The organism is Aquimarina sp. U1-2, assembly GCF_017897595.1.
Taxonomy (GTDB): Bacteria; Bacteroidota; Bacteroidia; order Flavobacteriales; family Flavobacteriaceae; genus Aquimarina.
Genome location: NZ_JAGKIK010000009.1, coordinates 57,672 through 115,342 on the forward strand (window position 1 = coordinate 57,672; position 57,671 = coordinate 115,342).

At 35.3% G+C, this 57,671-nt stretch carries 40 protein-coding genes (1 of these 40 only partly in view); 8 read left to right on the plus strand and 32 right to left on the minus strand.

The annotated features are described in order from the left end of the window. The 3 genes from J8281_RS12510 to J8281_RS12520 form a co-directional block, all read right to left on the minus strand. On the minus strand, positions 1 to 377 hold the 5' portion of the coding sequence (locus J8281_RS12510) for a LytTR family DNA-binding domain-containing protein (RefSeq protein ID WP_210197975.1). It extends 358 nt beyond the left edge of the window; only the first 377 of its 735 coding nucleotides appear in the window; it begins with the start codon at positions 375 to 377; its stop codon lies beyond the left edge, outside the window. A gap of 558 nt (positions 378 to 935) precedes the next feature. Next, complete coding sequence (locus tag J8281_RS12515) at positions 936 to 4,967, minus strand: hybrid sensor histidine kinase/response regulator transcription factor (protein ID WP_210197976.1); 4,032 nt, start codon at positions 4,965 to 4,967, stop codon at positions 936 to 938. A gap of 69 nt (positions 4,968 to 5,036) precedes the next feature. Continuing rightward, entirely contained in the window at positions 5,037 to 5,822 is a 786-nt protein-coding gene (locus J8281_RS12520; protein WP_210197977.1) for a sensor histidine kinase, read from the minus strand. A gap of 521 nt (positions 5,823 to 6,343) precedes the next feature. On the opposite strand from J8281_RS12520, the gene J8281_RS12525 reads away from it, so the two are divergent. The 3 genes from J8281_RS12525 to J8281_RS12535 all read left to right on the plus strand — a co-directional run bounded on the left by J8281_RS12525 (position 6,344) and on the right by J8281_RS12535 (position 17,119). Next, complete coding sequence (locus J8281_RS12525; RefSeq protein WP_210197978.1) at positions 6,344 to 12,172, plus strand: glycosyl hydrolase family 18 protein; 5,829 nt, start codon at positions 6,344 to 6,346, stop codon at positions 12,170 to 12,172. 95 nt (positions 12,173 to 12,267) lie between these two features. Next, entirely contained in the window at positions 12,268 to 15,840 is a 3,573-nt protein-coding gene (locus J8281_RS19885) for a cellulase family glycosylhydrolase (protein ID WP_210197979.1), read from the plus strand. 250 nt (positions 15,841 to 16,090) lie between these two features. Beyond that, entirely contained in the window at positions 16,091 to 17,119 is a 1,029-nt protein-coding gene (locus J8281_RS12535) for a M12 family metallopeptidase (RefSeq protein ID WP_210197980.1), read from the plus strand. 316 nt (positions 17,120 to 17,435) lie between these two features. Here J8281_RS12535 and J8281_RS12540 read toward each other — a convergent pair whose 3' ends face one another. After that, a complete protein-coding gene (locus J8281_RS12540) occupies positions 17,436 to 18,239 on the minus strand; it encodes an FkbM family methyltransferase (RefSeq protein WP_210197981.1) in 804 nt (267 codons plus the stop codon). Positions 18,240 to 18,813: 574 nt separating this feature from the next. On the opposite strand from J8281_RS12540, the gene J8281_RS12545 reads away from it, so the two are divergent. The 3 genes from J8281_RS12545 to nhaA all read left to right on the plus strand — a co-directional run bounded on the left by J8281_RS12545 (position 18,814) and on the right by nhaA (position 22,106). Continuing rightward, the gene (locus J8281_RS12545) at positions 18,814 to 20,202 is read left to right on the plus strand and encodes an ankyrin repeat domain-containing protein (RefSeq protein WP_210197982.1); all 1,389 of its coding nucleotides are present in this window, start codon (positions 18,814 to 18,816) and stop codon (positions 20,200 to 20,202) included. A 98-nt stretch (positions 20,203 to 20,300) separates the two neighbouring features. Then, entirely contained in the window at positions 20,301 to 20,510 is a 210-nt protein-coding gene (locus tag J8281_RS12550; protein WP_210197983.1) for a hypothetical protein, read from the plus strand. Positions 20,511 to 20,795: 285 nt separating this feature from the next. After that, positions 20,796 to 22,106 (plus strand): Na+/H+ antiporter NhaA, encoded by a 1,311-nt coding sequence (nhaA, locus tag J8281_RS12555; protein WP_210197984.1) that lies wholly within the window; start codon positions 20,796 to 20,798, stop codon positions 22,104 to 22,106. Between the two features lie 84 nt (positions 22,107 to 22,190). On the opposite strand, the gene J8281_RS12560 is transcribed toward nhaA, so the two are convergent. The 4 genes from J8281_RS12560 to J8281_RS12575 form a co-directional block, all read right to left on the minus strand. After that, positions 22,191 to 23,918, minus strand: coding sequence for an amidohydrolase family protein (locus J8281_RS12560; RefSeq protein WP_210197985.1), 1,728 nt, complete (start codon positions 23,916 to 23,918; stop codon positions 22,191 to 22,193). Positions 23,919 to 23,958: 40 nt separating this feature from the next. Beyond that, positions 23,959 to 24,828: a hypothetical protein gene (locus J8281_RS12565; RefSeq protein WP_210197986.1), complete on the minus strand. Its 870-nt coding sequence runs from the start codon at positions 24,826 to 24,828 to the stop codon at positions 23,959 to 23,961. Between the two features lie 52 nt (positions 24,829 to 24,880). Then, positions 24,881 to 26,041, minus strand: coding sequence for an MFS transporter (locus J8281_RS12570; RefSeq protein ID WP_371812614.1), 1,161 nt, complete (start codon positions 26,039 to 26,041; stop codon positions 24,881 to 24,883). Positions 26,042 to 26,130: 89 nt separating this feature from the next. Further along, positions 26,131 to 28,344 (minus strand): bifunctional alpha,alpha-trehalose-phosphate synthase (UDP-forming)/trehalose-phosphatase, encoded by a 2,214-nt coding sequence (locus tag J8281_RS12575; protein WP_210197987.1) that lies wholly within the window; start codon positions 28,342 to 28,344, stop codon positions 26,131 to 26,133. A 178-nt stretch (positions 28,345 to 28,522) separates the two neighbouring features. Here J8281_RS12575 and J8281_RS12580 point away from each other — a divergent pair, with 178 nt between their 5' ends. After that, positions 28,523 to 30,325, plus strand: a complete 1,803-nt coding sequence (locus tag J8281_RS12580; protein ID WP_210197988.1) for a glycoside hydrolase family 15 protein — start codon at positions 28,523 to 28,525, stop codon at positions 30,323 to 30,325. 76 nt (positions 30,326 to 30,401) lie between these two features. Here J8281_RS12580 and J8281_RS12585 read toward each other — a convergent pair whose 3' ends face one another. The 10 genes from J8281_RS12585 to J8281_RS12630 all read right to left on the minus strand — a co-directional run bounded on the left by J8281_RS12585 (position 30,402) and on the right by J8281_RS12630 (position 40,418). Continuing rightward, positions 30,402 to 31,217 (minus strand): sugar-binding protein, encoded by an 816-nt coding sequence (locus J8281_RS12585; protein WP_210197989.1) that lies wholly within the window; start codon positions 31,215 to 31,217, stop codon positions 30,402 to 30,404. Positions 31,218 to 31,345: 128 nt separating this feature from the next. Further along, a complete protein-coding gene (locus J8281_RS12590) occupies positions 31,346 to 33,304 on the minus strand; it encodes an alpha-amylase family glycosyl hydrolase (protein WP_210197990.1) in 1,959 nt (652 codons plus the stop codon). A 959-nt stretch (positions 33,305 to 34,263) separates the two neighbouring features. Then, a complete protein-coding gene (locus J8281_RS12595; RefSeq protein ID WP_210197991.1) occupies positions 34,264 to 34,788 on the minus strand; it encodes a hypothetical protein in 525 nt (174 codons plus the stop codon). Positions 34,789 to 34,852: 64 nt separating this feature from the next. After that, the gene (locus J8281_RS12600) at positions 34,853 to 36,328 is read right to left on the minus strand and encodes a serine hydrolase (protein WP_210197992.1); all 1,476 of its coding nucleotides are present in this window, start codon (positions 36,326 to 36,328) and stop codon (positions 34,853 to 34,855) included. A 139-nt stretch (positions 36,329 to 36,467) separates the two neighbouring features. Beyond that, positions 36,468 to 36,731, minus strand: coding sequence for a hypothetical protein (locus tag J8281_RS12605; RefSeq protein WP_210197993.1), 264 nt, complete (start codon positions 36,729 to 36,731; stop codon positions 36,468 to 36,470). 25 nt (positions 36,732 to 36,756) lie between these two features. Further along, the gene (locus J8281_RS12610) at positions 36,757 to 37,185 is read right to left on the minus strand and encodes a serine hydrolase (RefSeq protein ID WP_210197994.1); all 429 of its coding nucleotides are present in this window, start codon (positions 37,183 to 37,185) and stop codon (positions 36,757 to 36,759) included. Positions 37,186 to 37,396: 211 nt separating this feature from the next. Then, a complete protein-coding gene (locus J8281_RS12615) occupies positions 37,397 to 38,191 on the minus strand; it encodes an ion transporter (protein ID WP_210197995.1) in 795 nt (264 codons plus the stop codon). 335 nt (positions 38,192 to 38,526) lie between these two features. Next, on the minus strand, positions 38,527 to 39,633 hold the full coding sequence (locus tag J8281_RS12620; protein WP_210197996.1) for a hypothetical protein: 1,107 nt from the start codon (positions 39,631 to 39,633) through the stop codon (positions 38,527 to 38,529). After that, positions 39,623 to 39,820: a hypothetical protein gene (locus tag J8281_RS12625; RefSeq protein ID WP_210197997.1), complete on the minus strand. Its 198-nt coding sequence runs from the start codon at positions 39,818 to 39,820 to the stop codon at positions 39,623 to 39,625. Before J8281_RS12625 ends, J8281_RS12620 begins: the two co-directional genes overlap by 11 nt. Further along, entirely contained in the window at positions 39,810 to 40,418 is a 609-nt protein-coding gene (locus J8281_RS12630) for a hypothetical protein (RefSeq protein ID WP_210197998.1), read from the minus strand. The genes J8281_RS12625 and J8281_RS12630 overlap by 11 nt, the downstream gene beginning before the upstream one ends. Before the next feature lie 923 nt (positions 40,419 to 41,341). Here J8281_RS12630 and J8281_RS12635 point away from each other — a divergent pair. Continuing rightward, positions 41,342 to 42,349, plus strand: a complete 1,008-nt coding sequence (locus tag J8281_RS12635) for a reverse transcriptase domain-containing protein (protein WP_371812611.1) — start codon at positions 41,342 to 41,344, stop codon at positions 42,347 to 42,349. Between the two features lie 120 nt (positions 42,350 to 42,469). On the opposite strand, the gene J8281_RS12640 is transcribed toward J8281_RS12635, so the two are convergent. From J8281_RS12640 to J8281_RS12705, 14 genes are all read right to left on the minus strand, one after another. After that, complete coding sequence (locus J8281_RS12640) at positions 42,470 to 43,189, minus strand: hypothetical protein (protein ID WP_210197999.1); 720 nt, start codon at positions 43,187 to 43,189, stop codon at positions 42,470 to 42,472. 633 nt (positions 43,190 to 43,822) lie between these two features. Then, entirely contained in the window at positions 43,823 to 44,347 is a 525-nt protein-coding gene (locus tag J8281_RS12645) for a hypothetical protein (RefSeq protein ID WP_210198000.1), read from the minus strand. Positions 44,348 to 44,573: 226 nt separating this feature from the next. Then, positions 44,574 to 45,101, minus strand: a complete 528-nt coding sequence (locus J8281_RS12650) for a hypothetical protein (RefSeq protein ID WP_371812612.1) — start codon at positions 45,099 to 45,101, stop codon at positions 44,574 to 44,576. A 21-nt stretch (positions 45,102 to 45,122) separates the two neighbouring features. Further along, positions 45,123 to 45,260: a hypothetical protein gene (locus J8281_RS12655; protein ID WP_210198002.1), complete on the minus strand. Its 138-nt coding sequence runs from the start codon at positions 45,258 to 45,260 to the stop codon at positions 45,123 to 45,125. Between the two features lie 160 nt (positions 45,261 to 45,420). Next, entirely contained in the window at positions 45,421 to 45,960 is a 540-nt protein-coding gene (locus J8281_RS12660; protein ID WP_210198003.1) for a dihydrofolate reductase family protein, read from the minus strand. 64 nt (positions 45,961 to 46,024) lie between these two features. Continuing rightward, a complete protein-coding gene (locus tag J8281_RS12665; protein WP_210198004.1) occupies positions 46,025 to 46,780 on the minus strand; it encodes an AraC family transcriptional regulator in 756 nt (251 codons plus the stop codon). A gap of 338 nt (positions 46,781 to 47,118) precedes the next feature. Continuing rightward, positions 47,119 to 47,850: a DUF6090 family protein gene (locus tag J8281_RS12670; protein WP_210198005.1), complete on the minus strand. Its 732-nt coding sequence runs from the start codon at positions 47,848 to 47,850 to the stop codon at positions 47,119 to 47,121. Between the two features lie 397 nt (positions 47,851 to 48,247). Further along, entirely contained in the window at positions 48,248 to 50,821 is a 2,574-nt protein-coding gene (locus J8281_RS12675) for a polynucleotide kinase-phosphatase (protein WP_210198006.1), read from the minus strand. Then, complete coding sequence (locus J8281_RS12680; protein ID WP_210198007.1) at positions 50,811 to 52,208, minus strand: 3' terminal RNA ribose 2'-O-methyltransferase Hen1; 1,398 nt, start codon at positions 52,206 to 52,208, stop codon at positions 50,811 to 50,813. The genes J8281_RS12675 and J8281_RS12680 overlap by 11 nt, the downstream gene beginning before the upstream one ends. A gap of 430 nt (positions 52,209 to 52,638) precedes the next feature. After that, on the minus strand, positions 52,639 to 53,451 hold the full coding sequence (locus J8281_RS12685) for a toll/interleukin-1 receptor domain-containing protein (protein WP_210198008.1): 813 nt from the start codon (positions 53,449 to 53,451) through the stop codon (positions 52,639 to 52,641). Positions 53,452 to 53,731: 280 nt separating this feature from the next. Beyond that, a complete protein-coding gene (locus J8281_RS12690; protein ID WP_210198009.1) occupies positions 53,732 to 54,019 on the minus strand; it encodes a type II toxin-antitoxin system RelE/ParE family toxin in 288 nt (95 codons plus the stop codon). Further along, positions 54,012 to 54,251 carry a type II toxin-antitoxin system ParD family antitoxin gene (locus J8281_RS12695; protein WP_210198010.1) on the minus strand — a complete coding sequence of 80 codons (240 nt, stop codon included), beginning with the start codon at positions 54,249 to 54,251 and terminating at the stop codon, positions 54,012 to 54,014. The genes J8281_RS12690 and J8281_RS12695 overlap by 8 nt, the downstream gene beginning before the upstream one ends. 700 nt (positions 54,252 to 54,951) lie before the next feature. Next, positions 54,952 to 55,848 (minus strand): hypothetical protein, encoded by an 897-nt coding sequence (locus J8281_RS12700; protein WP_210198011.1) that lies wholly within the window; start codon positions 55,846 to 55,848, stop codon positions 54,952 to 54,954. An 813-nt stretch (positions 55,849 to 56,661) separates the two neighbouring features. Continuing rightward, positions 56,662 to 57,558 (minus strand): DUF2911 domain-containing protein, encoded by an 897-nt coding sequence (locus tag J8281_RS12705; protein ID WP_210198012.1) that lies wholly within the window; start codon positions 57,556 to 57,558, stop codon positions 56,662 to 56,664. Positions 57,559 to 57,671: the final 113 nt, after the last annotated feature.

Genomic DNA, 57,671 nt, shown 5'->3' on the forward strand with positions numbered 1-57,671 from the left:
TTCAAAGATTCTGTTCTAAGGTTAATTTGTTGAGAAACTTTGTTAAGAGCTTTCATTAAACGTTTTAACGATATAGGCTTTACGAGATAGTCGATAACATCTAGTTCAAAACTTTCAACTGCATATTCTCTATATGCCGTAGTGATAATAATAAAAGGTGAAGTTGTAAGATTTCGTATAAATTCGATACCATTTAACCTTGGCATATTAATATCCAAAAATACCAAATCGATTTGCCCTTTTGAGAGCAGGTGGAAGGCTTCAACAGGATTATTAAAAGTATGCGTGACATCAAAGTCATCAAAACTTTCTAAATGTTTTCGAATTACTCTGGTTGCTAATGGTTCATCGTCAATAATTATGCATTTTACTTTCATAAGCTGGGGTATTATGAGTGTTTGTGTTATATGTTATACCAAATCTAATAGAACACAATACAAAAAATGTGTAGTTACTACCCAGTAAAACTGAGCACGCGTTTTCATTCATACGAAACCGTAAAAATAGTGTATAGCCATAGCTACGAAATTTTTTTACAATGAAGTAGAAGGGAAAATGAACTAGCATATTGGTATTATTTTCTAGTAGATTTGGTATTCGTTGTAGTTTGAAAGCGAAATTATTCTAATATTGATTCTTAAAATATGTCAAATAGTGCAAAACATAGTTCTAATAATGCTATCCCTATCAAGTTTTTCAAGAATTGCTTAAACAATTTTTTGATTGTCGGTTATTATACCTAAAATTTAACTGAGAAGTCATCCTGAATTCATTTCAGGATCTCATTAAGTTTATTTTCAGTACATTGAGATGAGAAGCTGAAACGAGCCTGTGCTGAACTCGTTTCAGTATTCAGCTTGACGCAGACCGTTTAGGTTAAATTACGGATATTCGTAAACAATATTAATTTTGAGTAGATTAAGGCACTAAAATGGTTATTCGTTTTTTAATTTATGTTTCGACCTATATGCTGAAGGTAAACATTCAAAATGTTTTTTAAAAGATTTTTTAAAGTAATTATAATCGTTAAAACCGACCTCGTAGGCGATATGACTCAATTTGGCATTACTGCTCAAAATCATTTGCCCGGCGTGTTTTAATCGAACCGACCGGATGAATCCGGTTAGCGAGAGTCCCGTTAATGATTTTATTTTTCTGTATAGCGAGGATTGACTCATATGAAATGTATTCACCATATCCCGGATGCCAAATTCATTATTTTGAAAATTGATTTTTACCAATTCAATAGCTTCTTGTATAAATGCTTCTTCTTCATCAAACTGGACAATATGGTCGTATGCTGGTTCAAATTTTACTTTGTTTTGTAAAAAAGCTTTAAGTTTTTCACGGTTCGACAATATAGAAGCTATTTTGGTTTTGATAACGATAGGATTAAATGGTTTTGTAATATAATCATCGGCGCCTGTTTCTAACCCTTCAATCTCAAAAAGGGCAGAACTTCGAGCGGTTAACAATAGAATAGGAATATGTGAAGTTTCGATTTTCTTTTTAAGATCACTACATACCGATAAACCGTCTTTTACAGGCATCATTATATCACAAATAATTAGATCAGGATAGTGTTGTAAAGCTTTTCTATATCCGACTTCTCCATTTTCAGCTTCTTCTATCTCATAGCTATTAGATAATAAATCACGAAGATAGTCTCGTATATCTCTATTGTCGTCTATTACTAATATGGTTTTCTTTCGTGGATTTTTATTTTTGTTACCTATTTCGGCGAGTACAGAGACTTCATTCATCTCATTTTTTGATTCATTCTTAATGATAAAATCAGTTTTCTTTCGTTTATGAATAGGATAATTTGGTGTTAACGTCAAGGTAATGACAAACTCTGATCCGATATCTATTTGGCTGTCTACAGTTATCGAACCTTGATGAAGTTCTACGATTTTTTTTGAAAAAGCCAAGCCGATGCCGCTACCAATAATCTTTGCAGATTCACTGGTTTTTATTTGGTAAAAGCGATCAAAAATCCTTTTTTGATCTATTTTTTCTATTCCTTTTCCGGTGTCTCGTATTTTAGTGATACAATGATTCCCTTTTTTTATAATTTCTATAGTAATATAATCCCCATCTTCGGTATTTTTAAAAGCATTAAATAAAACATTGCAAAGTACAATCTCCATATTGTTACGATCAAAAGGAAATAAAATTTCATCACAATTAGTGGTAAAGGTAAAATGTATGTTTCTTGAGCTGGCCAGTTCATTAAAGTATGTAGCAACTTCTTTTGCAAAACTGACATAGTTTTCAGTCTCTACTGTGAGCGTAAGTAAATTATGATCAGCTTTTCTAAAATCCAAGAGTTGATTTACCAGGTTTAATAATCTATTTGCATTTTTTTGGACTATAGTGAGTTTTTCTGCAATAGGTAAGCTTACAGTATGATCTTCTAGTATTTCTATTAACGGACTAACAATTAGTGTAAGTGGAGTTCTAAATTCGTGAGAGATATTGGTGAAAAAATTGAGTTTAGCTTCTGTTAACTCAGCTTCTTTTTCTTTATCTATACGCGCAATTTCAAGTGTACTTTTAAGTTTATCCTGGCGCATTTTTATAAAGTACAATACCCATAGAAGCATCAAAAAAATTATGAAATATAACGAGTAAGCCCAAATACTTAGAAAAGGTGAGGGTTTGATGACCAGGCGTAACGTTTTAGGCGTACTCCATACCTGATTATTTCTTGTACCTATGATCTGCAAGTCATAGCTTCCGCTAGGCAAACCGGTAAAACTTAGTTGGCTTCGGTCATTTAAATTGATCCAGGTATCTTGAAAACCTTCTAGTTTGTATTTATAGCTGGTGTTCAACTCTCCTAAATAATCATTTAGTCCAAAATTGATTAAAATTGTCTTTTCGTTATGCGTGAGCACAATTTCATTGGTAGAATTAATGTTTTTATCCAATAATACACGACCATTAAATAGTTGTCCGGGAGAGATATGTTGATTATCAACACTAATTTTAAAAATTATAACTTCGGGTGTAATCGTATTAGTTATAACCTTTTTTGGATTGAAATACGTAATATTATCTATCCCACCAAAGTATATATATTCCCCATCGTTATATACTGATTTTTGATTGAAAGAAGACGTTTCTATACCATCTATCTTACCATAATTTGTAAATGCTTCGTTCTTGACATCAAACTTTACAATCTCTGTAGTAGTACTTATCCACAAATGCTCATCATCACCAGTTATAGACGAAATAAAATCATTATTTAGTCCATCTTCTATTGTATAATTATGTAAAAGTTCTAGTTCGTTATTTGTAAACTTTAGCTTTAACAGGCCATTTGCGGTACCTATCCAGGTAATATGACCTATCATAAAAATGTGATTGATAAAAGTACTTGGTAAATCGTTAGATAAAAGCTGGGTCTGATGTTTAAAAGATTGTGATTTTTCATCGAAAAGATGAAAACCATTATGAGTTCCTACCCAAATATTACCTTTTCGGTCTTCCTTTATATCCGTTATTCTATCGGTGTTATTAAGTCTGAAATTTCCGTTTCCTCCATCATGAAAATATGTGTAGTGATCAGATTCGGAAAAATGTCGTAGCGGGACCATAGCCATACCATCATGCTCTGTACCTATCCACAAACGATTTTTACGGTCTACCAAAAATGATGTTACCCTTTCTATGGTAGGATAACGAAAAATCTCACTTTGATTTTCTGTATTGTAAATTCTATACCCTTCCAAAAAACCCACAAATAGGTTGTTTTTATACTGGTAAATAGTACTTTTATGTTGTAATGACTCTCGATTTTTTAAAGAAGAGAAGTCACTTCCCATAAATAAACCATTTTCAAAAGTACCCACCCAAAGTTTATTACGATCCTTATAGATGGATTGTATATTACAATCTTTCTGAAGTAAGTTGTTGGTAATTAGATTATAAGCATTATTAAATTTTTTATTCGGAATAATCTGAATAATGCCTCCACCATGAGCCATCGACAACCAAATGATATTATTTTTGTCGATGTGAATATCTAACACAGTCTCAAAGTTTACATTGTCTTTTCTACTGTTGTTTTTTTGAATATTAACTTTGGTAAATTTTTTTAGATGAGGATCACTTACGTACAAACCATTACTCCAGGTACCAATCCATAATTTGTGTTCTCGATCGAGCGCCAGGTATCTGGCAAAACTCGTTTCTACATTCGTTTTGAGCCGATTAATTTTTTGAGTAGCATGATCATAATTATAGATGTTCGTACTGGCATTAATAGCGGTTCCTATCCATATTTTATCTCGAAAAGGATCATTAATTAGATCTGTAATCTCTGTATCCAGTGGAAATTCTATAAGCTTATCCTCTATCGGATCATATGTTGTTAAAATATTATAATTTCCCCACCACATATTACCGTAGGCGTCTTTTAAAATGGTGTATACAAGGCAGGTGGTATTGAAGTGATATAAAAGCATTTCGGTTTTGGGATTAATCACAAATATCCCATTCCCCCAGGTGCCAATCCAAATATGACCCTGTGCATCTTGTTCTATACTTAAAATACGTTGGTCGCTTTTATTATTGGGATCTATTAAATAGCTGTAGTTCTTTATACTATTTTTCTCGATGTTTAACATCGAAATTCCGCCACCTTTTGTTCCTATCCAGAGGTTATTAAGGTAATCTGTATATAAAACTGCAATATTTTCATTTTTTAATTCGGCATACTTGTTATTTAGACGGATATAATCAAATTCATAACCATTGTATTTGGTAATACCATTTTCTGTTCCTATCCATTTGATGTTTTGTTGATCACTAACAATAGAATTTACATTACTGTGAGACAAACCCTGTCTACTTCCAAAATGGTTAACAACGTGGTTTTCTTGTTCTTGTTGTGCCGAAATGTAAGAGAATATGACAAGTGCTAGCGTAGTGCTGTAAATTTTTAATATTCGTATCATTGAGTATGATTCTTAAAAAGCAGGTAATAGATATTACCGATTGGATGAATACCATATGTTTTTATCCCCCTATAAAGGAATTTTTAAAGTAATCGTATAATCAGTTTCGTTTTCATCTATATGAAGATCATAATTCGATTCGTACAATAGTTTCAATCTGCGGGTTGTATTCTTTAAACCGATACCTTTTTTCTTGCAATCTTCAGTTTCGATACGTTTTTTATTATGGGTTGTAAAAATAAGCCAATCTCCTTTCACTTCAAGATTTAGATATAGCTTTACTTTACCCAATTCATAACTTGTACCATGTTTAAAAGAATTTTCTACAAACTGCAATAGTAATAAAGGTGGTATTTTAAAACCTTCGATCCTACCCGAAATAGAAAACTTAACCTCTACACGATCTCCAAATCGTAAACGCTCTAAGTCAATATAATTTTGAATGTACTTAACTTCATCTAGTAAAGAGACTCTTTTTTTATTTCCTTGGTAAATTATATAACTCATAAATTCTGAAAGTTTTACGACAGTTTCAGGGGCTTGATCAGATTTTTCTAGAGTTAGAGAATATACATTGTTTAAGGTATTAAAAAAGAAATGAGGCTGAAGTTGTGTTTTAAGAAGAGAAAGTTCGGTTTTTAAACTTTGTTTTTCTAATTCTTTGGTTTTTCGCAAGTTTTTCGCATAATCAATAGTAATCTTTATAGCTGTCGTAAAACCAATAACATAAATTTCACCAATAAATGCAGCAGTGATATAATTAATGTCAAAAATTGAATTTTTAGACCTTTCTGACTCAGGAAAAACATCTGTAGTTACGTATTCGTACGTAAACATAATGCGAGCTAGGGTCATTGTTAAAATAGAAACGAGAAGAATAAAGATATATTCTAAATATTTATTAGGGATCAATCGAGGTAATAAAAAATATAAATTGAAGTATACTAATAGTATATGAACAAAAAACTCTACAAGATTAGATTGAAAAGAATAAGAATAATCTTCAAAATAACTACCCCAACGCAAAGTATTAAGAGTAAAATAAATTAGCCAGAACAGACCGTGCTGCAATATGTCTTTACTAAGTTTGATTGAGTTGTGTGTTTTATATAACAAATATGCAATGAAAATAGCTCTTTTTTGTTAAACCTTTTGTTTTTTTAGCTAAACAACATAGTTTCTTGCATTAAATACAATAAAATGTCAAACATCTCTTTGTTGGTATTTGTAACCTAAACAGCTACATTTTTGAGTCATTCAGCTAATTAGTTTTTTGGGGTTAACACTTCTTTATAATTTTCATGTGCAAAGAAAAGATGCCAGAAAGTCTTTTCTACAAACACAAATAAATCTTTTTAAACTTAACACAATCGATTATGAAAGACCCAAAATTTACACTCAATGAATGCTGGTGCTATTGGAAATCGTTTTCAATGGTCCTACTTTTCCTAATGTTTGTCGGTATTACAAATAATTCTTATGCGCAAGTGAATACCGGTGGTAGTGCGAATACATCCAATCATAATAAACAGATTATCGGTTATATTACGAATTGGGATGCCTGGAAAGCAGCAAGTGCAGGATTACCTTCTGCAGGAGCTTTAACACAGTTAAATATCGATTATTCAAAATATACGATTTTGAATTATTCCTTTTTTGGAGTTGCAGTCGACGGATCTTTGCATAGCGGAGATTTGAGAAACAAGAATATCTATCAGCCAGGTACTGTACAGCAGCCAGGTGACTTATTATATGGAGATGTTTACAGCAGTTGGGATTTCTATATACTTTTTGGTGAAATTGAACCCATTCAATGGATTAGTGAGGCTGTAAAGCAAAGAGCCGAAGCTCTAGGATTTGAAGTAGCAGTTGGTGGCAACACCTGGACACATCCAGAATGGGGGCTTAGTGGTAGTTTACCTTTGCCGCTTCCAAAAGAAGGAAGCGAAGCCAAAGGTCTGCTGGAGCTGGCACATGATAATGGTGTAAAAGTTATGGCTTCCTTGGGAGGATGGAGTATGTGCAGACATTTTCCAGAGATGGCCGCAGACCCAGTTAAAAGAGCACGTTTTATTGAAGACTGTAAAAAACTGATCAATATGGGCTTTGATGGTATCGACCTGGATTGGGAATATCCTGGACCATTTCCTGGAATGAATTTTACCGGAACCAACGCCGATTATGCCAATTTTGAAATTCTTGTACAAGAGATCAGAGATGCCATCGGACCAGATAAATTAATCACTGCCGCGATGGCAGCCGATTATAAAAAGTTAGAAGGGTTTAACTGGTCTAAACTTTCTAATACGATGGATTATTTTAATATGATGACCTACGATTTTAATGGCGGATGGTCAAACATTGCAGGGCATAATGCACCAATATATCCTTATGACGGAGCAGAAGCACCTGATTTTAACTGGCAAACATTGCTAAGTAAAATGACAGCAATGGGAGTGCCTAGTTACAAAATTAACTTTGGAGCTCCTTTCTATGGTAGAGGAGTTATTACCGATGGGGCTGCAGACTTAAACGCGCCTACCGTTAAAAGAAATGTTACTATACAACCGGATGGTCCCGTAAGTACCGCAGCCGATTATACAAATTGGCCACAAGATGTATATGATGGTACTCCTAATTATTTTTTCATTAAACAGAAAACAGGACCGGGTAGCGGTTGGGTAGAGCAATGGGATGACCAGGCCAAAGTTCCGTACATGACTAAAGGAAACTTTTTTCTAAGTTATGATAATGAAAAATCTATAGCTGAAAAGGCCAAGTTCATCAATGCGAATAACCTTGCAGGAACTATAATTTGGACTGTTTTTGGTGATCTTGAATTTTCAGGACCGGCACAATCCTTTGGTACAAAACTAAAAAGATGGTCAAATGTGAAATCTCCTTTGGTCAATACCTTGAATGAGGTATTTGCAAGTGGAGGAGTAGGAAATCAATCTCCTATGGTTTCTATTACTTCACCCAATACCGGGGATATATTTACAGCTGGTGATGCTATAGAGATTGCGGCTAGTGCCAGTGATCCCGATGGTACGATTGTAAGAGTGCAATTCTATAGAGGAACTACACTTTTATCTGAAGATAATAGCGTACCCTACACCTATACATGGAGCAATGCTTCTGCAGGAAATTACGATCTAATAGCCAAAGCTTTTGACGATAAAGGTGCGAGCGCAACAGCAAAAGTAAACATATCGGTAACAGGTGTGGGAGGTAATGAATTACCTGTTGTTACCATAATAAGCCCTAATCAAGATGCAACTTTTACGGCAGGATCGAGTATTTCGATTTCGGCAGATGCATCAGATTCAGATGGTACTGTAAGTCGAGTAGCTTTTTACAATGGCAGTACGCTGTTAGGAGAAGATGCAAGCGCTCCTTTTACATATAATTGGGAAAATGTGTCTGAAGGAAGTTACACAATTACCGCGACAGCTTTTGATAATGAAGAAGGAGAAGGATCTTCATCAATTTCTATAACTGTAAATGGAGGTGGTAGCGGAAATTGTACTGCTCCTGCTTATGTTGAAGGTCAAGTGTACAACGGAGGCGATATCGTTTCTTACCAAGGAAAAGAATACAAAGCGAAATGGTGGACACAAAATAATGATCCGGTTACCAACAGAGAAAATGTATGGGAGTTGTTAGGAGCTTGTTCAGGAGGTGATAGTAGCGCCCCTCAAGTTTCGATTACTTCTCCTACCAACACACAGTCTTTTGCAGTTGGCAATACGGTAACTATAACTGCTAATGCTTCAGATGCAGACGGCACTATCAACAAAGTTGAATTTTATGTAGATGGCAGTAAGATTGGTGAAGATACTGCTGCTCCGTATGCTGTGAATTGGACTTCAACTTTAGGAAATCATTCTATTGTAGCAAAAGCAACAGATAACACCAATACAGCTACAACTTCAGCAGTTGTGACCATAAATGTAACCTCTGACGGTGGTGGTGGCTGTGATGGTGATAGTTTTAAAGTTGTTGGATATGTTCCATCTTGGGGTAATATTAATAATATACAATATGATAAGTTAACACATATTAATTATTCTTTCGCACTTCCAAAAAGTGATGGTAGTCTAGAACCCTTAAGTAATCCTGGTAAATTACAACAAATTGTAAGACAAGGACAGCAACAAGGCGTAAAAGTATTGATCGCTGTCGGAGGATGGGATATAGGCGATGGCGGTGGTGTCGATAGACGTTTTGCCCAATTGGCTGCAAACCCGGCTACGAGAACAGCATTTGTTACTAATCTAGTCAATTTTGTGAATCAATACAATCTCGATGGTGTTGATATGGACTGGGAGTACCCTAGAGAAGGTAATGAGCCTCAACACTTCGAATTGCTTATGGAAGAACTGGGGCAGGCGATGCGAAGCAGAGGTAAATTATTAACCGCCGCGGTGGTAGTAGCAGGTTGGAATGCAGACGGAGTACTAAACGGTGTTTTTGATGATGTTGATTTCTTAAACATTATGGCATATGATGGTCCTTCTCATGGTTCTATGGCACAAGCAACCGGTGGTTTAGATTATTGGTTAGGAAGAGGATTACCCAAAGAGAAAACTATACTTGGCGTACCATTCTATTGTAGACCACAACCCGAAAGCTATGCTAACTTATTAGCTATGGGTGCTAGTCCTAATAGTGATTCTTTTCAAGGTAGAAATTACAACGGAATTCCTACCATAAAAGCCAAAACCGAATTAGCGCAGCAACGAGCGGGAGGTATTATGATATGGGAGCTATCTCATGACACTAATGATCAATCAACATCTTTGCTTACTGCTATTAATCAGGTAGCTGGTAATCCTTGTGAGCCCGACAATCAGGCACCTCAGGTTACTATTACCGCGCCTGCGGTAGATGCTTCTTTTGAAGTTGCAAATACTATAACTATCACTGCAAATGCTTCTGATAGTGATGGAAACATTTCAAAGGTTGCATTTTATGTCGATGGAAATTTAATCAGTGAAGATACTACTTCGCCTTATAGTACGAATTGGACAGCAATAGTAGGAAATCATACTATAACAGCAAGGGCTACAGACAACAAAGGAGCAGTAAGTGCTTCTTCTGAGGTTTCGATTTCGGTGATAGGAGATGCTGTAAATCAGGCTCCCGTAGTTTCTATTGCAAGTCCAAGTAATAATGCATCATTTACAACGGGACAAAACGTCGCGATAACAGCAAATGCAAATGATGTTGATGGAAGTATCAGTAAAGTAGTATTTTATATTGATGGAACTGCAATTAGCGAAGATACTTCTGCGCCCTATTCGGCAAATTGGACATCGACTGTAGGAAGTCATAGCATAACTACTACAGCAACAGATAATGATAGCGCAAGCACTACTTCTGCAGCGATTACAATTACTGTTCAAAACCAAACAGGCGGTTGTGATGCAGCACAATATGTAGATGGTGCTACTTATAGGGATGGTGATCGGGTACGAAACCTTGGTAAAGAATACGAATGTATCGTAGCTGGATGGTGTACTGTTGGTGGACCCTATGCTCCCGGAGATCCAAACGGATGGGCTTGGCCTAACGCATGGAAAGAAATAGGAGATTGTGACGGCGGAGGTACCGGAGGAAATCAATCACCTACAGTTTCTATCACACAACCAGGGAACGGGCAGTCATTTGCCACAGGAAGTGCGATTACTATTAACGCTTCTGCTTCAGATAGTGATGGTACTATAAGCAAAGTTGAATTCTTCAGAAACGGAACTAAAATAGGAGAAGATACAAACAGCCCTTACAGTTTTACTTGGAACAATGCATCCCAAGGCAACTATACTCTGGTAGCCAAAGCAACAGATAATGAGAATGCAACTGAAGAATCTACAGCGGTAACTATCACTGTGGGATCTACCAATCCGCCAAATCCCGGAGGAGATCTTCCTAAAAGATTATTGGTAGGATACTGGCATAATTTTGATAACGGTTCTTCATTCCCCAGATTAAGAGAAGTTTCAGACAAATGGGATGTGATCAATGTGGCTTTTACCATACCAACAGTACCTGGCGGAGCCAATATGACCTTTACACCAGACCCTGCTTTATATTCAAATGCGCAAGAGTTCAAAAATGATGTGGCCTTTTTACAAAGTAGAGGTAAGAAAGTAGTCATCTCGATGGGAGGTGCTACCGGAGCAGTCGATGTGGATAGTCCTGCTGATGCACAGATCTTTAGTACCTCTATGATCAATATGATAAGAGAGTACGGTTTCGATGGTATGGATATAGATTTTGAAGGAAGTTCGATTGTTTTGGGTGCTGGAGACACAGATTTTAGAAATCCTGTAGGTCCCAAAGTAGTACATTTAATTACTGCATTTAAATCGATATTAGCACAATTTGATTCTGATTTTGTATTATCTATGGCTCCCGAAACAGCCTTTGTACAAGGCGGATATTCTGCTTACGGAAGTACTTTTGGAGCATATTTACCAGTTATTCATGAATTACGTAGAGATCTAGATTATATACACGTACAACATTACAATTCTGGAACAATGCGCGGGTTAGATGACAAGGTGTACGCCCAGGCTACTGCAGATTTTCATGTAGCGATGGCAGAAATGTTACTACAAGGATTCCCGGTAAACGGAATTCAATTTCCTGCACTGCGTCAAGACCAAGTTATGATAGGATTGCCAGCAAATGGCCCTGCAGCACCAAGTGGAGGATTTACTCCAGCTGCCGAAGTGCACAAGGCATTGGATTATTTAATTAAAGGTCAGTCCTTTGGAGGTCAATATACCCTTAGAAATCCTTCGGGATATAGAAACTTTAGAGGATTAATGACCTGGTCTATCAACTGGGATATTGTTGCCGGATTTGGGTTCTCTAATCCACATAGAGCCTATCTTGATGGTTTAGATAGTAGAGCGGCGATTGTTCAGGATAAAGCTACCATTGCTGCTACCGTTTCACCGAATCCTGTTAATGGAGATGTGATTAATTTGAATATAGAAAGTGATGTGTTCAACAGTACTTTGGATCTTCAGATATTTAATGCTACAGGTATCATGGTATTAGAATACCGAGGTACCAAAATCCAAAAAGGAAATAATTTGAAAACTTTTGATGTAAGTAAATTAGAAGAAGGACTATACTTCTATACAATTGCGACAGCAAAAGGTAAAACTACAGGAAAGCTTATCAAGCGATAAACTCCTTTCTTTTAGCCATCCGATGATTTTATTAGATATATCATCGGATGGTTTTATTTGTATTTTTTTCAACTTCTTCATCTTAAAATCTAATTATGATACCAAAAAATACGTTATTTAGTACAGTTACTCTATTGTTTCTATTTTTCTTTGTAAGCAATAATACCCTTGTAAGAGCACAAAACACTCCTGTAGCTCAAAATGGTCAACTAAAGGTTTGCGGTACAAAACTTTGTAATCAATACGATCAACCAATACAACTTCGTGGAATGAGTACTCACGGAATCCAATGGTATGGCTGGGGAAACTGTCTAACCGAATCTTCCTTAGACGCTCTTGCCTATGATTGGGATGCTGATATCCTTAGAATTTCTTTGTATGTACAAGAAGGGGGATATGAAACTGACCCCGTGGGATATACAAATCAAGTAAGTCGATTAATTGATGAAGCAACTGAAAGAGGAATGTATGCTTTGGTAGATTGGCATCAGCTAAACCCGGGAGATCCCAATGTAAATCTTGAAAATGCAAAACGTTTTTTTACCGATATCGCTAATCTTCACAAAGATAAAAACAACATCATTTACGACGTTTGTAACGAACCGAATGGTGTAGGCGTTAACTGGAACCGTATAAAAAATTATGCTGATCAGATTATACCTGTTATTCAAAGGATAGATAACGATGCTGTCGTATTAGTAGGAACACAAGGGTGGGCAACGTTTGGAGTTTCTGGAGAAGGAAGCTTACAAGATGTCATCGACAATCCGTTACGTTTCGATAATGTTATGTATACGTTTCATGTTTATGCAAAAAGTCATCGAGATGCTTATTTAAACACCTTAGATAGCGCATCAGATTTGTTACCCGTTTTTGTGACTGAGTTTGGTAGTCAAGAATATACTGGTGACGGCCCTAACGACTTTGTAATGACACAACAATTTATTGATCTTATGCGTCGAAAAAAAATAAGTTGGACAAGTTGGAACTACTCTGATGATTTTAGATCGGGGGCAGCATGGAACACAGGTACTTGTGCATCGGGTTTCTGGACAGTTGATCAACTTAAAGAAGCCGGAAAATGGATACGCAATAAAATTAAATTTCCTACAGATGATTTTCCTGGTGGTGATGATGGTACTACCCAAACACCATACTCAGGAAATGCCATACCGATTCCTGGTAAAATTGAAACTGAACATTATGATCTTGGGGGTGAGAACATAGCTTTTTATGATATTACCGGCACCAATGAAGGAGGCTCTTATCGAAACGACAAAGTAGATATCGAGCCTTGTTCTGAAGGTGGTTATAATATCGGCTGGATCAAGTCTGGCGAATGGTTAGAATACACAGTTAACGTGGCTGAATCAAAAACGTATACTTTAGAGTCCAGAGTGGCCTCAATATCATCTGGAGGCAAATTTCACATCGAAATAGAAGGACAAAACGTAAGTGGATCTATCAATGTTCCCAATACTAGGGGGTGGCAAAATTGGCAAACGGTAAGTACGTCAATCCCGCTTACACAAGGAAAACAAATTCTAAGAATAGTGATGGATAGCGATGATTTTAATTTGAATCATTTGGTATTCAAAGATGATTCGACGTCGGTAAATCAATCTCCAGTAGTCACACTCACAACACCGCAAGAAGGTTCAACTTATTTTTTAGGCCAAACGGTTACGATTACTGCAAATGCCTCAGATAGTGATGGTACCATTAATAAAGTAGAGTTTTATGCCAATGGTACTAAAATAGCTGAAGATAGCTCATTTCCTTTTGAGACAACCTGGGTAGCCACCATTGGAAATCATATTATTTCTGCAAAGGTTATAGACGATGATAATGCAACAGCGCTATCTGCTGAAGTTGGTATTATCATGAAGTCAGATAACGGTAATAGTTGTAATGTAAATCGGTATGTTGAAAATGGAGGCTATAGTGCTGGTAGTGAAGTAGAAAATCTAGGAAATTTATACGAGTGTAAACCATGGCCTTTTTCAGGTTGGTGTAACGGTATTGCTGATGCTTATGCTCCCGGTACCGGTACGAATTGGGAAGATGCCTGGATACTTAAAGGAGATTGCAATCCCGATGGTAACGAAGAACCCATGGTATCTATAGTGTCACCAAGTTCAGGACAGACTTTTGTCGAAAAAAGTAACATTACCATAGACGCTTCTGCTACAGATAGTAATGGCAGTATTACCAAAGTTGAATTTTTTAGCAATGGTACTAAAGTGGGCGAAGATACTACGGCTCCTTACACTTTCATAATAAACGAAATACTTGTAGGGAATTATACATTTACTGCAAAAGCTACAGATAATAGTAACCTCTCAACGATATCAAGCCCTGTTACGATTAGAGTGACTGGCGATGGCGGTGATACAGACCCACTACCAGCAAGAATCATGAATGGATACTGGCACAATTTTCAGAATGGTTCTGGTTTAATACCTCTTAGAGAAGTTTCTTCTTCTTGGGATGTAATTAATGTATCTTTTGCAGAACCAAGAATTTCTTCAACAGATGGAGATATGGCTTTCGAACTGTCTTCAGATTTTGATGCCATAGGATATACAGAACATGCATTTCGATCAGATCTACAATGGTTACAAAGCCAGGGTAAGAAAGTTATCATTTCTATTGGTGGGGCAGAAGGTCAGGTGAGACTCACGACTACTTCGGCCAGAGATAAATTTATCTCTTCTATGATACAAATAATAGAAGATTATGGTTTTGATGGTATGGATATTGACTTTGAAGGACAATCATTATCTTTCAAATTAGGAGATACCGATTTTAGAAATCCTACAACCCCATTAATTGTGAACACTATAGACGCCATTCGAAATGTTTGTAATCATTTTGGGGAGGATTTTATACTCACTATGGCTCCCGAAACATTTTTTGTACAACTGGGATATTCTTTTTACGGGGGCATTTCTGAAGGAGCTGATCGACGAGCAGGGGCATATTTACCCGTCATTCATGCGTTAAGAGATAAGCTTACATTTCTGCAGGTTCAATATTATAATTCGGGTCCGATTACAGCTTTAGATAATACATTCTACACCATGGGGAACCCAGACTTCTACGTCTCTCTGGTGGATATGTTGTTAAAAGGATTTCCTATTACTAAAGATCCAAGTAAATTTTTTCCCCCTTTACGCCCGGATCAAGTATTAATTGGTGTGCCTGCAACAGTTAATGCCGGTAATGGTCATACAGGACCAGACGGAGTTGTAACTGCATTAGATTACATTATTAACGGAAACTCTTTTGGAGGCAGGTATCAATTGTCTACTACATACCCAAGTTTACGTGGGGTAATGAGTTGGTCTATTAATTGGGATAAATTTGAGAATCTCCAGTTTTCTAATACGGTTAGAGCCTATTTGGATGGTTTAGGATTAAGAAGCTCTCTAATTGCTAAAGATGATGAGATCGCAATAAAAGCCTACCCTAACCCGGCTTTCGATTTCATTCATTTATCGAATAAAAATGATCATGAACCATTCGTGATATTAAATAATAAAGGACAAACAGTGCTTAAAGGACTATATGATCAAACTGCTATTGATGTTAGTTCATTAGAAAAAGGAATGTATTTTTTTAAAGGACTACACACAGGAATCATAAGAAAGATAGTCAAGCAGTAATAGTAAACTAAGATAGATAAAGGGTAAACAGAGCAGTTTTGTAGCGTATATTCAGATATGAGCATGATAGCATATTTTGATATACTAAGGAAGTACAGCTTTCGAATACTAAATGAATAGCTACGAATACTAATTTGAATCGATATGCTACGATGTTCTGTTATTCTTTTATAAAAGATTAAATAACCACCAAATTGCTATGTAGAGCATGAAAACTTAATTCATAAACTTTAACACAAACTCAATTAAAATGAAAAAAATGAAAATCACCCAGGTGGCTACCTTAGTAATTATGGCAGTTGCCTGTAGTACAGAACAGTTCGACGATGTTACTAGTGCCACTGATCAAAATTTAGAAAGTGAAATCTTAGAAAAAGCGTATCCAGATGAAACCGGTAAAGTAACCGAAATGTACTATGCCGGGGAAAAATTATCTTTTGAAGAAGTTAATGGCAATTATATTTTTGAAGGAGATATTATTTTTGAAAATGATATGCTCTCGACCGCACCGCAAAAGTTAGTATTAGAAGAAGGTGAAGATCCCTCTGCCAAAAGCGTAGGGAGAACTGGAGGAAGATGGCCAAACAATACTGTGTATTATACTATTGATAGTAGTTTACCTAAACAATATCGTGTGAGCGATGCCATTGCGCATTGGGAAGCTAATACTTCATTACGATTTATAAGAAGAACCAATCAACGTAACTACATTCGTTTTAGAAAAGGCTCTGGTTGTTCTTCTAGCGTTGGTATGATAGGCGGTCGTCAAAATATTAATCTTGCAGATGGATGTAGTACCGGAAGTACCATTCACGAAATTGGTCATGCTGTTGGTTTATGGCACGAGCAAAGTCGAGCTGACAGAGGTAACTGGATTACTATACAATGGCAAAATATTGAATCGGGAAAATCACACAATTTTCAAACGTATGCACAAAGAGGAAGAGACGGTGATGAGTATACAAACAGTCTTGACTTTGGATCTATTATGATGTATAGCTCGAAAGCATTCTCAAAAAATGGACAGCGTACGATTACCAAAAAAGACGGCACAGGTTACAGTACACAGCGTAGAGGATTGTCTTCTGGAGACCTTGCCGGAATTCGACAGATGTATCCCGGCAATGGCGGTGGTACTGTATACGAAAATGGAAATTATTACACCATTCACGGTGTACGTGTATATCGTTGGAATGATAAATGGTGGTGGAGAAGAAATAACCAAAGTAATTGGAGACAAGTAGAACTAAGAGGTACGACCTGGTATTATGTTAGCTAATAATATAAAAATTAATAACAACTAAGTAGAGACCTACTAAAAATATTAAATAGCCGATCTACTAATGGATTGGAATTTAATATGTTTTTTTAAATTGGGAAAAACCCTGGATCATAGCGATTCAGGGTTTTTATAATTTTACTAGCTTTATTTTAATGGATTAGAGATGGTGATAAAGTGTAAGTTATTTGGTGCTGTTAAGCAGAGTAAATTACCTTAGAGCAAGCACATAAGATATTGGTAGGAAACTAATTTAATTTAATTACAGGGTACGCTTAGAAGTATTTAAATCCCGATGGGCGAGTAAATATGAAGATCAAACTTTAACGGTAAAGGATGAATCTTTATGAAAAGTTGTAATTAAAGCGAAATGTTTTTTAACAGGAAGCGTTATTTCTTCTAGTTCTTTTACAGGAAATAAATTACCTGAGTGAATAAGTTTATTAATAAAAGGAGTTTTAGGGGCAAAAAATCGTTCATAGCCTAATGCTCTTAAAATATCGAGAACTTCATCTTTTTCAGTATAGTTGTATTCAAAAGATATAACTGGTTTATATTTTTCGATTGTATTTTTCATCCCTTTGATTACCTCGAGCTCATTACCTTCGACATCGATTTTTACAAAAGCCACCTTTTCTTCAAATTCATCATCATAAACTCGTAGTTGAATTTGTTCAGAATAGTAGTCATTCTTTTTTGACGATTCTACAACATGCGAAGCACCACCACTATTATTATAAGGGATATTGATTACAGCTTCTTCATTTTTAGACGACAATCCGTAATTATTTGCATGTATAGATTCGTAGGGATCAGTGTTCAATTTTAGGATTTTAAAATTTCGTATTTGTGGTTCAAACGAAATTACTTTTTTAAAATAAGCGCTAAATTGAACAGAGTGATTACCAATATTTGCCCCGATATCTAAACAGGTATGCTCATGAGTATTAAAGTCTAAAGAATTCATAATGGCAGTCACGATATCTATTTCATAAAAACCATTAGCAATAATACTCATACCAATTCTGTCGTTGGCTACAACCATAGGCATTTGGTTGCTACTTTGCGTCCTCGTTTTAAGGAACAATTTTCTAACAATGTGCTTTACTAAAAGGTTCATCTGTTTAATTTATTATTTTTAATGGTTAGATAGAATCACCGAATGATCATATCGGTGAGTTATAACTTAACTATTAGGCTTTATTTTTATTGTTTTTAATGGTCTTATAGAATCGCAATTTAATCATATCAGTAGGATATCATCTTCATCGTTATGGCTTATTCTATATGGGTAAAAGTATTAAAATTTGAAGAAGCGATAACTATCGTACTTAAAACTTTTAACGTTTCAGTAACCATTTAACATTTATCATTTTTTAGTACGAACTGGTTTAAACATTTTTGATTTAGGCAGGACCGACCTAGCTTACAGATACTTCACAGGCTAGCCTCGATTACGCTATAGAATTATTGCTTATCTTTAAATTGTGTTAGCTTAATCAATAATTGATTGTCTGTTATTATACCTAAAATTTAACTGAGAAGTCATCCTGAATTTATTTCAGGATCTCATTAAGTTTATTTTCAGTACATTGAGATGAGAAGCTGAAACGAGCTTGTGCTGAACTTGTTTCAGTATTCAGCTTGACGCAAACCGTTTAGGTTAAATTACAGATATTCGTAATCAATAATTAATGAAAACAATATGCATTTCTATTGTTAGTTATATATTTTGTATGCATATATCGGCTCAAAACATTCACCGTGTCGCTTGTAAGGGTAATGTAAAGAAGTTGGATAGTATGCTTAGCAATATAGCACTAGATGTTCGGGATAGTCGCGGGCGAAGTTTATTACACTGGGCTGTAGCTTGTAAACAAAAAAAAGTAGTTGAATTTCTCATTCAGAAAGGAATAAAAATCAATGCAACTGATCATCAGCAAAAAACAGCATTACATGTTGCTTTTCAATCTAATGACACCATGTTTGTTGATCATCTAATACGGTTACAATCCGGTCCCGATTGGAAATATAGTTATGGTACGTCTCTTCTAGAACTGGCTATATTGAATAAAAATAAAATGCTTGTAGCCAGATTGATTGCAAATGGGATAGATATTAATACTAAAAACAAAAGAGGAAGTACACCTTTAGAAATTTCAGAAAGAATAGGTACAAAAGATATTTCTGAATATTTACGTTCTCACGGAGCCGATACCAGTCTTATACGTCAATTCGATAATAAAGGGAGATACATGGGACAAAAAGAGCCTGGTATACAGCCCAAAATGTTTGCTCCTAACTTTATTTCTACAGAAGAAGAAGAGTTTGGTGCTATGTTTAACTCAGACGGCACAGCCTTCTATTTTGGTGTTCATGTTAATGGAAAGAATGAAATTCGATATTCTAAAATGATAAACGGTCGGTGGAGCAAGCCAAAAGCTATTATTGTGCATGAGCGTTACGGCTATAACGATCCTTTTCTATCTAACGATGAAAAAAGATTATATTTTATCTATGATAGCCCCAGAAATAACAATGATAAACGTAAAAACATAGACATCGGGTATGTCATGAATACAGAGAAAGGGTGGTCTAATCCCATCAATGCCGGGTCAACTATTAATACAAAAGGTAATGAGTATTACATTTCATTTACTAATGATGGAACGATGTATTTCTCGTCTAATGGTCACATACGCAAAGATACTACACGAACAGATCATGATATTTACTATGCCAAATTTATAAACAACGAGTTTCAAAAGCCAGTGTTATTAGGCGAGGCTATAAATACTGAAGATTATGAAGCAGACGTATTTATCGCGCCAGATGAATCCTATATTATTTTCTGCTCTACACGTGATAAGGGGTTTGGTCGCGGTGACTTATATATAAGTTTCAAGAATGCCGATAACCAATGGTCCAAAGCAATTAATATGGGGCCAGAGATCAATACTTCGAACTATGAGTACTGCCCATTTGTAACAAAAGACGGAAAGTATCTTTTTTATACAAGTAATCAAGATATCTACTGGGTGAGTACTGATATTTTTGATAAAATAAAACAACAACGTAAGTAGTTTTTGATAAACAGTTGTTTTACATATAAAAAGTCTTCATATTACTATTCGTGTTTTGATATAGAGCAATTGAATAATCTAAAAAGCAACTTAAAATAATGGGGCTAGGAGCCGGACATATTGTAGATATGATAAATAGGATGAAAGATAATCGCGCCTTACGATCATCAAATCGTTCTACATTCAAAGAAAATAATGGCGGTAAAATTTACTCAAAAGATAGGCAATCACCAAAACCTTATTTTAGAACTATACCTGAGAAGAAAGTACTTGAAATCAAAGATCAGACAGGAAAAAGAGAAGTTTAGTTATATTATTTCGTTAATCTTCATAATCTTGTTAGTAATCTCAGTATTAATGTGGGTACGTTAGGAAAAGTAAATAAGATAGTAATTGGAGCTCAATTAAAAGGTCAAAAAGAATTTACATCACAGTTCAAGAATTCGTCAAAAATCTTATCGTATTGCATCCTATTTATAAAGTTAAATTCTGTAAGTTCGTATACATAGTAAGATGTTACTGTTTATGAAATTGTTTGCGAAGAATCACATTCAAATATTCAGAATTGACCACACTTATAACAACTAGACTTTATGATCAAACGACTTTTTTTAACTCCGTTTCAAAAGTTTGTAAAAATTGAAAGTTTTGCAGGTATGTTGCTTTTTGGAGCCACAATTATTGCGCTTATTTGGGCAAATTCTCCCTATAGTGCATACTACGAAAACCTGTGGCAATATAAAATCGGAGTATCATTTCAAAGCTTTGAACTTAAGAAGCCTTTAATTTTATGGATTAACGATGGTCTTATGGCTATTTTCTTCTTTTTAATTGGTTTAGAATTGAAAAGAGAATTACTTGTCGGAGAGATTAACACGTTAAAAAAGGCAGCATTCCCACTAGTCGCTGCACTTGGCGGTGTTCTTGTACCCGTAGGGTTATATTTGGTATTAAACCAAAACCCAGATACTACCAAAGGTTGGGGGATCGCGATGGCAACAGATATTGCTTTTGCGCTTGCTATTTTAAGTACACTTGGAAAAAGAGTGCCTTTAAGTCTAAAAATTTTTCTAACTGCATTCGCCATAATTGATGATATAGCTGCAGTCTTAGTAATTGCCATATTTTATAGCGTCAATATTAATTGGATTTTTATTTTGTACGGAATTGTTTTAATTGCATTTTTAGGATTGCTATATTATCTTAGAAAATATTCATTTGCTATTGGTATCATTTTGGCTGTAGTGATTTGGTTTTTATTTTTGAAATCAGGGGTGCATCCCACAATTGCCGGAGTGCTTTTGGCATTTACTATTCCGATAAAAAGAAGAATCAACATCAAGTTATTCTCAGATCATGTTCGATCAATTTCAAATTCACTCATAGAGGCGTCTGAAGATAATGACCAGCATTTACTTACCAAAGAAGAAATGAAATCTATTGATCATTTGGATAATTTGGCTTTCGAAGTACGTTCACCGCTACAACATCTAGAACATAAACTTCATGCAGTGGTAGCTTATTTTATTTTACCTGTTTTTGCATTTTCGAATGCCGGGGTAGTCATTAGCTTAAACTATGACTTTGATATTGCATTGCTAACTAATATCGCTATTAGCTTATTTGTAGGCAAGTTTGTTGGCGTAGCTTTATTCTCTTATATTGGCTACAAGATTAAAATTACCGAACTACCTACAGGGGTTAACTTTAAACAGATTTTAGGGATTTCAGCAATTGCTGGTGTAGGATTTACCATGTCGATCTTTATCGATAATCTGGCTTTCTATGGAAATTTAATTAGCATTAATTCAGCAAAAGTTGGAATTATTATAGGTTCGTTTACAGCGGGGTTAGTAGGTTATATCATTTTAAGATTGACTAGCAAATCCATCAAAGAAAACTAAATTGTTAATGCAGTTTCAGGCTGTTATAGATTTTTTAATGCCTAAAGCGGGTTAAATTACAATGGCTGTAAAAACCCCCATAAGCTATCTTAAAAATGTAACTTTTGATATTTTACCATTTGTTACTTCGTAAATAGCAATAACACTCACATATTTATTTTCATATCTTACGTATTCTCTATCGATAACATGATTCCCTAAAACAATTCGATTTTTGATTTCACAATACAGATTTGTCACTTTTTCAAACTTCGTCTTATAATTTTCACGCATTACCTTCTTGCTATCCATTAAAAGTTCATCGGGAAAATTGTAAATTTTGATGTTTTCTGCATAGGTATCCATAAATGCATCTATAGCTCTTGCGTTATATGCATTCACTTGACGTTGTACCACCTGCTCGGGAGTTTCTTTACTAAGTTCTGAAGGTTCAAGTATCCTTCCGCTTTTAATAATCTTATGAATAGTAGTAAGATTCTGAATATTTATTAACGGATTTTTATCAAGGATCACAAGGTCTGCCAATTTGCCTTCTTCAATAGAACCAATAGTATGATCGAGTCCAAAACCCTTGGCAGCATTTATAGTAGAAGCCTTTAGAATGTCGATATTTGAGATACCAGATTTTTGCATCGCTTCAATTTCCTGGATATATGATGAGGCATGCATAGTGCCTATATTACCGGCATCAGTTCCTGTGGCGATAGTAATGTTTCGCTCTGTTAGAATTTTAAGATTGCGTAGCATAACACTATCTGCTTTTTGATACATTTTTTCTAGCGGTTTGCTATCTTTTCTCAATTTTCGAATACGATTAGGCACTGCTGCATCAGAGAGTTTATTCATATCGGTTAAGGATCTATACACGGCCGGATTGGCAAATCTAAGATCTTGAGGATGATCGTCTGGTTTTGCCAGAAAAGATTTCCCATAATTTCTAGAAACAATTAAAGTTGGAATATATGTAACGTTATTTTTTTTCAGAAGATTAATAAATTCATCATCCACAATCTCATCCCGTACGCTATGCACCAAAATATCTGCTCCGGCTTTTATGGCCAATTTAGCTGTGCTAAGGTTGGTAGCATGCACGGTTAGTTTTAAATTATTTTGATGTGCCAAATCAGAAATATGCTTTACAATAGGGTATGATTTTTCGGCAGTAAAATCTTCTCGAGTAATGTACCAGATTTTTATAAAGTCAGGTTTGTAGGGTAACATTTTGTTAAAAAGAGCAGTAGCTTCTTCTTTCGAAGTTATTTGTGCTATAGGAACATCCTCAAGTTTAGAAAAGGCTTCTGGTTGAAAAGGAGAAAACAAAGGACCGGTCACATAAACATTAGGAGAAAGATGCGCTTTGGCAATACTATCTCTAATCTTGAAGTTAAAAAAAGGCCCTCCAATGTCCATTACCGAAGTAATCCCGAGCCTAAGATATCGTTTAAAATTATCAGTAGTCATATCTTTAGCAAACTGTATCTCATCGGCGTATGGAACAATGTGCCTTAAGTCTACTGCATCTGGTCGAGTGTAAAGGCTTCCTGTTTGAAAAAAATGGATATGAGTATCAATCATACCAGGAATAGCAAATTTGCCGCTTCCGTCTATAATTTTAGCTTCTGGCGGAATTATCTTTTTACCCGAAGTAATTGTAGCAATCTTACTTCCATTAATATGTAAGGACTGATTTTTATTTACTTTTCCTGTATGGATATCAAGTACATTAATGTTGGTAAGTACAACAATCGAATCATTTTGAGCGGTGCTATTGGTTAACGATAAAATTGCTAATCCTATAAACAATGATTTCATACGAAATTTTGTTTTGGTAAAGATAAAATACATACGTAACTTATTTTTTTGCTGAATATAAATCTCCTACTACAGCGAGCATAGTCGACTTAGAATTAGAGGACATACGTGTAATATTACCGATCTGTTTATTTTCAAACGTATAGAAAATACTCCAATCTGAATCTTGAGCAGGATTAAATGCATAGATTACATGCTCTTTTGCCATAAGAATTGTCCCGTTAGTCAACCAGCACATATCTTCGGCACCTGGTATGGTATGTATAATAGTTTGGGTACTTCCTGTAAGAGGATCTAGAGATTTGATCTCCCATAGTTTATTTTCTTTGCTTATAAAACTTATTAGGTTCGAATTTGGAATGGTATGTAAAGATCGTCCTACTTTTTTCTGTATTGTACGGTTAGTATCCTCTTTTATGTTAGAGACCACAAGTGACATGCCTTCACCATCAAGTACTGCCGACACGATAATATGATTAGTAAACCAGGTGTGGTATCCTACCTTCAGTTCTTTTAGTAGAACTGTTGAGGTACCACTTTTAAGACTATATGCATACAAACGCTGTGTACCATCTTTATCCAGGCGAATTGCCGATACAGCGGTATCTTCTGGAATTTTGGTAGGGGAGTACTCACTTCCTTCGGTCTTGTTGAGCCAGTGAAGTTTTGATTGTTCTATGTTGAATATGGCAATGTCTGTTTGATTATTTCGCGTAGAAGCGAAAAGAACTTCTTTATCTGTTAAAAAACTGGGCTGATTGTCATAGCCTTCATTATTTGAGATATTTCGTTGATTCGTAAGTTGTATGTTTTCATCAGTATTTACGATATCAAATAGATAAACTTCGGTATTGGGTTGTGAAAACAGGGGTAAGCAACATAATGTGGTTATCAAAAAAGAATAATTCATATTTTTGATTGTAAAATGAATATTTTGGCTTTTTAGTAGCATCAATATAAGCTTATTTTCGTAATACATATATACCTATTATAGGGCCTAAGCTTAAAAATACGTACAGTAATGTAGGTTCAATACGAGTGAGCAAGTAAGATAATAATTGAATGCTTACTATTGTAATTGCAAATCCTATGCTGTTAGTGATGGTTAGCGCCGTACCTCTAAGCTCTGGAGGTGCAGATGCAGCTATCATAGTAGAAAACTGCGGAGAATCTGATATCACTACCATCCCCCAGATACACAAAGCCACAATAAACCATTGTGGAGGCAATAAAAAGAGTAATGGAGAAGCTAAACAAAATATTCCAGAAAGTAACAACGAAGTATATGCCACTTTTCGGCTCCCGGTTCGTAGTGAGAGTAAGCCCCCTAGAATACATGAGATTGTTCCTGTAGCAATGACGACAAAAGACCAAAACGAAGTTTGCAATTCTATGTTGCGAATAGAGGCATAGGTCTTAAGTATTACAGGTACAAATCCCCAGAAGGCATACAATTCCCACATATGTCCAAAGTATCCAAAAGCTGCTTTTCTAAAGCTTTGAATAGTAAATAATTGAGTCATTACCCCAAGTTGTAGTTTGGATACAGGCCTTCGATATGGGCCATCGGCAACGAATGCCCATATGCAAAATCCGCCAATACAGGCAAGAATAGAGGTCGAAATAATCACGGCTTTGTAATCGCTGCTCCATGAAAATTCATTAATAAAATGTGGAAAAGCCGTACCCAGTACTAATGCTCCTACTAGGTATCCCAAAGCCTTACCTAATCCTCCTTTATAGTAATCTGAGGCTATTTTCATTCCGACAGGATATATTCCAGCCAAAAAAAAGCCAGTACCAAAACGAGCAGTTAATACATTAAGCACCGTAATATTTGGAGCTAACAATACTAGATTACAAAAACTTCCCAAAAAAGCACAGATCATAAAAATTTTGGAAGGCGAATATCGGTCTGATAGCGTTAGCAATGCAAAAGTGAGTGTTCCTGCAATAAAACCAAACTGTACAAAAGATAATAAATATCCAAGTATATTAAATTCAACATCAAATTGTACTGCCAGGTCATCAATAACTGCGTTACCAGCAAACCATAACGACGTGCAAAAGAATTGCGAAACTATGATGGTAGGAAGTATGTAAAATTTCGGTTTCAGATTAATTTTGGATTTTTAAGTAAAACAATAATTTACATTTATTTCGATTTGCTAAAAAAATGCTGTATTTCATTAAAGTTTACATCAGTTCAAAGTTAGGATTGCGGGAATGCTGATAAAAGTTGATATACTTGTTCAATATCCTCTACATAGTATTGAGCTATTGTTTTTTTTCTACCTACCTTAACCGTGTATGCCTCTCGTGGTAATTCTTTAAACATATATTCGTCGGTCCAGTCATCACCTATGGCAAAGATAAAATCATACGAGGTATCTAGTAACATTTTTGAAGCTGATTTTCCCTTACTTACGCCACTAACCTTGATTTCCAGTACTTTATCACCCTCCAAAATTTCCAAATTATGATTAGCAATCAATTGTTGGATTGTTGTTTTTAACTCGGTCGCTCTTTTTTTTCCCAAATCAGGGTCAACATTTCTAAAATGCCATGCCAACGAATATCTTTTTTCTTCTACAAGTGATCCTGGTGTACGGTCGGTAAAAGATTCTAAAATAGGACAAATTGCTTCGAACCATTGATTGTCTACACGTTCCATAAGCTCCCAATCCTGACCGCTTTCTTTTAACCAAACCCCATGCTCGGTAATTAGCGTATACGCTTTATGTCCAAACCATTTTTGAATGGTATCTCGATCTCTACCCGTAATGATAATTACTTTTGTGTTTGCATGATTATGTAGTGCATCCAGTATATCAAAAACTCGTTGAGTAGGCTTTGCATTTTCAGGTATTTTTTGAAAAGGAGCCAAGGTCCCGTCATAATCTATAAAGAGCATTTTTTTGGAAGCAGCTTTATATTTTGCAGCGATTTCTTGTCTTACGCTTGTATTTATTTTTTTTAAAATATACTCCTGGGTATCATTTTTTGTAGCTTCGAGGGCTTCTATAAAATCGTTGGCCCATTTTTCGACATTATATCGTTTTAGACGTTTTTGCAAGGCACTATTACGCTTGATTTGTTCTTCTTCAGGCATTTCTAATGCAAATTTTAGGGTGTCTGCAATTTCTTCAAAATTATTGGGATTAATAATGAGCGCTTCTCCCATTTCGTTAGAGGCTCCGGTCATTTCACTTAGGATCAAAACCCCTTTTTTATCTACTTTTGAAGCGATATATTCTTTGGCAACCAAATTCATTCCGTCTCTGATAGGAGTCAACAAGGCAACTTCACTCGAAGTATACAGATCGATCAAATTTTCAAAAGGCATAGAACGATAAAAATACCAGATAGGGGTCCAGCTAACTTCAGCAAATTTACCATTGATGCTACCAACTAATTGATCAATTTCATTCTTAAGCTTTTGATATTGAGGTACATTTGCTCTAGACGGCACAGCAAGCATAACAAGTCTGGCTTTTCCTTTAAACTGCGGATATTTATTCAAAAAATACTCAAACGCGCGTAAACGATTGGCGATACCTTTGGTATAATCCAATCTATCAATAGAAAGTATGAGTTTTGCTTGGTGATTACCTTCTTTTAGATGTTTATTGATCTCTTGTTGTATTTCGGTTTGATCTTTATTTGATTTCAAATCATGACGTTTCGCAGCATCGTGAAATTTGTTGTAATCTATCCCCATAGGAAAAGAATCTACCTTTACCATTCGGTTATCTAGATGGATATTGTTGAAGTTAATTTCATGCCCCAAAATTCGTTGTACGGCACTTAAAAAATGTCGTTCATAATCATAGGTATGAAATCCGATCAAATCGGCGCCTAACATCCCCTTCAATATATCTTCTCTGCAAGGAATTGTTCTAAAGACTTCATACGAAGGAAAGGGTATATGAAGAAAAAATCCAATAGAAGCTCCCGGCCTTTTTTGCCTGATCAGTTGTGGTAAAAGTAACAATTGATAATCATGTACCCATACCGTATCGGTGTCTTCTATATGATGTAAAACAACATCGGCAAATTTTTGATTTACTTTTTTATACGTTTCCCAGGTATTTTTTTCAAACTCGGTATATTCCATAAAATAGTGGAATAACGGCCAGAGTGTATTATTGCTAAAACCGTAATAAAAACCCTGAATATCATCAGCCGTTAAAGAAACCCCGATACATTGATGTTTTTTAAGAGCTTGATCAATACGTTCTTTCTGCTCTAAGTCATATTGATCTTCGGTAAGGCCACTCCAACCTATCCAGACACTATCACTTTGAGAATGTACAGATTTCATACCGGTTGCTAATCCTCCAACACTAGGTATGGTTTCGATCTCATTGTCATGAATTTTTAATTGTAAAGGGAGTCTGTTTGAGATTATGATAGTTTTACTCATAAAGTGGATTAAAGTTGGTGCTATTTTTTTTGAATTTTGTTAAATTTCGGAAAAAGAAGATTAAAAAACTGCTATTTACAGGAAAATTATGAAATGATTTGATTTTGCATGTAATAAGACACATATTATAGGTATAAAGCACTTCATACTACCCTGAAATACGTTAATTGCGAAATACATGAATAACCTTGACTACGGTATTATAGGAAACTGTCAAAGTGCGGCATTAATTTCTAAAAAGGGATCTTTGGATTGGTGTTGCCTTCCTAATTTTGACTCATACTCAGTTTTTGCTAAAATTTTGGATGAAAATATAGGGGGTAGTTTTGAGATTGAAGTGAGCGAAGCGTATACTATTACTCAAAAATACATTCATAAAACCAATATTTTGGTTACCGAATTTTCAAACGGAAGCGATAGTTTTGAATGTATCGATTTCATGCCCAGATATAAGAACGAAGATGGCACTTTTTATGCTCCGCCAGATATTGTGCGATATATCAAGTTGATCTCTGGAGCCCCTGTATTTAAAATTAAGTATAACCCTAAACTGGAGTATGCCATAGGGAAGACAGCTCATGAAATTAATCAGGATTATATAAAGAGTATTACCAACGAAGATAAATATGACACGTTGTATTTGTACTCAGATCTTCCTTTCGAAGATGTTTTAACTTCAACTGAAATTCATTTAAAAGACCACGCTTATTTTTTAATAAGTTATCATGAGAAAATCCTAGAACAGTCTCTAGAACGATGTTATTTAAAATTGCAACGTACTCGTGTATACTGGTTAAATTGGAGCGAAAAAACTACTTCTTACAAATACTACAATAATGAAATTTTGAGAAGTGCTTTAGTGCTAAAACTGTTGAGTTATGAAAAATCAGGAGCTGTTCTGGCCGCTGCAACCACATCATTACCTGAAACTATAGGCGAAGTTCGTAACTGGGATTATCGTTTCTGTTGGATTCGAGATGCTTCTATGGTGATCAAAGTGATCTCTAATCTAGGACACAAACGACTTGCACAGCGTTTTTTGCAATTTATCATTGATATTATTCCTGATAAGGATGAAAAAATCCAGATTATGTATGGGATTAATGGTGAAAAAAAATTAACTGAAAAAACACTGGATCATCTGGAAGGGTATAAAAAGTCAAGCCCAGTACGTATCGGAAATGCTGCTTACCACCAAAAGCAGAATGATATTTACGGTATTTTGATGGACGTGATTTATCAACAATTCATGAAATTTGATTGTGACCTCGATAATAGTGAAGGATTGTGGACCATATGCAAAAGTATCGTACATATCGTTAACGTTAATTGGGAAAAACCTGACAAGGGGATATGGGAATTTAGAACTGAAGAGCGACACTTTACTTTTTCTAAATTATTATGTTGGGTAGCTGTAGATCGAGCTATAAAGATTGGTGAACTAATTAATAAAACAAACAAAAATGAACGTTGGATTGCCTTAAGAGATCGTATACGTACCGATATCTATAAAAATGCCTGGAGTGAAGAAAAGCAAGCCTATACGCAATCATACGGTTCTTCTGATCTTGACGCATCTACCCTCTTAATGGAAGCCTATGGGTTTATAGAAGCTACAGATTCTCGTTTTGTAAGTACCGTAATAGCCACAGAACAAGAGCTATGCAACGATGGATTGATGTATCGATATAAAAATAAAGATGATTTTGGGTTGCCATCATCTTCATTTACTATTTGTAGTTTTTGGTTTATTAATAGTTTGTACAAAATTGGCGAACACGACAGGGCGAAAAAACTATTTGATCAATTATTGTCTTACAGTAATCATTTAGGGCTTTTTAGTGAAGATATCGATTTTAAGACAAAACGATTGTTAGGTAATTTTCCGCAGGCGTATTCGCATTTGGCACTTATAGAAACAGCGGTTAATTTTTCGGGAGGAGTTACTCAAGAAGGAAAACTTATGGAAACTATTCACTAATTGTAGTAGTAAACTCAGGTCAACTTCTTATAAATAGGACACATTTACAAATGAAGGTGTCAGGGATTTTTAAAGTCTATTCTTTAAGTACAATAGTTCCAAAAACATCAGCGTTGATCCAACCTAGGTTTTTATCTGCGCCGGGAATAAAAACAGATCCGATAAAGTTTTCTCGGTGTTTGCTACCATCATTATCATTATACGCTATAGCAAAACCAAGTTTTTGATCTTTTGTAAGAATAACAGGATCATTGATACTACCTTCCGTATAGGTATCGTCATAAATAATTACTTCGAACTCCCATACTGATATATCGTTTTGAGTAACCCTCTTTGTGGTAATGTGATGATTATACAATATCGGTTCCTGATTGGCATCCAGATCAACGACATTCCCATCTAAAGCCACATGGTAGGCAAAAGCATTATTATTATATTGATGATCACCTCCTGAATTATTGGCATCAATAAAAATTTCGACACAATCATCATCCCACCATAACGTTAGCGGATCTTTATGTTGGTCATACAGTTGATCATCTTTAATTTCTACCAAAACATACAGTGCCTCTGGAGTCCACACGATTTTATAACGTCCAAAAAAATCGGTAAAATCATATGGCTCACCTATCCATTTTTGATCTAAACCATACCAAAGTGCATTTTTCCAGGCAGGATCATCCATGTTACCATCAAGTTTAGGCACAATAACGGCTTTGTTTATTTCCCTTATTTGATGATCGACTTTTCCTGATTTTTGTGATCGAAAAGATGTATCTTGCCGCGTAGCGTTAGTATGAGTACTGCCATTTTTAGAAGTGTTATTATTCTTAAATTTTTGAAGTGGTAGGCTAATTATTAAAAAAAGTAAAAAGGCAAAAATCGGGTGCATGCGTATCTTTTTTTATAAAAATACTAAACAAAATTAACAAAGCGGTTATTACTAGTTCATAAGTAATAACCGCTTTTGGTTTTTTCAGCAGCTAACTAAAAAATCTTAAGGGTATGATTTCTACTAGATTACAGGCGAATAGCTTTCAGTTGTTGTATAACCTTTCCATTAAAATGAATGGTGTAAAATAAAATTCCTTTTTGTTTTCTAAGATTTTCTGAAATATCTATTGTATGTTTTCCGGCAGAGGTATGCTTGTTGAAAACTACATTCGTATTTCCAAAAATATCTGAAACAAATACTTCTACTATTCCATTTTCATTTGTAGAAATATGTAGTTTACTGCTAGCAACTATGGGGTTAGGAGCAATAACTGCGAAGTTCTTTTGTGAATTAATTTTTGCTGGGTTGTTTTCGTTTAAACTTTTAGTTTCTGTAGGGCATTCTACGGGACATTCATCAAACCAGTCACCAATACTTTTTCCGTTTGCACTACCGGTAACCTGAAACCATCCATTTGTGTCCCTGGATAGATCAGCGGTTTGTTGATTACTACCATCATTAAATATGACGCTAATGTTATTTGCCGAAGTTCCTGCACGTGGTGTTATTCTGAAAGAATACCAATCGGTACCAGAAAGATTTGTCATAGTTTGGCCGGGCCAGTTAGAGGTACCAGGTAGTGTTGCATCAACAGCAGCATCAAATGCATAGACATGAATCGCGTTGCCCCATCCATTTGGTTTTTTAAAGTTGACAGTAAAAGAAGGTACAACATCGCCATCAAGATTATTTCCACCTTGTGTCCAAACGGCATAATCGTTTCCAAATGTTCTAAGGGTCCAACCACTGCCATTTGGTGACCAATTACTACTACCTAGTTTCATAGCGATTGTTCCATTTCTACCGTCGATATAGGCTGCGTAGAGATTATTTCTTGCTTCAACGATATTGATAGTAGAACCAGCATGAATTCTTACGCTTTTTCGTATAGAGATAAGATCCCTAATTGCATTTCGAACACCTGCACCAGCATCAAAAAAGTGTGTCCAAAAGACTGCGGGATTGCCAGGATGTGTAAGGATATACGCGTATCCTTTTCTTAAATTAGTTTCACCCCCGGGGAATACATAATTAGGGCCACAACATTGTTGTGCTAAGCCGGTATCATGATTATCCAGAAAGGTTACCGATTTGGTAGGGTTAATACCTATCATTCCCGAGGGCCTGCCTTGCCCGTCTCTTAAATAAGAAAGATTATTATCTCTAATGGCGTTTTGAAGACTTACTTTAGTATTAAAATCAAATGCAGAGGAAGATTGTTGTGCAAAATTCACAAAATTATTAGTTTGTATTCGACTACTTTCTAGTAACTCTCCTACAGCAAAATACGGGTTGGTTGCATCGTTATACGCTTTATTATAAATTGGGTCGTAGCCATGAACAAAATCATATCGCCAACCATCAAATCCAACGTCGTTTTTCAAAAAATTCATCCACCTGATAATTTCTGCACGTACCGCCGGATTTTTATGATCTAAATCTCTGGCAGCTGCAAACCCTCCATTCGAGCCATCAGACTTTAGTGCAAACCCGGGTACATAGTCGCCATTAATACTAAAATCGACAGGTCCCGAAACAAAATTTCGCCCTTCATCATCGGCAGTAATATAAAATGTTGGCCAATCAGGATTTGTAAACGTTACGGCATCATTAGTCCCAACGCGATGATTAATTACGATATCACTTAATACTTTGATACCGAGTGCATGATATTGGCTAATTAAATTTCTAAGCTGGATTTCGCTACCGTAGGCACTATTCAAATTATATAATTCTCTAGGCAAGTACCCTTGTGGAGCGGCAGAATTACTCGGGGGCGGCATCCAAATCATGTCTATTCCGGCATCTTTAATCAGATTTCTGTTTTGAGATAGCACATTGTACCAGGTTTGACCGGGGGGTTGATTTTGTACATTCCAATCAAAAGCTTGAAAAAGGACATCTTCGTCTTGAGCTTTGACAATACTAAAAAAGAATACCGATACTAAGATTACTAAAAAAAAGTTTGAGTTTTTTCGTTTCATTTGTGCAAGTTTTTAAGCTAGATCTGATAGCAGATCTAAAATTTATATTGAGTTTGTGTTGTACTATGAAAATGCGTTTTAGTGTATAGCAGTAAAAAAAACAGTTTTTGGATTAAAGCGTACTATATTTCTAATCGAGCAATAGGGCTAGACTAGTAATTATTATTAATCCTCGATGTTCTAATTTGATTTGAAAATGTAAAAAACTGTTTTTTGAAGTGTGCGATATAAAAATTCGATTATAGAAGAATAGCTAGCGATTCTTACCAAATTATTCGTACGCAACTTCATTTCTAATTTTTCGTATACGTAAAAGTTAATTTCATAATTAGTAAAATATTAAAGGGTTATGTGATTCTTGTGTTAAATTTTAGCTAAGTTATTATGAAATATTCAATTTAAACCTTGATAGCGTGTACTATAACGTTTTCGTGTTGATAACTACTTTATCATCTTTATGGGATATGAGATTAAAAATTGAATAATTCAATGTTTTTGGTCTCTTATTTTGTCATTTTGACAGTACTCATTTAAAAAGTAGAAACGATGAAATGAGCCGTATACGAAAAAATAAGATTATACATGCAGTATTTGATGATAATAGGGGAGATAGTACGAAAAGCTATTTTGGTTAACGAAAAGCGATCTATTGACCGATGCGGTTCTATCATTACTATTGCAAGCGCATGGGTCAAAGATTGTTTAGATCATGATCGCTGTTGAAGAGTAAACAGCGGGAATGCAAATTCAAATCCATTTGGCAGAGCATAGGGAGACGAATATTTTGAAGGTGAAACTCTCAAGTCGTTAATGTTTTGCGAATTGTTTAGCATTCTCAATTTTCGACATACAATATTCTGAATTTCAATCGGTATTTTTTTAACTCATACATTGTTCTTTTATGCATAATAGCGATTTTGAGTCAAAAGTGCGCGCTAGACAACTTTTAGCACATATATTTATTTTTCTAATTCATTACTCATTTTTTTCGCTCGACTTGAAACAGATTTTCTTTTATCGGCAATCAATCGTTTCAAATGGGGTTTTATCCAATCATTTAATTCTGCATCTTTTTTAGCCCATCTCGTTAACGTATCCATTGTTTGGTTAAGAACAATCCAATCGTTGTGATTGGCGAGATTATTTTTCATAATTTTTTTCGCCTGTTCGATTTGTTTTACGGTCATATCTTTCTCGAGCATTCCAAATAATTGAGATAAAGTCCATTGCGCTGATGCTTGGTCAATTTGGGCGATCTCGGTCAAAAATCGGTCGATGTAAGGTATTAAAATTTTCTTTTTTGCTTTACAAATTCGTTTCATTGCATTTGAAGTCCGCAATCGAACAACTTCGTCATTGCAAAAATAGCAGTCGAAAAGTTCATAGAAGAGCTCATCTTCAGCCAGTACTTCATCCACAATTTCAGTAGTGTTTCCTAATGAGTTTAGATGTCCGCCTTTTAATCTTTCTTTAAAATTTTTCATTCAATAGCAACGTTACTTTTATATGGATTCAAACGGTATTATGTACGGCTAATTTTACACGTAGTTATTTATTTCCGGTTTCGATCTCTATGATTTCACTACCATAGCCTCCTAAATATTCATTAAGTAAACCTTCATACACTTTGTAGCCATCGTCAATATTGGTAAAAATCAATATGCCTTGTTTGGTTTTCGGAAAAATGAAAGCTATTGTTTGAACACCATTATCAGCACCGCTATGTGAAAGAGCAAAGTTCCCGTCTTTAAAGTCATATTTTTCAAAACCAAGCCCGAAGTGTTTTCCTCTTTGGGATGCTATCTGATTGGTTTGCATTTCGTTAAATATTTTTTCTGACAAACCATTTCCATTGAGCACTGCAGATAAAAAAGTGCCATAATCTTTAATTGTGGTAAGCAAATCGTCTGCTCCATTTGCGGTTTTTCTTTTATATGTTTCGTAAGCTTTACCGTTTTTGTTAAAACCTTTCGCTACTCGTGCATCATCAATATTTTCATCCCAAATATATTGAGTGTCATTCATTTTTAGAGGAACAAAAATTAACTCTTCTGCTAATTGGTTTAAGGATGTGTTGAATTTTATTTCTAAAACCTTTCTCAAATATTCAAAGCCTTCTCCAGAATATTGATAATTGGTGCCTGGTGTAAATTGAAATTTCAGTTGCTTATTCCGCCAGTTTGGAAATCCAGTTTGATGACTTAAAATATGTCTAACCGTTAGTAGTTTGTGTCTCTCATCATTTTTTAAATCCGGGTCAACCCAATAGTTGTATACTGGCTCGTCTACATCTAATTTATTTTCACTCGCTAATTTTAAAGCCAAATAGGCAGTAACTGGCTTTGTGAGTGATGCAACATTAAATATAGTATTATAAGGTGCTTTTTTTTCATTGTTTAGATTTCCAAAAACTTTTATTTCTTCTAACTGCCCATCATTGATTATTCCAAGTCCCAATACAGGAACATGCTTTTCAATCAACCATTTTCTTAGCGCTGATGGGTCATATAAGTTTATAATTGGTTCTTCCTTTTGGCTTTTATGATTGAAACTCAAACTTCGTTTTAATTTCCAATCCTTATTTTCTAAAACCCATACATGAGTAAAGTCTGCTGAACTTGCAAATTGCTCTTGCTGTCCATTAAGAGTTTCGTAAAAATTATGCAATCCTACTTGAATTGCACCATACAAAATTTTATTATTATAAAGAGGATAAATCTTTGTTGATGTATTTATTAATTCTCTTCTCGATTGGTACTGCTCAGGTGATTTGCATAATCCATTTTTGAGAGCATTTAAAAATTCAGCTTTGTTCTGTTTACCACCTTTGTCGTGAAAAAACTCAAAGTCTTTGACTAAATGGTTTTCAAATTGACTAATGTCGCAGTTATTGAAGCCTATATTGAATAATAGACTATCTTTTTGAATAATGTTTTTGAATAATTCTGTATTTTTTGAGACTTGAGCTTTGGAAGTGAAAAATACAAAGGAAAATAAGAGCGGTAGATTAAGTTTTCTTTTCATTAAATAAAATTCTGTTTATCATTTGACACTTAATTTCTCTTTTTGTTACGGTTTTGAGTCATAATTATATTAGCGCTCACGTTTGTGGTATCAAAGCGAGGTTGCGAGTTTGTATTCTATGCACTGTGTTAATTATCGTTTAATGAGCTTTAGGGGGTTCGAAGTCGTCATAAATTCTAGCTCCTGTTAATTTTGAGTCCATCCAATGGTATACTGCTATACCTGCCTGAGGACTGAAATCGTACGTTCCAAGTTTTACAATATTGTATTCTATTGCCGTTGAATTACGGTAAGTAGTCTCTGTGAAATGTTCTAAAGGGACACTACCAGCCCTTCTAGTAGAATTTTTTTGAGAACTGCATAATCCTCTAGTATTTGCTTTATAGTTAGTTCTTTTTGACAAAAAACTATTGTAGGTAAAAGAAAGATCAATACACATATTCAATAAGTGATGAACAGTTACCTGAGTCCGTCCAAGATTGATTGAAATTTGGCAGGTACTCCTTAATTGGTTTATGTAGATCAATAGTACCTTTTTCAACTTCTTTTAGAATGAGTACTGCCGTAATCTGCTTACTGTTAGACCCTATTCTGAATTTGTCATTCAATGAAATTGGTACTTTATTGTCAAAATCCGGATAGCCATACTCTTTTTTATATACTATTTCAGCGTCTTTGGTTATTAGGATAACGCCGTTGAAAAAGTGAGGTTCTTTAATCTGTATTAAACTGTCAATTCTTTCTGAATGGTTGTCAGTCAACTCTATATTTTGAATTTTTTTATCTGGCTTATTGTTCTTACAGCCTATAGTAGAAATGCAGATTAAGCCCAATGAAATTCTAAAAATATATTTCATTTGATAGTGCTTGTTTTAATTACCGAACGGTCTCGGCTAAGATTAGTACGGGAATTAATAAGCGATTAATTTTAGTTTAAACACTTAGCCAAAACTTTTTATTTTATTTGAATTTTTCATTTTTAAGCCAAATCAAAAGATTTGGCGGACTCTATGAAAATACACTAACTTTTGGATTAAACACTAAGTCCCGTATCAATTATAGCCCTTGTTACAGCTCGTAATTTTTGATTTCTTTTCCACAATTTGGACATTTACACAACTTACTATTTTTTTTAGTCTTTTGTTCCTGTATTTTCTCTATAAAAGCAGAACTAATAATTCCAGTAGGTAAAGCAATAAATCCAATACCAATTAAAGCAATTATTGCACTTAAAACTTTTCCTATTGCTGTGATTGGGTAAACATCTCCATATCCTACTGTTGTTAAAGTTGCTACCGCCCACCAAAATGAATGCCCAATACTTGCAAAATTTTCGGGTTGTACATCACTTTCTATATAATACATTAAAGTAGATGATAGCACAAGAAGAATAAAAGCAACAAAAACCGTAATTGCTAATTCAGATTTTGTCTCTTTCAATACACTGTTGATAGTTTTTAATGATTTTGAATATCTACCTAGTTTAAAAATTCGTAAAAGTCTGAATAACCTTAAGATTCTAACAATTCTCAAATCAAAAGGAAAAAGAAAAGGTAAGTAGAAAGGTACTATAGCAATCAAATCTATTAATCCAAAAGTTGAATAACCAAATTGTAATCTTTTTTTCAAAGAATTTCCTCGATAAGTTACGTTAAGGTCAGAAGTCCATAATCTAAGTAAATATTCAATTGTAAAAATAACCACTGAAATAATCTCGAATATTTCTAAAAAGTCACCAAATTCATTTCTGATACTTTTGTAAGATTCAAGTATTAATAAAATAACATTCAAAATTATAAGTCCATAAATGAACTTTATAAGAAACTGATTATTATTAATTAAGTTATAAGTTTTCTTTTTCACAGTTTTTCTTATGTGCTGTAATGTGCGGGCGGTTATGGCGTGTTCTTTTGTGTAAAATAGTAATTTTGCTTCAAAAGTATGCGTTATAGCAGCCAGTTCTTGTCCGTTCTCCGCTCCCGGCGGTGACGGGCAAGGACTGGCGCGCAGCCGCCCGCACATTCGAGTCCATACGGAGCGTAGCGGAGTATGGATTCGAACGGTAACGTATAAGTGTAGTACGGGATTAGAAGGCTAACACTTTCAACTTTGCCGATATGTTTCTTGGGCTTCACCTACTTTGGTTTCATCACTTTCGCCCGTATTACAATTATACAGTGTTTTATGCCGTATTTATTTTAATTAGGTTTTGCATAAAAGTCATTTAGAGAGTTAGTATAAATGCAATAATCGACATCCATATTCCAAAAGTCAATGTGAGTCAAATTTTCTGCCCCTAATGGAACAAGCATTATTGAGCGTTTGCCATCTATTTTGAACCTTTCTTTTTCTCCATACCTATTATCTAAGCTTGTGTCAAAATAATACAAGTAATCATAAACAAATTTCACATAGTTGGCTTTAGTAGTTTTCTGATTAGACAAGCTTTGAAGTTCAAATTTCTCATATTGATTACTAATTGCATCTTGAAACTCTACTGCATTTAATGGTGTATCATTTAATACCGGCATTACATTGAACTGACCGTCTATAAATACCCACTTTTGTAAATCATCTAAATAAACTTCTGTTGCTACGTGCCCTGGCGAACCTGTTCTATGCTCTGCATCTTTGGTTTTTAAATAAATTGTTCTTGCATTGTAACCCAAGATGTTAAGTTGGTATCTCAATACAATAGCATAGGCAAAGCACGGAAACTGCTGTCCTTCTTTCGCTTCATTCAGTATGGTTATAGCATCATTTTTTGATGGTGAGTTACTTCCATTATGTTGCCAGCGGCTATTTGTCCAATTTAAAGTTGCAAGGACGATGTCTTTATCACTCATTCCACTAGTTATAAACTCTAGAGGATATTCACTTTTTAATTCTTCTAAATATTCACTTTCCGTCGTCTGATATTTAAAATTAAAACCAGAATCCTTTGATTCACTAAATTCTAATTGGTCTGGTCGAAATTTAATAGCTTGAATTACTGTATGTGCATATGTAGTGTCATTCATTCGAATATAAAAATCTTTTGACGTGTTAGGCTTTAGCATAAACTGTATATTATCAACATCAGTTTTAAACTCAAATGGTACTTTTGAGTTATGGCAAGTTACTTTCAGTGTGTCGTGTTCAACTTCTGGCGCGATTCTCCATTGTCCACGGTACCAATCACTTCCAATTCTATATTCAGTCCAATCAGACTTTGCATCAATTACAGGACTATTCTTATGCATCAACTTCGTAGATGTTGAACAGGCAACAAAAAATAATGATATAAGCACAAATCTAAATTTCATTTTGAGAATCTTTTATATGGCATACAACGCCAAACATACCTAAACCAATTGATTTATCTGCGCATTTTTGTTTCTTATTAAACTTGTAAAAATTTAGCGCCATTCCAAAAAGGAAATAGCCTTTAGATTTAGCAGTAAATTGCTCTGATTTTATATATGATGTTGTGGTTGCGTTTTTAGTATTCATAACTCGTTTTTGTTGCAGGAAGAGGAAGAATTGGTGGTACGACTTCCCAAAATGCTATTTTTAATTTTAGATTGGTTTTCAAATTATCGAAATCACGAGTAATCTTTTCCAAGAAATTTTCTATTCCATCTAAATTTTCAGTCCTTTCTGACTCAATTATTATTAAATAGCACTCTAGATTTCTAATCGACTTAGAAGTCATATGGTATGAGAATTCATTTTGTAATAATTTACCTAAAGAATCTAGATTAATTTTCTTTGAATAATAACCTTCGTGATAAGCTTTTCCATCTGTAAAGGTCACATAGTGTTTTTGTTCTGGATCGAAAAAACCAGGATCACAACGTTCTAAAGGGTAAATATTCCGGGTGACCTTATTTTTGTTAATTGTGATTTTAGGTAAGCTATCGTTACAGGTTATTTCACGTATTCGATCACGAAACTCTCCATAAGTTCGGAAATCCGCTATTTGTAATGAAACTTTTAAATTATCTTTATCCTTTTCTGAATAACCATATTCTTTAAATTCCTTGTCTTGATTTATACAACTCACTAAACACAATATAAAAATCAAAAAATTGACAAAGTTAAATTTCATTTAAAAGAATTTATTTATATACTCCACAACGGTTTTGTATAAGCGCAGTAGCGGTTTTTACGCACTAACTTTTAGGTTTAGAATTGACCTTGAATTTTTACGTTTTGTTTCGTTTCATAACTTCCACCGCTATTGCGTTTATACCGTGTGTGCCTTGAATGGTAAATATAGTCAATAATTTGACTAAAGTTCTTTTTTTTAGGGGATTAGCTGGAGGGTTGGAGTCCCTTATGGGTTGGGGTAACGCCCATAACCATTAATAAGCTGCAAGGGTGGTGATTGCGAGATCACGTCTGAAGTAAGCGGGACTACAAAAGCCGGTACTGACGAACAGGAACCATATACGGAGGCTCATTAAGTTTGGGTAAGCAAGCACATCATTGTAACGCCCACAAGACAAGGCTAATGAGTAGATATGGCAGACATTGGTTGGAAGCTATCTACCTTACCGAGGGAGGTCTCTGTAGCTACGTGTTGGCATAACAGAGAAGTCAGCAGAAGCCATAGTACTTATGGGAAACGAGCCACGCCTACAGCGTGGAGTTCTCACAGATAAGGAAGGGCTAAACGTATTATTAAGTCTGGATTCGTATAAGAATGTAAGTCTTGCGCTTGCGTAGCTTATACCTAAAAGGACAGGAACATTTATTATTATTAAAATGATAGCAAAAGTACTCACTCCAAGAAACCTGACCCTTGCACGGACAAAAGTCATTGCCAACAAGGGCAGTGCAGGTATAGACGGTATGACTACAGGGGAACTCACGGCGTATACACACGCACACCGTTCAGCATTAGCAAACCAGGTTATATCACGGAGTTACCGTGCCAGTGCTATCAAAGGGGTAACGATCCCTAAGGGTAATGGGAAGACCAGGTTACTTGGTATTCCCACAGTAGTGGATAGGTGGTTACAATAAGCGGTGAGCCAGCAACTGTCCATCTACTTCGAGTTGGATTTCGAAACAGAGAGTTATGGTTTTCGCCCAAAGAAGAACCTACAGCAGGCAGTATTGAAAAGTCAGGGTTACATCAATGATGGATATCAGGACATAGTAGATATTGACCTACAAGGCTTCTTTGATGAAGTACCTCACTACAAGCTGCTACAACTTATTTACTACAAAGTAAAATGTCCTACTACTTTATGGTTGATTCGAAAATGGCTGCGTGCCCCCATTTTAATAAATGGAAAGCTACGTAAACGCAGAAAAGGCATCCCGCAAGGTAGCCCATTAAGTCCACTACTATCTAACATATTGTTGGATCAGCTAGATAAATACTTAAAGTACAAGGGCTACAGATTTATGCGCTATGCCGATGATTTTAGCATCTATGCACCAACAAAATCAAAAGCCCGCGCCATAGGCAATCAGGTGTACCTTTTTCTAAGGGACAAACTAGGGCTACCTATCAATCGTGCAAAGAGTGGCATACGTAGACCCAGTACCTTTAAGGTGTTGGGCTATGGATTTGTGCCTGTCTACAAGAAAGGTACAGAAGGGAAATACCAATTAGTAGTAAGTAACAAGTCCTGGGCTAACTTAAAGCGTAAACTCAAGTATGCCACCAAGAAAACCTTGCCGTTGAGTATCACAGAACGGATGAGCAGGTTAAAGCCCATCTATACCGGTTGGCTCAACAATTTCCGTTTAGGGAAGATACAGGGTAAACTTAAAAAGCTAGATGAGTGGCTGCGAAACCGATTACGGTACTGCATATGGCATGATTGGAAGAAACTTGAGCGCAAACGCAAGAACCTCATAAGATTAGGCGTTAAACAGGGACAGGCTTATGCTTGGAGCCGCACCAGAATGGGAGGATGGGCTGTTGCCCAAAGCCCTATACTGCGTACGACTATTACTGAAAAACGTCTAAGAAAACGAGGTTACAAAAGTATGCTAGATTACTATCTAAAAGTGAAGTTCTAATAATACGAACCGCCCAGTACAGCCTGTCCCGAACTTGATGCGGGAAGACCCGTACGCTGGGTGGTGTGAGAGGCGCACTCCGTCAATTATTGGCGGAGCCGTCTACTCGATTAGCAAAAGTTATTTATATTCAATCGTTTCTTTAAATTCAATAGATTTACAATCGTTAGTAATCATCTTTTGTAAACAAGAAATTATTAAAGTAGCTCCAAAATCACTTAACTCTATAAGTTTAGAATAATAATCATCTATCGATTTTTCTCTCAAAAACTTATCAGAACCGTATTTTAATATCTCCATATCGCCGTGAACAAATTTACTTCTATAATCATAAAACTCATTAATTTTTTTGTTTACGACTTTGTTTTGTTCTGTTGCTCCCAAGTGAAGAAAAATCCGCCTCTTTAAGGTTCTTATAATTGAATCATTTGATTTGATTCCAAAAAATGATTCGAGACCTTGAATAATCCAAACCACTAATGAAGGGTTGTAACCAGCGTGGGTATCATTGCAAAAATATAATAATGAAAATAATGTCCGCTCTAAATCATTTTCTGCTTTTATTTTTAATCCGACATTTAGTGAATTATACCAATTTACCACATCTTTTAATGGTAGAACTTGAATTTGTGGCCAACCTCCAAATTTTGAAGAAACATTGAAAGAACTATGTAAATATCCTGAAAAAAGATTTATATCATCATTAAAATTTCTATGAAAAATAACCGATGATTTTATTGATAATGAGCCTGGTAAAGATAGATTAAGACAAAGAAACAAAACATCTAAATAGCTTGTAATTAAAAAGTTTTCAAAATTTTCTCGATTAGGAATTTCCACGGAATTGTCATAGGAAATATTCATAACGATATCTCCACCCCAAAAGTCATTGTGTTTTTTAGCCTTTATGAAAATATCACTAAAATCAGAATGAATAGTAATTTTCGCTTTGTGATAAGTGAAAGTATATTCTTTAAAAACTTTACTTGCCTCTTCCCAGTGTTTAATCAGATTAATTTCATTATCAGAGTATTCAAATTCTGGGCCTTGTATGTTTATCTGAAAATTTTTGATATTATCTAATTTTTGCTAATGTGCGGGCGGGCTATGGCGTGTTCTTTTGTGCAAAATAGTGATTTTGCTCAAAAGTATGCGCTATAGCAGCCAGTTCTTGTCCGTTCTCTCGCTTTTCGCGGGGAGCGGACTTGGAGTGGCAGGCGTAGCCGCCCGCACGTTCGAGTCCATACGGAGCGTAGCGGAGTATGGACTCGAACGGGTTTGTGTATGGCTCGTTACGTGTAAATTAGTGATTAATTTTCGGTTGAGCCACAAGCCAGATTTTTAAATTTTTCTATTTATCTTTTTGTTGGAAATCGTCAAATTTAAAAATTTGGGCAACTTTCCAAATAAGCCTTAACTTCGGAATAATAAACTGATTATCAATTATTTATATACAGTGTTAGCACATGTATTTTATCCGTTTATTTTTTCGAGCATTTTTTGCGCTCGTCCAGAAACAGATTTCCTTTCGTCCGCTGTTAATCTTTCCAAATGCGGCTCAATCCACGTTTTCAATTCCGCATCTTTTTTCGACCATTTTGTCAGCGTATCCATAGTCTGATTTAGCACAATCCAATCGTTATGATTTGCGAGATTATTTTTCATAATTTTTTTCGCCTGTTCGATTTGTTTTTCGTCCATATCTTTCTCAAGCATTCCGAACAGTTGTGATAAAGTCCATTGTGTCGAAGCTTGGTCAATTTGCGCGATGTCTGTCAAAAATCGGTCGATATAGGGTATTAGAATTGTCTTTTTGGCTTTACAAATCCGTTTCATTGCATTTGAAGTCCGCAATCGAACAATCTCGTCATTACTAAAATAGCAGTTGAAAAGCTTATTGAAGAGTTCATTTTCAGCAAGCACTTCATCCACAATCTCAACTGTATTTCCTAATGAGTTTGAATGTCCGCCTTTTAATCTTTCTTCAAAATTTTTCATTCAATCGTGATGTTTGTTTTATATGTGTGCTAACGTTTAGCTATGCGTAGTGCGGAAGCAGAAAACCACTGGTTTTCGAGCTAGCACTTAGCCAAAGTTTATGTTTTGTTTTTATATTTTCTAAAATACTAAATTTAATACTTTGGCGACAAACCAAATAGGCAATAACCTTTCAAATCAAACCAAAACCCGCATTATCGCATAGGTGTTGTTCTACACCGTTTTTTTATTCCGTAATTATCTTTCTCATTTCTCTTATCGAATCGGTATAGTCAGACATTTTTCTTCCCTTACCAATATGTATAGGGCTTGTATTCATTCTGTTTGTTAAATCTTTAATAGGCATATTTTCTAAAGCTCCAAAATCATATTTCCACCAATCCAATTCATATAATCTTTGGTTTTGAAATGCAGTAGTACTTCGATCATTATCAGTCGGTAAAAAAATTAGTCCGCCAGTAATTGACTCAAGATTTTCAAAGTCCGTTATTATTCCATCATAAATTAGTTGAGCATAAAACGCATTTTTAAATATGGAATCAATGTTTTTTAAATCTGCGGATTTTATGTCAGTCAAGATTACGTTGTATTTAGTAATTCCATTTGTCAGCAGCCAGCATTTTTTCCGGTCTACATAGAAAACCGTTGCGTTCCACTTTCCGAGTTTTCCATATTCAACATTTTGATCGGTTGAAATCAATTTTTTGATCAACTTTTCTAGTTTTTTCGTTGTATGTATTTTAGTTCGTTTCAATGGAGTAGAATGTGCGGGCGGCTATGGCGTGTTCTTTTGTGCAAAATAGTGATTTTGCTCAAAAGTATGCGCTATAGCAGCCAGTTCTTGTCCGTTCTCCGCTCCTGGCGGTGACGGGCGAGGACTGGCAGGCGTAGCCGCCCGCACATTCGAGTCCATACGGAGCGTAGCGGAGTATGGACTCGAACGTCTCGTATAAGCGCAGTAGCGGGATTTATGCAACTGCTTTTCGGTTGAAAAGATAGTTAAATAAAACAATAGCGGTTCAAGTTTGCACCTGAACCGCTATTGCGTTTATACATTGTTGGCATTTCGTATTTTATTTTTTCCGTATATACCTACTCTGCGTTATTTGGTTTAAGAACACTTTTGTCTGAGTTAATTCAAACTCCAATTTATTAGGCAACTCATCAAACAAAGGAAACCCTCTGCCAAGTATTACAGGTATCCTGGAAATAATAATTTCATCTATCAAATCTTCCTTAAGGAAACTTTGTATGGTAGAACCACCATCAATATACAAACCATAATGTCCTCTTTCGTGAATCTGTTTTAACACCTCAGTTAGTGGGCCATTCACTAAAAAAGCTTTTTCTCTATGGCTTTCGGGTATCGTTTTTAAACTGCGACTCAAGACAAAAACGGGCTTTTCATAAGGCCAATCTATATCAAATCCTAGGATGGTTTCAAAAGTATTTCTTCCCATCACGAGTGCATCAACACTCGACATAAATTCCACATAGCCATTATCTTCATTGTTTGGGTTAGGTACTGAATACAACCAATCTAGGCCTCCGTTCTTGTCAGCAATAAATCCATCAAGACTAGTGGCAATAAAAACTTTGTTCGCTTTGTCCATAACTATCATTTAGAATTAAAAGCACAAAGTTCATTTTTCTGAGGCGAAAAAAATTGTACAGATTTTACCTTTTGGAAGGAATTAGGTGTTGCTTTGGGCTGTAGCCGCAAAACTTATTAAAGGTCCTTATAAAATGCGATTGGTCATAAAACCCTGATTTTAAAGCTATATCCGTTAAATTAAAGCATGTTTCATTTTCTATTAAATCAATTGCCTGATTTACTTTGTTCAATTGAAAGTATTCATTTGGTGTAAGACAATAATATTTTTTAAATTTTTGAATGAAACCCTTCTGAGAGATAGAAATACTTGCATTAAAATCTCGAATTGAACCTTTACTCAAATTGCTTCTTGAAATAAATTCTTCAAATCTAATGAAGTCTAAATCTATTTGGTTCTTGGTAAATATATCCAATAGGTGTTTCTCTGCTTTTTTAAAAGTCGGTTTCTCGGAAGCTATAATTGTTTCTTGAATTACTTCGGAAAGTTGTTCAAAGTTTTTTGTCCCAAAATTATTCATCAATATACCGAAACAATAAGGCTTCAGAAGAATACCTACACTTCTATATGTTCCTGAGATTTTCGTAATAAAAGGTCGAGTTTTTAGCCCTGATATTATTTGATATGACTGACTACCTGAATAATACTCTACATTCTGTCCGCTAACTGAAAACGTGTCTCCATAGTTAAAGATTAACTCGGTAAACAATGCAGCGTAATGACTAGATTCAATAGATAGGTTTGAGTCATACCCATACCATATTAGATTCACAAATCTATTCAGTGGAATATTCGGTCTGTATGTTTTGGTTATTTCCAATAAATTCGAACTCTTGGTTTATATGAATGCCAATGTGCGGGCGGCTATGGCGTGTTCTTTTGTGCAAAATAGTAATTTTGCTTCAAAAGTATGCGCTATAGCGGTCAGTTCTTGTCCGTTCTCCGCTCCCGGCGGTGACGGGCAAGGACTGGCGCGCAGCCGCCCGCACATTCGAGTCCATACGGAGCGTAGCGGAGTATGGACTCGAACGGTCTAGGCTATGAGTAATTGCGTGGGTTAGCACTCAACTTTGTAAGTATATACCAAACTAAAATCCGCGAGGATTTTCAGAAGTAGGCGAGAACAAGCAATTACTTATAGCCATTGTTGTGCTTTCGTTATTTATTCTGGTCTTCCTTTATCTCGTGTAAAATCCCTTCAATTTCTTTTTTTAATCCTGATAAATAATTGTCATTATTTGCCCCTACGATAGTCATATAGTAATCTAAAAGATAGTTCTCAAATTCAATTGATTCAAAAATCTCTTTTACATTTGTATTTTCTGAAATTGATTGATGTTCAAATTCGCTACCAAATGATTTCATAATATTTCTAACGCTACCTTTTTTATAATATAATTTTTGTAAATCAGTTTTGATAGAATTAGCCACACTCTCTTGTTGTTTGTAAAACCCCATTGAACTTTCAAATGATGCCAAGTGTTCTCTTAATCGCTCGTTTTGGAATAAATCAAGTTTTCCAGAGCTTAATATATCGGTCAAAACTCCATTTGAAGGCTCATAATTTAAAGAGGTGCCAAAAATTTTAGAAAATAATTTAAAAATTGTTTGATTACTCACAGTATCCGAAATGCTCTTATCAAAGAGTGGTACCATCTCATTAACGGCATCAATACGTTGCTGATTTTCTTGAATTTCATTATTCACTTTAGTCAGGTTATTTTTAAATTCCGATTCAAGCAATAATAAATATTTCTGTTCAATTTTTCTTTGTTTTTTGTAATTGCTAGCGTTGTTAATTTGAAGTGCAATCAAAATTCCGATAACAACAAGAATAATTTCGCCAATCGCATATATCAGATACTTACTAAATTTATTATCAATAAGCATTTTTTGTCTAATTTTTCTAAAGAATTTTATCATTGATTATTGGTATCTGATCATGAAGCACAATGTGCGGGCGGCTATGGCGTGTTCTTTTGTGCAAAATAGTAATTTTGCTTCAAAAGTATGCGCTATAGCGGTCAGTTCTTGTCCGTTCTCCGCTCCCGGCGGTGACGGGCAAAGACTGGCGCGCAGCCGCCCGCACATTCGAGTCCATACGGAGCGTAGCGGAGTATGGACTCGAACGTTTAGTATATGAAGCGTAGCATCCCGCAGGGTGCTATGATTTCATATACATTGTTCTCTGCTGGCTTTCTTTTCATTCGTTTCTTTCAACGTTGGCTTACAGCTCTTTGCAACCGCAGGAACGAGGATTGCAATGTGCTGTAAATTGCGTTGGCTGTTATAATCTTGGGTCAACATCTTCACTTTCCAATGCTAATACTCCAAAAACACTTTCGTGTATTCTTCTTAAAGGTTCTTTTCTCACAAACCTTTCCAATCCTTCTATTCCTAATGCAAATTCTCTCAAAGCCAAAGAACGCTTTCTTGACAGTCCTCTGTTTTTAAGTCTTTGCATATTTTCTGGTAAATCATATTCAGGTCCATAAATTATTCTTAGATATTCACTTCCTCTGCATTTGACGGCAGGTTGTAATAAACCTTCCTTACCATATGAAATAAAATCAAAAGATTTTACGACCATTCCTTCTCCACCTTTATCTGTCATCTCTGTCCACCAATCAACAGCTTTCTGCACACTCTCTTTGTCAGTCGTCTCAACAACTTTGTAAGGTGTAATTCTAAATATTTTTTCATCAGCAAGACAAACTTCTTTGATGTTTTCCATATGCCAGTGATGGTCTTTATCAACGTGTACAGCTCCTTCTGTTCCAAGAATATGAAATGGTGCTAATTTGTAATCTTCCACAGAATTAACATTCCAACAATAATTTCTGTAAGCATCTATGAATTTAGAAACCGCTTTTTTCTTGTAGCTAAATTTATCTAAAATAGTTTCAACATCTTTAATTCCTCTGTCTTTTGTCTTTTGAAGTATTTGCTCAACAGCTATTAAAGAGTTTTTGGCAGAAGAACCAACGGAAGCATATTGGTCTTTTAATAAAGACTGAGCTTTTGCGGACCAAGGCATTAATTCCGCATCTAAGCAAACCCAATCAGTTTGGAATTTATCCCAAAATCCTGATTTGGTTAATGCTTTTTGAACTCTTTCCAAAAATTCTTTTTCTAAGACACTATCATTGAAGAAGTTTCGACCAGTTCTTGTGTAACAAATTCCAATCCCCTCATTTTCAATTCCGAAACGATTCAAAACAGTCTCTTCATTTTTACAAACCACTAAAATGGCACGTGACCCCATATGTTTTTCTTCACAAACAATCTTTTCAATTCCTCTTTTTCTAAAGTAATTGATAGCTTGTTCAGGGTGTTCTAAATAGTTCGGCAATTCACTTGTAGCACAAGGTGACATTGTTGGTGGTAAATAAATGAGCCACTTAGGATTGATGGCAAAACGACTCATTACTTCTAACGCTGCAATAGAGTTTTCTTCTCTGATGGTCAAATTATTTCGAAGCCGTGTTTGCACAATTCGTTTTCCTATAACATCATCAATGTTCAATAAATCATCATATTCTTGTTGGTGACTTAGGTTAGATTCTACTTCTAATTCCAATGGTTTTACTGGTTCTGAATAAACTTTAGCAGCTTTAACAGAAATTAATTCTTCTTCGGGATAGCGTAAGGCTGTCAGTTCTCCACCGAATACGCAACCAGTGTCAATATCAATAGTTTTATTGAGCCATTCTGCTTTTGGAACAGGTGTATGTCCATATATAACTTTGGCTTTCCCTCTATATTCAGAAGCCCAATTGTACCTAACAGGTAAACCGAATTCGTCAATTTCTCCCGTAGTTTCTCCATATAAACAAAATGACCTAACTGCACCGGAACCTCTCCCTTGCATTTCTTCTTTTATACCAGCGTGTGCCACAGCCAACTTTCCATCATCTAAAATATAGTGGCTGATTAGGCTGTATAAAAACTCTTTAACATCTGCTATAAATTCAGGCGACTCGTTTTCCAATTGTTCCATTGTCTCAGCTAAACCGTGTTTTAACTGAACATTTTTGCCTTTTAATTTCTTTTGAAGTTTTAGGTCGTGATTTCCAGGAACGCAAAGTGCTGAACCACTTCTGACCATACTCATCACTAATTTTAGAACCGCTGGCGAATTCGGACCTCTGTCCACTAAGTCACCTAAAAATATCACTTGTCTATTTTCAGGATGTTTTATTTCCAATCCGTAATTCTTTCCATCATTGTCAATAGAATTAATGTTATAACCCAGTTTTTCTAAGAGTGTAATTGTTTCATCATAGCAACCGTGAATATCTCCAATAATGTCAAAAGGTCCTTGAAGTTCTTTTTTATCGTTGTAGAGTTTTTCTCTAATGATTCCAGTTACGGAATCTACTTCTTCTTCACTTTTTAAAACGTATATTTTTCTGAAGCCTTCTCTTTTAAGTCCTTTTATCGACCTTTTGAGTTGCTGTTTTTGTTGTCTTATTACGTGATTTCCAAAGTTTCTATCTTCTCGACTTTCATTTCTATCTTCACAAATTCTTTGAGGTAAATCTAAAACAATGGCAACTGGTAAGGTGTGATATTGTCTTGCAAGATTAATTAAACCTTTTCGGGCTTCGTTTTGTACGTTTGTAGCATCTACAACTGTTAAATGTCTGTTTTTTAGTCTTTTGCCAATGACGAAGTTCAGTACATCAAATGCATCATTTGTAGCACTTTGACTGTTCTCGTCATTTGATACAATTCCTCTACACACGTCAGAAGAAACGACTTCGTGTTTGCCAAAATGCTTTTTAGCAAATGTGCTTTTTCCTGAACCAGAAGCACCAATAAGTAATACTAATGATAATTCGGGTACTTTAATTTCCATATTCAAAAATTGCCATTTGTGAAGGTGCTCCTACTTTTTTGTCTTCCTCGCCAATTGGTAAGAATTGCACATTATAATTATTTGTTTCTGCTACTTTTTTTGCCCAAGTTTCGAATTCTGCCCTTGACCATTCAAATCTATGGTCGATATGTCGCATTGTATCAGCTTCCATATTTTCAAAAAGCACGTTGTATTCTCCGTTCGGTGTTGTTAAAACAACTGTTTTGGGTTTAGCACATTCAAAAACAACTCTTTCAAAAGATTTTAGCCTGTTCTCGTCAAGGTGTTCAATTACCTCTACAATTGCTGCTGCATCAAATCCTTCTAATCGTTTGTCTTTATAGGTTAAAGCACCTTGAAACAGATTGATTCGTTCTTTTTGTCTTGGTGCCATTTCGTCCCAATGTAATCTGTCTTTACATTTCGTTAATTCTTGGTACGAAACATCCATTCCAGTTATATTACCAAATTGTTTTTCCTTTAATAACATTCGAATGAGTTTTCCTTCGCCACAGCCTAAATCAAGTACGCTGTTAGCACCTGATTCTTTTAGTTTGCTCAAAACCAATGACAATCTTTGTTGATGTAAAGTCTCTTTTTTCTTTACTTCCTCTGAATCTGTTTCTTCCTGCAACTCCTTTGATTCGTCATCATCATTCAATCGCTCCAACGCCTGTCTTGAAAGAGAAGTAAGATTAAAAAGATAGCGTCTTGTAATTTGTTCTTTTTCGGGATGGTCAGATAGCCAACCCTTTCCTTTTTCTAATAGTTTTTCAATCTCATTCTGACTTACATAATAATGTTTGTCATTGTCCAATGCTGGAATCATAACGTATAAATGAGACAATAATTCTTGAAGCGTAGTGGTATGATTTAGTTTTAATGTAAAGTATTTACTGTCTCCCCAATTCACGAATTTGTCGTCCAAAATATGTCTTCCTAACTCCACTTTATAACCAAGAGGTTCAAACATCTTTCGAATGAGGATTTCTCCGCCTTTTGGGGCAGGCAATACTGAAATAGTAACTTCAAATGGCATTTTAATATTTACTAATTCGGGTTTTTTACTACACTTACCATTCATTGCGGTTGAAAACGCTTTAGCAATGGCAACACTCATAAATGAAGAAGCTACATAAGGTCTGTCATTAACGTATTGTCCAAGAGAAAAGCCCTTCCCAGATAAGTTTCTGCCACCTCTCACCATATCAATTGGGTCAATATCCAATAATAAAGAAGCGGTAGTTCTTTCATCTGAATTTTCTGGATAAAATATATGTGCTTTTCCAATCGACAAATCAATGGATTGCAATTTGTCGGGATGTTTATGCAGCAAATACCCTAAGTCAGTTGCTGGTTTATGTGTCGTAGTTATGTTTAGTAACATTTATTCATTTTTATTTTTAGCGTTGGCAAAAAAAGCAATGTGTGCGATAGCACTCTTTGCTTTTGTGCGGTTGGCTGTTTTAGCTTGCAGAGAACGTGCGGGCGGCTATGGCGTGTTCTTTTGTGCAAAATAGTAATTTTGCTTCAAAAGTATGCGCTATAGCGGTCAGTTCTTGTCCGTTCTCCGCTCCCGGCGGTGACGGGCAAGGACTGGCGCGCAGCCGCCCGCACATTCGAGTCCATACGGAGCGTAGCGGAGTATGGACTCGAACGCAAAATATATGAATCGGAGCAAGGCAAGTATGCCTGAACCAATTGATCTATCCGTGCATTTTTATTTCTTATTTAATTTATAAAAATCTAGCGCTATTACAAAAAGGAAATGACCTTTTGATCTAACACTAAATTGCTCTGATTTTATATATAATGTTCTAAGCAGTTTTGTAAACTCTCTCTAAATTATCTGCTAAACTTCCTATTCCTTTATCCGTATTTCCACCAACTTTGTCAAGAAGCCAATAATTATCTTTAAGATCATCTGGTTTAATTCCGTGCCAGACAGGTAATAGAAACTTTTCGTTTTTAATGATCTGTTTTGTTTTTAAAGATTGTAATTCATTCTTTGCCCATTTTTCATTAGAAAGAAAATTTTTACTCAGAATTAGTATTCCAAATTTGCTGTCGGAAATTCCCCTTTCAATGGATTCCGTTAAACTATCTCCAATGTTTAATGAGTATTCATCGTACCAAACTTTATATCCTCTTTTTGATAATTCTTCATATAGTGGTCTTGCAATTTCATCTTTGTCTCGGGAATCGTGGGAAATAAAAAAATCAGCTGGCATTTCTTCAAAATATTGGTTTGTACGAATGATGGGTCTTAGTTGATGTGAAATAAAAAATTTAAAAAGTTCTTTTTCGTTTACGGAAATTTCATTGAAGTAGAAATAAATATTTCTTGTATGAGGAATATTGAGAAAATCTTCTTTTTGTTTTAAAAGAGGAGTTACAGATGTTTTAGTTGGATCCTCGGTTCTTTTATAAGCCATTAATGATTGGGGAATAAATTTATAGTTTTCATCTAAATTATCACCTACAACAACATTAAATTGTAAATAAGTTGTCAAGTTTAATAGACTATAAATCTGAAAATTTAGTTCCTTTCCGCTTTTCAAAATAGGAGTATATGAGAAGCTGTTATATCCTGGGCCAAACTCTATTAGGAATCTTTTCTTGATATCCATTTTTTTTGGATTATATTATTTTGAAATTGCTTAGAATGTGCGGGCGGCTATGGCGTGTTCTTTTGTGCAAAATAGTAATTTTGCTTCAAAAGTATGCGCTATAGCGGTCAGTTCTTGTCCGTTCTCCGCTCCCGGCGGTGACGGGCAAGGACTGGCGCGCAGCCGCCCGCACATTCGAGTCCATACGGAGCGTAGCGGAGTATGGACTCGAACGGTTTGTGTAAAATGCGTTTTAATGCATTTTTACACTTTGTTGGCAATAGTTTTATTTTTTGTCAATTCACAAAATTTCGTCTAAATCCTGTCTTCCCACAATTGACATTATATCCACAGTATTTTCGTTTACTTTGAAATAAATACTATCAACTCCACAAACACAACGTCTATATCCTTTTTTTATATAATCTACAGATTCGAAGGAAAAAGGTCTTTGTGCAATAATATCGAAATATTCAAAAAATGAATGGAAATATTTGTCCGCTTGAGTCATTCCAAATTTTTTGACTCCGTAATGATGAATCCGAATCAAGTCATTTTTTGCCTCGTTACTTAATCTATATTTAGTCATTCATTAAAGACTTTGAATGCGCTAAAATATCTTCTTTACTGTCATTCGTAAATCCACTATTTTCTGCTTTCTCAAGTTTAGTACGAATCCAGTCAACTTGGACTTGCTGTTTTCGAGCTTGTCTAATCAAGTCATTTATAAGTTCACTTTTACTTGAATATTCTTTATTGTCCACTTGGGTTTTTAGCCATTCATCATTTGGCTTTGTGAACGATATGCTTTGTCTAGCCATAATTATATTTTTGATGTAAAATTACACCAAAAACGAATCAAATCCAAATTATTAATCGACAGTTAATCTCCTTTACTCTTGGTTTTAGACTTTTAAAAACTCAAGACATTGGTCCATTTCAAGAGAAAAATTATCAGTGCTGTAAATATACCACTGATGAAAATAGCTCCTTGCCAATAAGATAATCTGGTTCCCCAATTTTTCCATGTCCCTTCACTAAAAACTTTATTTTTGAAATAATCCTTAGAAATCTTCCAGTAGAGAAATATGATTATTAAAAAAGTACGGTTATAATGATCCAAATATTTTCCATTTATTAAGTTTTATGGTTTAGTTGTTTTAAATTATTGCCAATGTGCGGGCGGCTATGGCGTGTTCTTTTGTGCAAAATAGTAATTTTGCTTCAAAAGTATGCGTTATAGCAGCCAGTTCTTGTCCGTTCTCCGCTCCCGGCGGTGACGGGCAAGGACTGGCGCGCAGCCGCCCGCACATTCGAGTCCATACGGAGCGTAGCGGAGTATGGACTCGAACGTTATAAGTATGTGTCGTAGCAGAGCAAATTGTTACCAAGCCATCGACTTTTTCTGCGTAGATTTTATAACTTTTCATCTTTAAAATCTTTGCGTCACTACAAAAACCACAAGAACCATTCGATCTATCACCAAAACCTGCTATGACATATACTTGGTGTTATAAGCTTTTATTTTTCAGATTCCAACTTTTCAAGTCGATATTGTAATTCCAGAAGCTTTTTGTTCTGTAACTTCAATTCCTCTATTTCTTTTTGTTGTTGGATTGTATAAAGAGTCAATTCCTCAACCTTTTTAAGAAGATTCATATCCATCTCGGCTTGCATAACTCCATTTTGTTCAAATTCTCTGGCCGATGGTATTTCTGGCAAATGACTGTTTGCTTTAATAAAATATTCCAATTCTTCTATGCTTCTCAAGTTATAATTTTCTTTGAAAACATAATCAGGCGCTGGAATATTAAGGTCAATCTTCACTTCTTTAGCGTGAATGTTTCCATTGACAGTCAATTTCATATCTGGATTTGTTGTTCCAACACCAATATTACCATTTGAACCTTCAATGAATAAGACAGAAGTTATTGTCTGTCCTGCAATATTTGTCTGAAAATCATAGTCTCCTCCTCCCGAAATATTTTTAAAAGTAGTTTGATTAGAAGAATTTATATACATTAAAAAAGTTTCATTACCATCCGCTCTTTGAAGTGCTAGTTGATTAGAACCGTTATTGTACCCTATCGCTAATGGAGAATTAGGATTATTTGTTTTAATACCGAAATTACCATTTCCATTTATTCTTGCTCTTTCAATTCCTCCTGTCAAAAACAGAATTTTGTATCTGTTATTTTCATTTTCGCCAGAATCTAGATAAATATCATCAAATCTTGATTTGAAAAGCCATTTACCAGGAAAACTACCTCCAAAACTTCGTATTCTATTACTTCCTCCGTTTGCACTTGGAAATTGAAGTTGATATAAGCCCATATTAAGATCTTGAGTCTGCGTTTGAGCATTTAAAAAAGTAATTGTACTTATAATTAGAATTATTATCAAAGTGTTTTTCTTCATTTTTCTTATTTATAAAAGTTAAGTATTAATACGGTAAATTGTTACCATAATATTTTGAGAAATTGCTTATAATGTGCGGGCGGCTATGGCGTGTTCTTTTGTGCAAAATAGTAATTTTGCTTCAAAAGTATGCGCTATAGCGGTCAGTTCTTGTCCGTTCTCCGCTCCCGGCGGTGACGGGCAAGGACTGGCGCGCAGCCGCCCGCACATTCGAGTCCATACGGAGCGTAGCGGAGTATGGACTCGAACGTTTAGCTATGCGTAGTGCGGAAGCAGAAAACCACTGGTTTTCGAGCTAGCACTTAGCCAAAGTTTATGTTTTGTTTTTATATTTTCTAAAATACTAAATTTAATACTTTGGCGACAAACCAAATAGGCAATAACCTTTTACTTTTTGGCTTTAAGGTTTTATAGTTTCATTAAAGAGATACAAAAAAACATAATGTTACAGTTTGGAACTATCATTTTTAATTGAGCACGATTTTTTAAATAGGGCATAATGTGCGGGCGGCTATGGCGTGTTCTTTTGTGCAAAATAGTAATTTTGCTTCAAAAGTATGCGTTATAGCAGCCAGTTCTTGTCCGTTCTCCCGCTTTTCGCGGGGAGCGGGCGTGGACTGGCGCGGAGCCGCCCGCACATTCGAGTCCATACGGAGCGTAGCGGAGTATGGACTCGAACGGGATTGTATAAGCGCAGTAGCGGTTTTACGCTCTAATTATTCCGCTTATAACTGACTTTAAATTTATGCGTTATGTTTTGGTTAATCATTTACACAGCTATTGCGTTTATACGGTGTTCTATGTCGTTGTTTCTTAATTCTTGTGCCAATTTTCAATATTCTCTTTGTTGGTTTTAATATAAAATTCACTATTAATTCTTTCGGCAATCAGTAAAGACTTCTCAGCAGACTTAATAGACTCCTCCTGTCTGCCTAAATCGTTTAATATTTTTGATTTCAAATAATAACGATAAGGTAGATTCCGGTTTTTAAGGTTAATGTTTTTAAGCCATTCTTCAAATGACGAATCATTTTCAACTAAGCTAATTGATTTGTTGATAGCCTCAAGTGCTTTTTCACACTCGTTATTTTCAAAATAAATATTTGCCGATACGCTATACTCATAAGCTAATTGAAGATAAGTATTGTGAAAATAGTTTTGCAATATTTTATCCGTTGGGATTTCTATTGGTACATAAACCTCTATATTTTCCCAAGAAATTATTAAGCTTGCCGAATTTGTTGTTAGTTCTGCAAATGTTATTGATAACGTCTCAATTTTTCTGTCCAATTTTATTGTTGGAACATTAATTCGTGCAACACTATTGTCTGGATTAAAATCTTCAGGAACTCCGTACTCATCTATTTCGGTGTGAAAATATATATCCCAACTATCAACTGAAGGCTTCGAAAAAATAGTATAAGTTCCAGCTTCGAGTTCTATACCTCCAATTCTTACATAATCAGAAAGGACGATTTTTGTGTTTTTATTGGCGCCTGTTCTCCAAATTTGGTCATATGGTACCAAAGCTCCAAAAATTTTTCTTCCACGCATTGAAGGTCTTGAGTATTCTAAGGATACATCGATGACTCCGAGTTTAATTTCCGTTTTCTGAAAGGGACTTAATTTTGGGTTTTTCAGCTCTGAGATTTGTCCTGGTAAATGCAATGAAGTCAGTAAAATCAGTATTATTATGAATGTGTTTTTCATTGTTGGATTTAAATTCAATCTTTTCTGTTTCTTTTAATGACATAGAATGTGCGGGCGGCTATGGCGTGTTCTTTTGTGCAAAATAGTAATTTTGCTTCAAAAGTATGCGCTAT

Bases quoted from the DNA above. Each gene is read 5' to 3' on its own strand.
- J8281_RS12515 (WP_210197976.1), bottom strand. From the start codon at position 4,967: ATGATACGAATATTAAAAATTTACAGCACTACGCTAGCACTTGTCATA.
- J8281_RS12520 (WP_210197977.1), bottom strand. From the start codon at position 5,822: ATGACCCTAGCTCGCATTATGTTTACGTACGAATACGTAACTACAGAT.
- J8281_RS12525 (WP_210197978.1), top strand. From the start codon at position 6,344: ATGAAAGACCCAAAATTTACACTCAATGAATGCTGGTGCTATTGGAAA.
- J8281_RS19885 (WP_210197979.1), top strand. From the start codon at position 12,268: ATGATACCAAAAAATACGTTATTTAGTACAGTTACTCTATTGTTTCTA.
- J8281_RS12535 (WP_210197980.1), top strand. From the start codon at position 16,091: ATGAAAAAAATGAAAATCACCCAGGTGGCTACCTTAGTAATTATGGCA.
- J8281_RS12540 (WP_210197981.1), bottom strand. From the start codon at position 18,239: ATGAACCTTTTAGTAAAGCACATTGTTAGAAAATTGTTCCTTAAAACG.
- J8281_RS12545 (WP_210197982.1), top strand. From the start codon at position 18,814: ATGAAAACAATATGCATTTCTATTGTTAGTTATATATTTTGTATGCAT.
- J8281_RS12550 (WP_210197983.1), top strand. From the start codon at position 20,301: ATGGGGCTAGGAGCCGGACATATTGTAGATATGATAAATAGGATGAAA.
- nhaA (WP_210197984.1), top strand. From the start codon at position 20,796: ATGATCAAACGACTTTTTTTAACTCCGTTTCAAAAGTTTGTAAAAATT.
- J8281_RS12560 (WP_210197985.1), bottom strand. From the start codon at position 23,918: ATGAAATCATTGTTTATAGGATTAGCAATTTTATCGTTAACCAATAGC.
- J8281_RS12565 (WP_210197986.1), bottom strand. From the start codon at position 24,828: ATGAATTATTCTTTTTTGATAACCACATTATGTTGCTTACCCCTGTTT.
- J8281_RS12575 (WP_210197987.1), bottom strand. From the start codon at position 28,344: ATGAGTAAAACTATCATAATCTCAAACAGACTCCCTTTACAATTAAAA.
- J8281_RS12580 (WP_210197988.1), top strand. From the start codon at position 28,523: ATGAATAACCTTGACTACGGTATTATAGGAAACTGTCAAAGTGCGGCA.
- J8281_RS12585 (WP_210197989.1), bottom strand. From the start codon at position 31,217: ATGCACCCGATTTTTGCCTTTTTACTTTTTTTAATAATTAGCCTACCA.
- J8281_RS12590 (WP_210197990.1), bottom strand. From the start codon at position 33,304: ATGAAACGAAAAAACTCAAACTTTTTTTTAGTAATCTTAGTATCGGTA.
- J8281_RS12595 (WP_210197991.1), bottom strand. From the start codon at position 34,788: ATGAAAAATTTTAAAGAAAGATTAAAAGGCGGACATCTAAACTCATTA.
- J8281_RS12600 (WP_210197992.1), bottom strand. From the start codon at position 36,328: ATGAAAAGAAAACTTAATCTACCGCTCTTATTTTCCTTTGTATTTTTC.
- J8281_RS12610 (WP_210197994.1), bottom strand. From the start codon at position 37,185: ATGAAATATATTTTTAGAATTTCATTGGGCTTAATCTGCATTTCTACT.
- J8281_RS12620 (WP_210197996.1), bottom strand. From the start codon at position 39,633: ATGAAATTTAGATTTGTGCTTATATCATTATTTTTTGTTGCCTGTTCA.
- J8281_RS12625 (WP_210197997.1), bottom strand. From the start codon at position 39,820: ATGAATACTAAAAACGCAACCACAACATCATATATAAAATCAGAGCAA.
- J8281_RS12630 (WP_210197998.1), bottom strand. From the start codon at position 40,418: ATGAAATTTAACTTTGTCAATTTTTTGATTTTTATATTGTGTTTAGTG.
- J8281_RS12645 (WP_210198000.1), bottom strand. From the start codon at position 44,347: ATGAAAAATTTTGAAGAAAGATTAAAAGGCGGACATTCAAACTCATTA.
- J8281_RS12655 (WP_210198002.1), bottom strand. From the start codon at position 45,260: ATGGACTCGAATGTGCGGGCGGCTACGCCTGCCAGTCCTCGCCCGTCA.
- J8281_RS12660 (WP_210198003.1), bottom strand. From the start codon at position 45,960: ATGGACAAAGCGAACAAAGTTTTTATTGCCACTAGTCTTGATGGATTT.
- J8281_RS12670 (WP_210198005.1), bottom strand. From the start codon at position 47,850: ATGCTTATTGATAATAAATTTAGTAAGTATCTGATATATGCGATTGGC.
- J8281_RS12675 (WP_210198006.1), bottom strand. From the start codon at position 50,821: ATGGAAATTAAAGTACCCGAATTATCATTAGTATTACTTATTGGTGCT.
- J8281_RS12680 (WP_210198007.1), bottom strand. From the start codon at position 52,208: ATGTTACTAAACATAACTACGACACATAAACCAGCAACTGACTTAGGG.
- J8281_RS12685 (WP_210198008.1), bottom strand. From the start codon at position 53,451: ATGGATATCAAGAAAAGATTCCTAATAGAGTTTGGCCCAGGATATAAC.
- J8281_RS12690 (WP_210198009.1), bottom strand. From the start codon at position 54,019: ATGACTAAATATAGATTAAGTAACGAGGCAAAAAATGACTTGATTCGG.
- J8281_RS12695 (WP_210198010.1), bottom strand. From the start codon at position 54,251: ATGGCTAGACAAAGCATATCGTTCACAAAGCCAAATGATGAATGGCTA.
- J8281_RS12700 (WP_210198011.1), bottom strand. From the start codon at position 55,848: ATGAAGAAAAACACTTTGATAATAATTCTAATTATAAGTACAATTACT.
- J8281_RS12705 (WP_210198012.1), bottom strand. From the start codon at position 57,558: ATGAAAAACACATTCATAATAATACTGATTTTACTGACTTCATTGCAT.